The sequence below is a fragment of the Streptomyces sp. JLBG701 genome (assembly GCF_058544905.1).
The window spans coordinates 3,904,875-3,962,545 of sequence record NZ_CM178588.1 but is presented as its reverse complement, the minus strand read 5'-3'; the positions used below and the strand labels follow the sequence as shown (position 1 = coordinate 3,962,545).

Sequence of the window (57,671 nt, the reverse complement as noted above, 5' to 3'; positions counted from 1 at the left end):
CAAGGCCCCGTACGAGAAGCCCAACCCCAGTTTCTGGCGCCGGCACCGGCACGACCGGCTCGTCGAGCGCTGGGCCCGGGTGGTCGGTCCGGACCGGATCACCGTCGTCGTGGTCGACGACAGCGACCGGGGCGGTCTGATGCGTGTCTTCGAGTCGCTCCTCGGGCTGCCCGAGAATCTCCTCCAGCCCGTTCCGGACACGGCGAATCGTTCCCTTACCCTCGCCGAGACCGAAATGCTGCGGAATCTTAATGTGGAATTCCGGGCCAATGAACTCCCGGACGAGCTTTATTCGAAGCTCGTCCGATATGGCGCCGTGATGCATATGAAGAACGTGTGCCTTCCCGGTCCCGACGACGTGAAGATCTCGACGCCCCAGTGGGCGATCGAGGCCGCCGCGACCGTCGGCGGCGAGATGGCGGAGACGATCGTCGCGTCGGGCGTCCGCGTCATCGGTGATCCGTCGCTGCTGTCCGCCGTATCGAAGGCGGCCGAGCCGGCCGACGGGGCCTCAGAGACGCCCCGGATCGCCCCCGAGGTGGCTGCCCAGGCGCTGTACGGCGCACTCGCCGCGGCTGCCGCGGCCCCGGTCCGGCACCCCGCTCCGGTCAAGGCGCGCACGGTTCACCAGACGTCGTCGAAGGAACTCGTGCGGGTGCTCGGGCACCGCTGCCTCAAGAAGCTGCGGCGACGCTGAGCGAGTCGAGATCACCCACAGCGGCGCCGGATTGCTGTGGAGTTACTCACAGCGATTTTCCCGGGTGATACGCGTGTTCGGCGAGTGGTCTCACGCATCACCAGCAGTACAAGGTGAATGACAGGTTGCGCGCACATATGCAGCGGGGGGCGCTCACCTTGCACTGCGGTAACCGCAAGTGGGACCATTTCCGAGTTCCCCGTTGTCCCGAGGTAGGTCTCCTGTGTCACAGCGCATAGCCAAGCCCCGTACCACCGCAGTCGTCCTGGCCGGCGGTACCGGTCAGCGCGTGGGGCTCTCGATCCCCAAGCAGCTGCTGAAGATCGCCGGCAAGGCAGTCATCGAGCACACTCTGACCACCTTCGAGAACGCCGATTCGATCGACGACATCATCGTCCTGATGGCGCCGGGCTATGTCCCGGACGTCGAGAAGATCGTCGCCAAGGCCGGGTTCAAGAAGGTCACGCGGATCATCGAGGGCGGCGCCACGCGCAACGAGACCACCGAGCGTGCCATCGCGGCCCTCGGTGAGGGCCTGGCCGAGGGCGAGGACGCCAACGTCCTGTTCCACGACGCCGTTCGCCCCCTGCTGTCGCAGCGGGTGATCGACGACTGCGTCGCCGCCCTGGAGCGCTACCAGGCCGTCGACGTCGCCATCCCGTCCGCGGACACGATCATCGTGACCCGTACGCATGGCGAGGACGGCGAGTTCATCACCGAGATCCCGGACCGCTCCCGGCTGCGCCGCGGCCAGACGCCCCAGGCGTTCAAGCTGTCCACGATTCGGCGGGCCTACGAGGTCGCGGCCGGCGACCCCAACTTCCAGGCCACGGACGACTGCACGGTCGTACTCCGCTACCTGCCGGACGTGCCGATCCACGTCGTCGCGGGTGACGAGTACAACATGAAGGTCACCCAGCCCGTCGACGTCTTCATCGCCGACAAGCTGTTCCAGCTGGCCTCCACCGCGGCGCCCGAGCAGAACGGCGAGGAGGAGTACCGACAGCTGCTCACCGGCAAGACGCTCGTCGTCTTCGGCGGCTCCTACGGCATCGGCAAGGACATCGCCGCACTCGCCGAGGGCTACGGCGCCTCGGTGTACGCGCTGGGCCGCTCCACCACCGGCACGCACGTCGAGAACCCGGAGGAGGTCGACGACGCGCTGTCCAAGGCCTACGCCGAGACCGGGCGTATCGACTACGTCATCAACACCGCGGGCGTGCTGCGCATCGGCAAGCTGGCCGAGACCGACAACGCGACCATCGAGGAAGCGCTGAAAGTCAACTACCTGGCCCCGGTCCAGATCGCCCGTTCCGCGTACAAGTACCTGGCCGAGACCAAGGGGCAGTTGCTGCTGTACACGTCCAGCAGCTACACCCGCGGCCGCGCCGAGTACAGCCTCTACTCCTCGACCAAGGCCGCGATGGTGAACCTCACCCAGGCCCTGTCCGACGAGTGGGCCGGCGACGACGTCCGCGTCAACTGCATCAACCCGGAGCGCACCGCCACCCCGATGCGCACCAAGGCCTTCGGCCAGGAGCCCGCGGGCAGCCTGCTCTCCTCCGAGGCCGTGGCCCGCACCTCGCTCGACGTGCTGCTGTCCGAGCTGACCGGCCATGTCATCGACGTCCGTCAGCTGGACCCGACGGCCGCCGCGGGCAAGGCCTCCGGCTTCGAGCAGGCGCTGGCCTCCGTCCTGGACCATCAGGGCGGCGTGGCATAATCGACTGCAAATAGCGATCGAAATTCAGGCCTCTGTGGCTGCTCGTTCACGAAGCATTCACAGGGGCCTGAATCCGTAAAGTCAAAAAGGCCCTTTGGAGCAGGTTCTCCGTGATTTCCACCGCTATTCGCGTCGCCCGGGTGGGCAGCGCGGCCGAACTGGCCGCAGCGGCTCTCATGATGCTGGGCTATCCCGCCCTCATGCTGGCCGCTCTCGTCCCGAGCGTTCCCGCCTTCGCGGCCGCGGCCGCAGTGACGTACCTGGCGGACCACTATCTGCACCGACAGGGCAGCTACCTGATCAACCGGCTGAGCAAGGTCAGGGCCGGTCTGTCGATCCGCTTCCTGATCCGGCAGCTCCTGCTGGTCCTGCTGCTCGCCCGCCTCGACCTCTCGAACGACCTGATCTTCTACAGCGCGATCGCCTGCTTCATCGCCTCCTACGGCTTCCAGGCCCCGCACGGCGCGCTGATCACCCTGATCCGCAACCGCCGCCGGATGCCGGTCGCCACCCGCAACGTCGACCTCAAGTCGCGCATCGACATCCCGGACGCCCCGCCGCAGAGCCTGCTGAACCGCTCCGCCGAGAAGATGCTCCACCTCGACCTCGCGGCGGTCGTCGGCCTGCTGGTCGCCGGGGCCACCGACTCGGCCCTCGCCGCCCTCATCGGCATAGGCGTCACGCTGGTCCTCGGCGGCCTGTACGTCCTCGCGCTGATGCCGTACGTCCGCGGCCAGAAGACCCCGCCGGACGCTGACACGGTGCTGGCCGCCGTCGACGACTGGCTGGGCGGGTACAAGCCGCAGACGGTGCTGTACTTCTCCGGCTCCAAGGACTCGGTGTACCAGGTCAACATGTGGCTGGAGACGATGGAGCAACTGGACTCCCGGCCGCTGATCCTCCTGCGTGAGCGCGTGATACTGCAGAACCTGGCGCCCACCACGGTCCCCGTCATCTGCGTGCCCGGCGGTGTGCACCTGATGAACATGGACCTGTCCGCGGTGCGCGTCGCGCTGTACGCCGCGAACGTCGGCAAGAACATCCACCTGCTGCGCGTCCCGACCATGAAGCACGTCTTCATCGGCCACGGCGACAGCGACAAGCTCGCCAGCGTCAACCCGTTCAGCAAGGTGTACGACGAGGTGTGGACCGCCGGTCGCGCCGGCCGCGACCGCTATGCCATCGCCGACGTCGGTGTCCGCGACGACGACATCGTGGAGGTCGGCCGCCCGCAGCTGGCGTCGATCGAGACCGCGCGGGGCGCAGGGGCCGGAGACTGCCCGACGGTTCTCTACGCCCCCACCTGGGAGGGCTGGGACGCCAACCCCGGCAACACCTCGCTGGTGCTCGCCGGCGAGAGCATCGTGAAGAAGCTGGTGAAGGCCGACCCGCCCGTCCGCGTCCTCTACAAGCCGCACCCCTTCACCGGCACCGTCAGCGCCGAGGCCGGCGCCGCGCACCGGCGCATCACCGCGCTGGTCGAGAAGGCCGCCGCCAAGCGCGCCGCCGACCCGAAGTTCGCCGTGGACGCGACCGCCCAGGCCGAGGCCAAGGCCGAACTGGCCCGCATCGAGGCCCGGATCGCCGAGCTGTCCGGCAACGGCGGCGAGAAGGGCGACGAGGCCGAGGCCACCCGCGACGGTGTGGTCGACGTGGCGAAGCACGAGGAGATCGCCCGGCTGCGGGGCGAGTGGAACGACGCGTACTGGCGTTCCTTCGGCACCTGGGAGCACCGGGTCATCGCGGGCGCCGAGCCCCGCCTGTACGACTGCTTCAACGTGTCCGACGCGATGGTCTCCGACATCTCCAGCGTCGTCTCCGACTTCATCGAGAGCGGCAAGCCGTACGCGGTCACCGACTCCGCGGAGCTGGGCGTCGAGGAGTTCAAGCGGCAGAACACCGCGGTGCGCGCCGCGGTGATCCTCTCCAACAGCGCCGCCGAGCTCGGCGCGCTGCTGGCCGCGGTCCGCGACCCCGCCGCCGACCCGCTGGCGGCGGAGCGCAAGGAGCTGAAGCAGTACCTGCTGGGCCCGGACGAGCCCAAGTCCATCGACCAGTTCAACACCGCCGTGACGAACCTCGCCGCCAAGGCGGAGACACGCAACGTCGGCCAGGAGTCCCGGGTCGCGTCCGACGGGGCCGAACTGGCGGTCTGAACGAGGTCGGGCGTCCCCGACGTACAAGTAAGGGCTCGGCCCCGAGGAGAGCATTCCTCGGGGCCGAGCCCTTACTGATGCGACCTGTACTGATGTGACCTGAGTCACGAAAGTGGCGAGGCAACCGCTTGTCGAAGCCAACCGTCTAGTAGGAAGCGATTGAGGTAAGCCCGGGGGAATGCTTCATGTACGAGGGGGAAACATGGCTGTTGAGCAGCCTGATGTGAGCGTGGTCATAGGGGCGTACGAGGCGATGCCGTACCTCGTCGAGTGCCTGGCGTCCGTCGAGGCGCAGACCATCGATCCGACGCGCATGGAGGTCATCGCGGTCGACGACGGATCGACGGACGGCACGGGGGAGTACCTGGAGGCCTTCGCGGCCCGCGTCCCCATCCCGGTCACCGTCATCCGCCAGGAGAACTCCGGCGGCCCCAGCGGCCCGCGCAACATCGGCCTCGGCAAGGCGACCGGACGCTACGTCTTCTTCCTCGACGCCGACGACCGGCTCGGCCCTGAGGCCCTGGAGCGGATGGTCGCCATGGCCGACCGCAACGGCACGGACGTGGTCCTCGGCCGCGTCGAGGGCGTCAACCGCAAGCCGCCCCGGTCGATGTGGGACAGGACGCTGGAGCGGACGGACGTCTTCTCCTCCAACATCAAGTTCACGCTGAGCGCGCAGAAGCTGTTCCGCCGTGCCCTCCTGGAGCGGCACGGCATGCGCTTCGACGAGTCCCTGTGGACCGGCGAGGACGCGCTGTTCACGATGGAGGCGTATCTGCGGGCCGACGGCGTCTCCGTCCTCGCCGACCACACCTGCTACTACCTGGTGGGCCGCGAGGACGGCAAACACGTGACGAAGAGCGGGAGTTACACCCTGCGCTTCGACTCCGCCCGCGCCCTGATGAAGCTGATCGCGGACCTGGTCCCGGCCGGCACGAAGCGCGACGCGCTCATGGTCCGCCCCTTCCTGGTGACCCTGCTGCCGCAGTTCGGCCCCAAGTACCTCAAGGACAGCGAGGAGGTCAGGCGCCACAAGTTCGAGCTGGCGGCACCTCTGTTGGAGACGTACTGGACCGAGGCCGTCGCCCGCCGCCTCCGGGTCAACGAGCGGCTGCGACTGCATCTGGTGGCCGAGGGGCGGCCCGAACTCCTTGAGGAGGTCGTGGAGTTCGTCAAGACGAAGCGCGAGGCAGCCGCGGTCATAGAGGCCAGGGGTCACCGGGTGTACCTGGCCTACCCGCACTTTCGCTCAGAGGCGGCCGGTATCCCCGACTCGGTCTACCTGGCCGCGCCTCGCGAGGCGCGGGCCGTTCAGGGGTATCGGGAGTCGGCCGGCAGCGTCGTGCGCCGCGCGCTGGGCAGGGCGCGGCGGGTGCTGCTGTCCCGCGAGGTCGCCTCGGGGGGTCGGGCGGCGGCGGCCTGACGGGCTTATCGCCCCGACCGCAGGGCCTTGCGTAGCGGTGCTCCCACCGCGCGCCGGGCCCGGCGGTAGACCGAGGCCGTGGGCTGCTGGGGGATGCCCGCGACCAGCCTGGCCGTCCTGGCGCTCTTGGCCTTCGACTGAGCCAGCTCCCGCTTCAACTGCGCGTTTTCCTTGGACAGTTGGGCGACGCTGCTCTGCAGCCAGCCGAAGCGCGTGGTGAGCGAGGCGATATCGGCGTCGTTCCAGGGACCGATGCCCGCCGGGAACGTCAGCGAGCGCAGACGCTTCTCGAAGGCCGCGCCGCCGTCGCCGTGCGTGAACGTGTTCTGCAGCCCGTTCCGGTCCAGGAACCCCGTGAAGCGCTCGAACCGCTCCTGGTGCCCGCCGAGCAGCTTGCCGAAGTCGGCCTGCTCGTACAGCCGCGCCGGGTCGATGTCCTCGGGCACCTGGTCGATCTGCTGGTGCGGGATGTCGAAGTAGCGGCACAGCTCCAGCGTCCGCGAGTCGGCACACAGCACGGTCGCGGGTGTGCCCGCCAGCAGCGCCGCGATGTTGCCGTGGATGCGGGAGCCGAAGGAGAAGTCGAATCCGCGCAGGTCGTCGATCCAGGTGACGGGGTCGACGTAGAGCCTGGCCTTGCCCTCGCGGTACATGGGGTGGTCGGGATGCGTCGGCATCTGCGTGATCCGGCCGTTCGGGTGCGACAGGTCCCGCCAGTGCAACTGCTGTGCGTCGCTGAGGTTCTGGGCGATGTAGGTCAGGTTCGGATAGCGCTCGTGGGTGCGCGAGATGACCCGGCCCATGCCCTGCTTCCGCACGGCGCTGTGCGAGCCGTTGATCGCGATCCGGGACTCGGGGGTGAGCTCCGACACCCGCTTGTGTACGTCGAGTTCCTTGCCGTACATGAACAGGGACGGGCAGCCGATCACCTCGACGTCCCTGAAGCCCATGTCCTTGAGGTACTTCTCGGTGAAGTCGCCCCGCACGCCGATCGACGCGCTGCGGTCCAGCACCGCGGAGACGAAGTCGCGTACGGCAGGCTCGATGCGCTTGAGGCGGGCCGGGTCGTTGTCGAGCCCGCTCTGCGCGCCGACTCCGACCACCACCACGGGGATCTTCAGCTTGGTGATCAGCTGGGTCAGGCGCGTCAGAGCGCCCTCGAACGAGAGCCGGAACGCGTTGGCGAGCGGCACGACGAAGGCGTCGTACTCCTCGTTGATCCGCCCCGCGGCGGCGGGGTCGACCCGCATGAGGCTGGACACGACCTCGGTACCCGGGATCTCAAGGATCTTGTGGGTCGCGTCGCTGAAGATCAGATTGCCGGAGTTGGTCGCGATGACGTCACGGTGGAGGGCTTCCTCCACGGAGACGGCGTCGAACGGGCTCTTCCCCGACCTCAGGAGTATGCGCTTCACGGGGTGAACATTAGATGACACGGAGTTCAAATTAAATTTGACTGGTCTTTGATTTCCATACGCAACCCGTACAACCTTTTTGCCGGATGCGACGCGTGAGCGTGGTGTTACAGCCCGCCTTGTCCGGGGGCTGGACCGATGCACGGCTCCCGCCCCCGTTCGCGTAGATTGCCTGGCGGGGCAGCCGGACCTACGCGAGGGGACAGGACAGCACGTGGCAGGGGTTAGGCAGGCCGTGAGCGAGGCCCGCAGGATCGTCGTCAAGGTGGGTTCCTCGTCGCTGACCACCGCGGCGGGCGGCCTGGACGCCGACCGTGTCGACGCGCTCGTCGACGGCCTCGCCAAGAGCCGCAGCGGTGGGGAGAAGGAGATCGTCCTCGTCTCCTCCGGCGCCATCGCCGCCGGACTCGCCCCGCTGGGCCTGCGCCGCCGCCCCAAGGACCTCGCCCGCCAGCAGGCCGCCGCCAGCGTCGGCCAGGGCCTGCTCGTGGCCCGCTACGCCGCCTCCTTCGCCCGCTACGGCATCCGCGTCGGCCAGATCCTGCTCACCTCCGACGACACCAGCCGCCGCGCCCACCACCGCAACGCCTCCCGCACCCTCGACAAGCTCCTCGCGATGGGCGCGTTCCCGATCGTCAACGAGAACGACACCGTCGCCACCGACGAGATCCGCTTCGGCGACAACGACCGCCTCGCCGCCCTGGTCGCCCACCTCGTCCGGGCCGACCTGCTGGTGCTGCTGTCCGACGTCGACGGCGTGTACGACGGCGACCCCAGCAAGACCGGCACCTCGCGGATAGCGGAAGTGCACAGTCCGGCCGACCTCGCGCACGTCGAGATCGGCAGCTCGGGCAAGGCCGGCGTCGGCACCGGCGGCATGGTCACCAAGGTCGAGGCCGCCCGGATCGCGGCCGCCGCCGGCATCCCCGTCGTGCTGACCAGCGCGGTCCACGCGGCCGACGCCCTGTCCGGCGCGGACACCGGCACCTACTTCCATCCCACCGGAAAGCGCTCCGCCGACCGGCTGCTGTGGCTCCAGCACGCGTCCACCCCGCAGGGGGCGTTGACGCTGGACGACGGAGCGGTGCGGGCGGTCGTCGAACACCGCAAGTCACTGTTGCCGGCCGGAATCGCCGCGGTCGAGGGCGAGTTCAACGCGGGCGACCCCGTCGAACTGCGCGACGGCACGGGGCACGCGGTGGCCCGCGGCCTCGTCAACTTCGACGCCAAGGAGATCCCCCAGCTGCTCGGCCGCTCGACCCGGGAACTGGCACGCGAGCTGGGCCCGGCCTACGAGCGCGAGGTCGTCCACCGGGACGATCTGGTCGTCCTGCACCCGTAACGGGAGGGGAACGTCCGAACGGTGCCACCGCCGTGAGGTGGACGTTCCGCAAAAGCGCCACACGAAGGCTTGCGGGCTGCTCAACTTTGTCTTAGGGACACGTTCCGCACGAGCGAGTACAAGCACTGCGCAAAGGAGGCCGTCGTGAGACGAGTGCGCCCTGGGACGGCGGCGTCCCGTGGTGGCGCCGGTGCTGCTCCCGCCCGGGCGGTCGGCGAGGAGCGCGCCCTGACCAGCGTCGCGGCCGGGGACCACTACGCGGAGCCGAAGGACCTGCCGCGCCTGTGGCACGTCACGCTGAGCGTCTCCGGCGCCGAGGCCCCGCTGAAGGAGGTGCGGCGCGGCCTGGAACAGCTCGCCCACGACCACCCCTTTCTGCTGACCAGCAGGTATGCCAACGACCACGCCGAGATCCGCTACTGGGAAGAGGCCCGCGACCTGCACGACGCGGCCGCCGTCGCCCTGCGGCTGTGGGGCGAGCACCGCCAGACCGCCCAGCTCCCGCCCTGGGAGATCGTCGGCCTGGAGGTCATCGACCGCGAGACCTACCACCAGCGCATCTCAGAGGGGTACGGCCCGCTGCCGGCGACCCCCGTAGGCGTACATCCCTTTTGAGCCCCCTTCGGGCCCTTCTGGGCTTGTCTCGCGGTTTGGGATAGCCGGTGGACGGGCCCGTGAGGCGCACTACCCTTCCCTCATGACCACGCTTTCGCCGTACGACTCCATGTCCCCGGTCAACCGGGCCGCCTACCGCGCCAAGGCCGCCGCCGCCGACCTCGCGCCGCTGCCGCGGGCCGAGAAGGACGACGCGCTGCTCGCCATCGCGGACGCGCTGGAGGTCCGTACGAGCGAGATCGTCGAGGCCAACGCCAGGGACATCGCCAAGGCCCGCGAGGCCGGCACCAGCGAGGCCATCATCGACCGGCTCACGCTCACGCCCGAGCGGGTGCGCGCGATCGCCTCCGACGTCCGGGACGTCGTGTCCCTGCCCGACCCGGTGGGCGAGGTCGTCCGCGGCTCCACGTTGCCCAACGGCATCGACCTGCGCCAGGTCCGCGTCCCGCTGGGCGTCGTCGGCATCATCTACGAGGCCCGCCCGAACGTGACGGTGGATGCGGCGGCGTTGTGCCTCAAGTCCGGGAACGCGGTTTTGCTGCGCGGCTCGGCCTCCGCCTACGAGTCGAACACCGCCCTCGTACGCGTCATCAGGGACGCCGTCGGCGGGGCCGGCCTGCCCGCCGACGCCGTGCAGCTGGTGCCCGGCGAGAGCCGCGAGAGCGTGCGCGAGCTGATGCGCGCGCGGGGTCTCGTCGACGTACTGATTCCCCGCGGCGGCGCCTCCCTGATCCAGACCGTCGTCACCGAGTCCACCGTCCCGGTGATCGAGACCGGCGTCGGCAACTGCCACGTCTACGTCGACGCCCACGCCGACCTCGACATGGCGATCGACATCCTGATCAACTCCAAGGCCCAGCGGCCCAGCGTCTGCAACGCCGCCGAGACCCTCCTCGTCCACCAGGACATCGCCCCCGAGTTCCTGACGCGCGCCCTGGACGCCCTCGCGGCGGCCGGGGTCACCGTGCACGCCGACGAGCGCGTGCTGGCCTATGCCAAGGACTCCAAGGCCACCGTCGTCGAGGCCACGCCGGAGGACTGGGACACCGAGTACCTCTCCTACGACATCGCCGCCGCCGTCGTCGACTCGCTCGACAAGGCCGTCCAGCACATCCGGCTGTGGAGCTCCGGCCACACCGAGGCGATCGTCACGACCTCCCAGCAGGCCGCCCGCCGCTTCACCCAGCTGGTCGACTCCACCACCGTCGCCGTCAACGCCTCCACCCGTTTCACGGACGGCGGCCAGTTCGGCTTCGGCGCGGAGATCGGCATCTCCACCCAGAAGCTGCACGCCCGGGGCCCGATGGGCCTGCCGGAGCTGACGAGCACCAAGTACATCGTCACGGGGGACGGGCACATCCGGCGCTGACGGCTGCGGGGCGGCGCCAATGGGCCACGGGGCCGGTGCCGAGGGGCCTGCCGGGTGGCGTCGACGGGCCACGGAGCCGGTCGCGAGGGGCTTGTGGTGGCGCCGGCGGGCTGCTGGTGCTGGTGAGATGCCGAAGGGCCCGCCGGGCGGCGTTGACGGGCTGCCGGGGCGGCGCTGAGGGGCCTGTCTGGCGCCAGGGCGCTGCGCCCGAGGCGTGGGAAGAATCTCAGGAGCCTATGAATTTCCATACCGTCTGCCCAAATTGACCCCCCAGGTCTACTCTGGATCCGTGCCGGAGGACGTGGGGGGCACGCCGTTCCCTGACGGCTGGGAGCCCGACGACGACCACGACCGCGGGGTGTCGGACGAAGAGTTCGCCTCCGTGGTCTTTGACGAGGCCTTCGTACAGGCGGCCGTGGTGCACGAGCCGACCGCCGTCGAACGCCTCCTGGCCGCCGCGCAGGCGAGAGCGGAGGCCTCCGAGGCCGAGGCCCGCCGCGCCCACGGCAGAGGCACCCGGGGCGACGACGAGCGCTACGACGACGGCTACGGGCCCGGCGGACCTTCATTCGGCCATGATCCGGACCTCGGCGACCTGGACGACACCGACGTTCTCGAAGGCCGCTACGGAGCCCCCGGGACCTACGGCAAACAGGTCCGCTGGCACCGCCCCGTCGCCTGGATACTCGCCGTGGTGATGGGTATCGGCATGGTCGCGCTGGCCTTCTCGGCGGTCTACCGGGGCGCCTCGTCGAACAACCGGGACCAGGTCCCGCCGCCCGCCTCGACCGGCCTTGAACAGGGCAGCGCGGCGTCTCCCTCGGCGTCCGCCGACTACTCCCCGCCCGCGGTCTCGGCGATCCCGCGGACTCCCTGACCGGGCGCTGACCACCCCCTGACCGCCGTAGTGAGAACCTGTCAGAACTTGTCGTGTACCAGCGCGTTTACCTGAGCTCCCCGCGACCTACTCTGAATGTATGGGCGGGCCTGGAAACCCACCTGAGGGGACACCCGAGGGCGGCCCCGGTGGTGGAGAGGACGAGTACCGATCCGTCGTCTTCGACGAGTCGTTCGTCCGAGCTGCCCGGCTCCAGGAGTACTCGGCGCACGAGCGCATGGCCGACCACGCGCCCGCCGTACGCCGCCGCCCGCCCCTGCGCCGCGGACTGTCCCGGCAGGCCCTGATCCTGGTCCTGCTGATCGCCATCGCCTTCGGCACCGCGATCTACATGGGCGTACGCCACCCCTACCAGGCCCCACAGGCCCAGCAACCCGTCGAGCCCCTGCGCATGACCGTCATCCCGCTCGCCCCGCAGGGCGAGGTGCCCGGCGCGACCGACCCCGAGTACCTGTACGACCACAGCCCCGCCGCGCAGTTCCGCATCGGCGCCGAGGGAATACCGCTGCCGGCCTCCCGACGCACCGCGCACTTCTCCGACAGCCAGGTCGTCACCGCCCTGACCACCGCCAAGGACTACATCGTCGACTCCGCGCTCTACCCCGAGGCGCTCACCGGCGGCCAGGTCCGCCCCCCGCGCGTCTTCCTCGACCCGGACCAACTCGACCAGTACGACCAGAGTTTCGACAGTCCCACCGCCGACGGCCGGCACGCGCCCACCGGATGGCTGGTTCGCTTCGACCCCTCCCAGGCCGAGCTCGCCGACCGCAAGATCCGGGTCCAGGGCACCCTGACCGCCGCCGAGACCGACTCGTCCACCCTTGAGGTCACCGCGGACCACACCATCGTGTACGCCCTGCGACCGGCCGGCGACGAAAGCGCCGAGGCGTCCCTGTTCACCGTCCGGCGCGAGCTGCACTTCCGCTTCGACCGCGATGACCTGCGGATGCACCAGGCCCAGCTCGTCGTCTCCTATGTGCAGGCCGGGCCGCTGTCCTGTGCCGAGGACTCTGTGACCCAGTTCCGCCCGCTGCTTGCTGGTGAGACCGCGAAGACGGGTGGCCCGGCCGGCACCGACCCGTACGCCACGGGCGGCGCACCGGCGCTGTGTGGGTCATTGGCGACTAGTGCGCAGCCGAAGGTGTGACGGGGGTAACGGGGGTAGGGGCTGGTTCGTCGGCTGCGGACCGGTGGGGGCTGGTCGCGCCCACGCGGCGGAGCCGCATATCGATACAGCCCCGCGCCCCTTGGGTCAGTGCAGTTGGCCCGAGTTGGTCAGTCCGCCTGGTTTGGGGGAGTGTCCCTCGGGGGCTCGTCCTCTGACGACGGGGTCGAGCTCGTGAAGCCGCCGAAGCCTCGGCGTACTCGGCCGCCCAGGTCGCCCGCCCCGCCCGCTATGTCGGAGACCAGCTTCATCAGTGGGTCCTTGGAGCTCTTCACGTTCTCGGCGTAGCTCGACGCCGACTCGCGGAACGAGTCGCCGACCGAGGTGTCCTTGTCCTCGCTGCGCCGCGGGTAGTGGCCGTCCATGATCCGCTGGTAGTCGCGGGACTCGGCCCACTTCTTCAGCTCGGCCGCCCGCACGGTGGTGAAGGGGTGGGAGCGGGGAAGGACGTTGAGGATCTTCAGCACGGAGTCGCGCAGGTCGCCACCGGCCTCGTACTCCTCGGCCTGCTGGAGGAACGCGTCCACGTTCATCTCGTGCAGATGGTTGCCGCCCGCGATCTTCATCAGGCCGCGCATCGAGGCCCGCAGGTCCTGGCCGACGAGCAGACCCGCGCGGTCGGCGGACAGCTCCGACTTGCGGAACCACTCGCGCAACGCTGTCACGATCGCGAGGATCGCGAGGTTGCCCAGCGGGATCCAGGCGACCTTGAGGGCCAGGTTGGTCAGGAACAGCAGGATCGTGCGGTACACGGCGTGGCCGGACAGCGCGTGGCCGACCTCGTGCCCGATGACGGCCCGCATCTCCTCCTCGTCGAGCAGCTCGACGAGGCCGGTGGTGACGACGATGATCGGCTCGTCCAGGCCGATGCACATCGCGTTCGGCTGCGGGTCCTGACTGACGTACATCGGTGGGACCTTCTCCAGGTCCAGGATGTAACAGGCGTCCCGCAGCATGTCGTTGAGGTGCGTGAACTGCTGGTCGGACACACGCACCGAGTCGGACAGGAACAGCAGCCGCAGGCTGCGTTCGGGCAGCAGACCGCTGAGCGCCTTGAAGACCGTGTCGAAGCCGCTCAGCTTGCGCAGCGCCACCAGGGCGGAGCGGTCGGCCGGATGCTCGTACGCACGCGAGGAGATCCCCTCGAAGCGCCTTCGCTGCCTGCTCGGAACGTTCTCGTGCCCGTTCTGCTCGTGGCTGTCGTCGGACATGTCTTCCCCCATGTGCGTCTGGTGTGCGCTACATACCCCCGAGGCAGGGCCCAGCCTAGGCGGAGATACCGTGGACGGGCAGTACAGCGAAGGAGTCCCGTCATGGAGCACAGTCCCGCGTCCGCCTGGCTCACCGAGGCCGCGCGCGCCGCCGAACAACAAGGGTCGGGGGATCTGCTCCGGGTCGTACTGATCGTGATGGTGGTGGGCTGTGTCCTGACCGCGTGGTTCCTGCTGCGGGGGTACAAGCAGAAGGACGAGTGAGACGGCCGCGAAGTTCCCCCGCCGCTCTCCTGCCGCGTCCCCAACGGCGGAGTCGGCGTGATCGACGCCCAGGCGCCCGCTTACGATGAGCCGACATCTTTATCCCGCCCACACCGGATAGGTCCTGCCGAAGATGAGCTTCCACAGCACCGCTGCCCAGTTGGTCACCCTCGCTGCCGAGGGCGAGGAGCACGGCGGCAACCACGAGAGCCTCAGCCCCTACATGACCGGCGGGATGGCGTTCGGCATCCTGCTGCTCCTGCTGTGGATCACCACCCGCTTCAACCGCGACCGCTGAGGCTCGCGGAGTCCGACAGGGCTCTGCCCCAGGGCGCTTCCGGGGGGTCTGTCGGCCGGGGCCCGTGGGCCGGGCCGGTAGGGTCTGCACGCATGGGAGAGCAGGACATGCCTACCGGTCCGGCGAAAGACACGGCGAGCGGCGCGGCGAGTGAAACGGCGAGAAACACGGGCGATCGTCCGGTGAACCGTCAGGTGAACGGTCCCGGCAACGGCCCGTCGAACCCGGGCAAACGCCGCCTCGGCGTCATGGGCGGAACGTTTGATCCGATCCACCACGGGCACCTCGTGGCGGCCAGTGAGGTCGCCGCGCAATTCCACCTGGACGAAGTGGTGTTCGTCCCGACCGGGCAGCCGTGGCAGAAGACCGACCGCAAGGTCTCCCCGGCCGAGGACCGCTATCTGATGACGGTCATCGCGACCGCCGAGAACCCGCAGTTCTCGGTGAGCCGCATCGACATCGACCGCGGTGGCCCCACCTACACCACGGACACCCTGCGCGACCTGCGCGCCCTCAACCCCGACGCCGACCTCTTCTTCATCACCGGCGCCGACGCCCTGGGCCAGATCCTCACCTGGCGGGACGCGGAAGAACTGTTCTCCCTCGCGCACTTCATCGGAGTCACCCGGCCCGGTCACCCGTTGACCGATCCAGGGCTCCCCGAGGGCGGCGTCTCGCTCGTCGAGGTTCCCGCTCTCGCCATCTCCTCCACAGATTGCCGTGCGAGAGTCGCCAAGGGCGATCCCGTCTGGTATCTGGTGCCGGACGGAGTCGTGCGCTACATCGACAAGCGCGAGCTGTACCGCGGCGAGTGAGCCGAGAGGGGCACCGGTGAACGACCGATACGACGCGGGATACGGGAACGACCAGTACGAGATCGTCGGCTACGACGAGTACGGCCGACCCGTGTACCAGCCGATCCCGGCGCAGCAGTCCCCGCAGCAGCCGTACGACCCGTACGCGCAGCAACAGGGCTACGGCTACGACCCGTACGCCACCGGCCAGCAGCAGCCGGTGCCTCCCTACGACACGGGCGCGCAGCCGCCCGTGCCCTCGTACGACCCCTACGACACCGGCCAGCAGGCACCCGTCTCCGGCTACGACCCGTACGGCACGGGTGGGCAGGGGCAGGGCGGCGGGGGTGCGGGGAGTGCCGGCACCGCGACGCCGTATGACCCTTACGGGCAGGCCGCGACCAGCGGCCGGCCGCCGCGCACGCAGTCCCGCGCGGAGTCTCGTGCCGCCGAGCGGACCGCCTACATCCCGCAGCAGGCCGGGCCCGAACGGGACTACCGGACCGAGCAGTTCGCCTTCGTGGAGGAGCCCGACGGCAACTCCGAGGACGTCATCGACTGGCTGAACTTCACCGAGAACCGCACCGAGCGCCGCGAGGAGGCCCGCCGCCGAGCCCGCAGTCGTGTCGTCTCCTTGGTCGTCGTCCTGGCACTGGTCGCCGCCGGCGGCGTCGGCTACCTCTGGTACGCGGGCAAGCTGCCCGGGTTGTCGTCGTCCGACTCCAAGAACAGCGGTACGACAACGGCGGTCGCCGCGCAGAACCGTGACGTGGTCGTCGTCCACCTGCACAACACCGCGAAGGGCGGCACCTCCACGGCGCTGCTCGTCGACAACACCACCACCAAGCAGGGCACCACCGTCCTGCTGCCCAACTCCCTCGCCCTCACCGACGAAGACGGCAACACGACGACGCTCGCCAAGTCCGTCGACGACGACGGCTCCTCCGGGACGCGCGACGAGATCGACACGGTCCTCGGCACCGAGATCGAGGGCACCTGGCGCCTGGACACCCCCTACCTCCAGAACCTCGTGGACCTGGTCGGCAACATCGACGTCGACACCAACGCCGCCGTGCCCGACCCGGCCGCGAAGAAGAAGGGCGAGGCGCCGCTGGTGGCGAAGGGCGAGGGCCAGACCCTCAGCGGCAAGATGGCCGTCGCCTACGCCACTTACCGTGCCTCCGGCGAGGCTCAGAACGCCCAGCTGCAGCGGTTCGGCCAGGTCATGCAGGGCGTGCTGCGCAAGCTGTCCTCCGACGCGACCGCGGCGACCACCACCGTGCAGACGCTGGCGCAGATCCTCGACCCTTCGCTGACCGACAAGGACCTCGGCACCTTCCTCGCCAAGCTGGCCGACCTGGCCAAGGGCGGCGACTACAAGACGGCGCTGCTGCCCGTCCAGGGCGACGGCACGATGACCGCGCAGGCCAGCGACAGCGTGGTCAAGGACGTCCTCGGCGGCACCGCGAAGAGCCCCGACAAGGACGCGGCCGTACGAGTCTCCGTCCAGAACGCCAGCGGCACGAAGGACAACACCGAGAAGGCCCGCGTGGTGCTCCTCAACGGCGGCTTCACCTTCCTGGAGGCCGGCACGGCGTCCGCCGCCCAGGCGACGTCGAAGATCACCTATGCCGACGCCGCCGACAAGGACGACGCCACCGAGGTCGCCAAGACCCTGGGCCTAGCCACCAGCTCCGTGGCCAAGGGCAAGGTCTCCTCGAACGCGAACGTCTCGGTGGTCCTCGGCCAGGACTACAAACCGTCCTCTTCCTAGCCGCCGCGCGGTGGGAGGACGGCGTCCGGGGAGATGTCCGGCGAGTGATCCGTCTCATCACGCGGGGTGCCGTCGGCGATCGTGAGACCCTTGAGGTCACATGACCGCCGACGGGAAGCCTTGCAGTGACCGCGACTGACCGCTCCATCGAGCTCATCACCACCGCCGCACAGGCGGCTGCCGACAAGCTCGCGCACGACATCATCGCCTACGACGTCAGCGATGTGCTGTCGATCACGGACGCCTTCCTGCTGGCGTCCGCTCCCAACGACCGTCAGGTCAAGTCGATCGTCGACGAGATCGAGGAGCGGCTCCAGAAGGAGCTCGGCATCAAGCCGGTGCGCCGCGAGGGCGACCGCGAGGCCCGCTGGGTCCTGCTCGACTACGTCGACATCGTCGTCCACGTCCAGCACAGCGAGGAGCGCGTCTTCTACGCCCTGGAGCGGCTGTGGAAGGACTGCCCCGAGCTGGAGCTGCCGGACGACGCCAAGGCCACCCGAGGCAAGGCCGCCGAGCACGCCAAGCTCAAGGCCGAGGAGGACGCCGCCGAGTTCGGAGAGCTTCGGTGACCGCCCCCGCGCAGGCCGGCAGCAAGCCGGGCCGGGGCCGCCGCGTCATCCTCTGGCGGCACGGCCAGACGTCCTGGAACGTGGAGAGCCGCTTCCAGGGCACCACGGACGTCGAGCTCACCGAGACCGGCGTCAACCAGGCCCGCCGCGCGGCCCGGCTGCTCGCCTCCCTGCAGCCGCACGCGATCGTCGCCTCGGACCTGCAGCGCGCCGCGAACACGGCCGCCGAGCTGGCCGTGCTCACCGGCCTGGACGTGACCCACGACGAGGCCCTGCGGGAGACCTACGCGGGCGTCTGGCAGGGACTGACGCACGAGGAGATCATCGCGCGCTACGGCGACGAGTACGCAGCGTGGAAGCGCGGTGAGCCGGTGCGCCGCGGCGGCGGCGAACTGGAGACCGAGGTCGCCGACCGTGCCGCCCCCGTCGTGCTGCGGCACGCCGAGAAGCTGCCCGATGACGGCACGCTCGTGGTGGTCAGCCACGGCGGCACGATCCGTACGACGATCGGTCGCCTCCTGGGTCTTGAGGCCCACAGCTGGGAGAGCCTCGGCGGCCTCTCCAACTGCTGCTGGTCCGTGCTCGGTGAGGGCGCCCGTGGCTGGCGCCTGCTGGAGCACAACGCCGGCACACTGCCCGAACCGGTGCTCGGCGACGACGACTGAGCGGCCTACCCGGGCCCTCGACCCGGATTTCACTTTCCGGCAGGTCGCAGGCTAAAGTTCTTCTTGTTCGCCCCCGCCGAGCGGGAAGAACGCGCGGGGCTATAGCTCAGTTGGTAGAGCGCCTGCATGGCATGCAGGAGGTCAGGAGTTCAATTCTCCTTAGCTCCACAGATCGACACTCTTGAGTTGTCAAAGATCGCTTGACGAAGATCCCGTCCCGCACAGGGGCGGGATTTTTTGTCACCTCATTCGCCAGGTCACCTCATTCGCCAGGCAGCCACGACTCCTTCCTCGGCGGCCACAACGTCTCCCGCCGCTCCCGCAGCACAGCCGTGCGCCGCACCGTCTCCTCGTCGTCCGGTGTGTAGACCACGATCCGGCACTCCGGCATCCCGTTGATCGACAGCGACACCGAGGTCATCCGCAGCTCGCCCACCTCCGCGTGCCGGAAGACCTTCACCCGCCGCCCCGGTTCCGCCACGTCACCGACCTCCCAGAGCCGGGCGAAGAGCGGGCTGGCCGCCGACAGCCTGCGTATGAAGCCCTCCCAGCCGGGCTCGCCGGCATGCACCCCGTAGGCCGCACGCAGGGTCGCCACCATCACCGGCAGCTCCTTCTCCCGGAACATCAGCGGGCAGTCCTCCTCCGGCACCGTGAACAGCTTCCACAGGGCGTTGGGCGGGTGCTTGGCCGGCCTCGGATCTCCGAAGAACAGGTCGCGGTAGACGGCGTTGGCGGCCAGGATGTCGAACCGCGAGTTGTAGACCACCGCCGGGCGCGGGCAGAGGGCGTCGATGATGCCCTGGATCTCCGGTCCCACCGTCTGCGCGAGCGCCTCAGGGACGGACGAGTACGGCACGTCGGCCAGGTGATAGAGGTGCTCCCGCTCGGGCGGGTCGAGCCGCAGCGTGCGTGCCACGGCGTCCAGGACCTGTGCGGACGCGTTGATCGGGCGGCCCTGTTCGAGCCACGTGTACCAGGTGACGCCGACGCCCGACAACTGGGCGACCTCCTCGCGGCGCAGCCCCGGTGTGCGGCGCCGTAAGCCCGGTGGCATGCCGACGTCGGCCGGTGTCACCCGGGCGCGCCTGCTGCGCAGAAAAGCGGCCAGCTCCGGTCGGCGGCGCTGTGTCATCCCCATCGTCATATCCCCCATGGTCGACGCAGGACTTGTCCCCTGCCAGGTGCTGGCAGTACCAGCATCAGCGGGCTCTCGGCACCCGTACCGGGGCGCCGTCACGCTCGACGGCATGACGACAACACCCCAGACGGGACCGGGTCCCACACCCGTTCCAAGTCCTGCGACCAGTAAAGCCCCCGCCACTGACAATCGGCCTCGGCTGCTGCTCGCCGTCGTGCTCGCGGCCCAGTTCATGGCACTGCTCGACGTCTTCATCGTGAACGTCGCGGCCCCCACCATCGGTTCCGAACTCCACGCCTCGGGTGCCGACTTGCAGCTGGTGATCGCCGGATACGCCATCACCTACTCGGTGCTGCTGATCACCGGCGCACGTCTCGGCGACCGCTTCGGCCACGGCCGGGTCCACCTCGCCGGGCTCGCCCTCTTCACCGCCGCCTCGCTCGCCTGCGGGCTGGCCCAGGGCTCCACCGAGCTGATCGTGTTCCGGCTGATCCAGGGCGCCGGCTCGGCGGTGATGATCCCGCAGGTCCTCAGCCTGATCCAGCGCACCTTCACCGGCGAGGCCCGGGTGCGGGCGTTCGGCGCCTACTCGGCGGTCATCGCCGTCGGCGCCGCGGCCGGGCAGATACTCGGCGGCGTCCTGGTCCACGCCGACCTCTTCGGTGCGGGCTGGCGGCCGGTGTTCCTGGTCAACGTGCCGGTGGGCGCCGTACTACTGGTCGTCGGCCGACGCGTGCTGCCGCGGGACGGTGCGGCCGGGCAGGCGCGCGGTCTCGATCTGCCGGGGCTGGTGCTCCTCGGCGCCGCCGTCTCGCTGTTCACCGTGCCGCTGGTGCTCGGACAGGAGGAGGACTGGCCGCTGTGGTCGTGGCTGTCACTGGCGGCGGCAGCGATCCTCTTCACCTCGTTCTGCCTGTACGAGTCCAGGCTCGCCCGGCACGGCGGCGCCCCGCTGATCGCACCCCGGGTGCTGCGCCATCCCGGCATGGGCCTGGCCGTCCTCCGCATTCTGGCCGTCATGGCCGTGAACGGAGGATTCCTGTTCGCGCTCACCCTGCACGTCCAGGGCGGCCTCGGCTACAGCGCGCTGCGCGCCGGCCTCACCTTCGCGCCCACCGCCGTGGTCTTCGGCCTCGTCGGTCTGACCTGGCGGAAGTGGCCCGCTTCCTGGCAACGCGCCCTGACCCCGGCCGGGTTCGTGCTGACCGCGCTGTCCGTGGCCGGCGTCGGCCTGGCGTTCAGGGGCGGTGACGAGGGCGGCGCCGGACTGTACGTCGCGTACGCCGGAGTGGGCGTCGGACTGGCGCTCGCCTTCAGCCCGACGCTCACGCGCGCGTTGGCCACCGTGCGGCAGGAGGACGCCGCGGACGCCAGCGGTCTGCTCGCGACGGTCACCCAGCTCGGGCAGCTGACCGGCGTCGCGGTGTTCGGCACACTGTTCTTGAACCGGCTTGAGTCACTTGGGGCCCCGGCGGCGTATACCTCTGCGGAGGCGCTTTTGTCGTGCATGTACGCGCTGGCCGGGACCGCTGTGGTGGGTGCCGTGTCCGGACTGGTACTAAGGCGTCGCTGACCGTATTGGTCCGGCCGTGGCAGAATCAAACGGCCGGAAGGGGGCGCGGCCCGACGGGAGGGAGTAGCGATGCCTGCGAGCATCCTCGGGGAGGTCGGCCACCTCCTCGAAGCAGCGTTGATACGGGACAGGGCCACCCGCCTCAGCTGCCCTTCCTGCGGTTCCGGCCATGTCGCCCAGGTCCTGGGCGACAACGGTGGAATTTCCTACGTGTGCACGGCCTGCGGCCACAGCTGGAGCTGATCGATGGGTGCACACAGGCGAAAGTGCGATTGGTGCGGCAGTGGTACGCCCATCGTCCGCGACATGGAACCGGTCAACCACGACTACCAGTACTGGTGCGAGGAATGCGCGCGGGCGCTGATCATAAAAGGCGACCCGATCGAGACGTACCGCGAGCTGGAGGGCGAGCCGATCTACGGCCGACTGCTTGAGGAGCACTGCACGCTCAAGCGGTTCTATTCGTTCGTCACGGCTTGACGCCGGCCGGGACTCCGCAGGGAGGTCCCGGCAAGCACAAGGAACAGGAGGGCGGCCCCTCCATAGAGGGCCGACAACGTCAACTCGACGCCGCTCTGCCGCAGTTCGTGCCGTCCCGAGCCGTGTGGCACCCACCACAGGGCGTACGAGCAGAAGACCAGCAGCGTGCCCACCGCGGCCGCCCTGGGGCCGCGTGTCCACAGAACCAGCACCGCCGGTACGCACCACACCCAGTGGTGCGACCACGACACCGGACTCACCAGCAGCGCCGTCATCGCACAGACGGCCACCGCCCAGGCCCGCCGCCCGCGCAGCTCCGCGGCGACCGCCACCGCAAGCCCTCCCAGCGCCACCAGGGCCGCCGCGACGGCCCACGGGACTCCTGGCTCCGGGGAGTGCAGCAGACGCGCGAGAACCCCGCGCAGCGCCTGATTGGCGGTGTCCTCGGTCTGCCCCACCCGTCCGGTCCGGAACACCATGCACGTCCAGAACCGCCAGGAGTCGTACGGCAGGACGGCCGCCGCGAGCAGCGTCGCCCCCGCGAACGCCACGGCCGCCCCGCGCGCGTGCCACAATCGGCGGCCCCCGGAACCGTCCTTGAAGTGCGCCACGACGCCGACGGCCAGCAGGAGCACCGCGAACAGCGCGGGCGTCAGCTTCACGGCCGCCGCGAGCCCGATGCCGACACCGGCCCAGCGGTCTCCCGGGCGCCGTGACAGATCCCACAGCACCAGGACGGCGAGCAGCAGGTTGACCTGTCCGTAGCGCAGTGTCGTCCACACGGGTTCGCACCACACGGCCGCCGCCGCGACCCACCAGACGCTCTCCACGCGCGTGTGCCCCACGAGCCGCAGTGAGAGCCGGACGAACGCCACGAGGAGAGCGAGGTTCCCGGCCGTCGCGAGCGTGCGCATGGTCGCCGTGTCGAGCAGCGTGAGCGGTGTGAACAGCAGGGCCGCGAACGGCGGGTACGTGGTGGGCAGTTGTGCCGCCGTCGTCCGCAGCGCGTACAGGTCGCCACGCGCGCGTACGGTCGCGCCCTCGGCCCGGTACACCATCAGGTCGATCATCGAGACGTGTGCGGCGCGCTGCGCGATCCAGAACGTCGTGAAGGAGAGCAGGCAGACTCCCAGCGCGGCCGGTGCACGACGGTGGACTCCGGAGAACGCGATCACGGTCACATAGGCCGACACTAGCGTCCGTATCCGTACAGAACGGAAACGATTTGGTGGTCCACCCTGTCGACCGTGTAATGTTGGCGTCGCCGCCAGGGCAACCAGGTGGAGCAGTATGAGGGGCTATAGCTCAGTTGGTAGAGCGCCTGCATGGCATGCAGGAGGTCAGGAGTTCAATTCTCCTTAGCTCCACAGACACATCCCGCCGGGTCGATTGCGAACTGGCGGGATCTTGGTTTTTCTGGGCCAAACCCCGGGCTTTCGGCGCCCGTTGGGGAAGCCGCACACAGGAGCGGGGCCGCACGTCGTCGGGCGGCCCCTCCAATGTCCGTTCTCAGCGCCCCAGGGCGCGGCGTCCGCGGTTCTGCGACAGGACCGGCAGGTTGCGCGCCGGTGCCTGCGCGCGCGTGTCCTCTTCGATGCGCAGGGCGAGCGCCGGGCAGCGGCGGACCGCGCGCAGAGCCTTCGCCTCCGCATAGCGGGGGACCGATGCCTGGGCGACGGTCGGGAAGCCGTCGGCGCCCAGTTCGAAGACCTCGGGGAGGATGTCGGCGCACAGGCCGTGGCCCCGGCACAGTGTCCAGTCGACGTAGATCTTCTGGCGGCTGGGGCCGTTCTCCTCGGTCTCGCCGCCGCCCGGGATGCCCGTGGGCATCCTGCCGCCCTCGAAGAGCGGCAGAACGCCCTCCACGGGCCTTCCGCAGCCGTTTCCGAGGACATGGGCGGCAAGGTCGTCGGTGAACGCCTTGACGGTCGACTCCAGGAACATCGCGGAGCCGTCCGGATGCGAGCACGCGCCGCGCCGCTTCACGTTCTTGGCGACCTGCTTGACGGCCTCCAGGGCGGCGGGGCCGCCGCCGTTGAGGATGTCCTCCAGGCCGCGCGCGGCGGCGGGCAGACCGAGGTAGCAGGGACCGCACTGTCCCGCGCTCTCCTCCGCCAGCCACTGCGCCACGCGCAGCGACTCGCCCAGCGGGCACGTCTCCTGGGTGATCGGCAGGATCGCGCCCGCGCCGAGCGCACCGCCCACCGCGTCCAGCGAATTGCGGGAGACGATCGCCTCGTTGACCGTCGCCGCGTCGATCCACTTGCCGTGGTAGCCGCCGGTGAGCACGCCCTGCGGGACGGGCGGAGCGCCGGCGAGCTGAAGGACGTAGCGCAGTGGCACGCCCGTCGGCACCTCGATCACCATCGGGCGGGCGACCGCCCCGGAGACCGTGAGCATGACGGTGCCCGGCTCGTCGTAGAGGCCGGTGTTGCCGTAGCGCTCCGGGCCGATGCGTGCGGCGATCGCCAGTTGGGCGTACGTCTCGGCGTTGGACAGGAGGGTGGGCGCGCCTCCGACGCCGTTCTGCGAGGCGCTGACCTTGCGGCCGGGCGGGATCGCCGGGCCGCCGTCGATGGACCGGATCAGCGACGCTGCCGCTCCGGTGACCATCCGTACGGGATTGCGCTGCACGCGCGCGCGTAGAGCCGATCTGCGTCCGTTGCTGAGGCCGCGTTCGGAGAGGGCGGCCTCCATGGAGCGCTGTGTCGACTCACGGGTCACACCGATGACCAGGGTGCGGGCGCCCAGGGCCTCCGCGGCCAGGAGGGCGCCGTCCAGGATCAGGTGCGGGGCACGGTTGATGAGCACCGTGTCCTTGCGACAGGCCGGTTCGTCCTCACTTCCGTTGACGACGACAACCGGCCGTACACCGCGCTTGATCGCCGCTTCGGCGACCGAACGCAGCTTCTTGTGGAAGGGGAAGCCCGCGCCGCCGCGGCCCTTCAGGTTGATGGCTTCGGACAGCTTCGCGAGCTGCTCGCCGCCCATGGGTTCGAGTGGCCCGTGCACCTTGAGGTGCATGGGCAGGTCAAGTCGTTCTACAAGGTCGAAGCCTGACGTGAGCTGGGGAAGTCCGACCACGCGGACTTCTGGGACGTCGGGCAGGGCCTCGTTCACTTAAAGCCTCCGGAAGGCGTGTTCCAAGGTTCGCCCGAACCCGGAGCCTCGAAGTCGTAGGAGGCACCGGGCGTTTGATCAGTGGCGGGACCGCTGTTGTACGTGTCGTTCGGGTTGTACGTGCCATAGAGGCCGTTCGACTCACCGGTGTCGTACACGTCACTCGTGCCGTACCCGCCCGCGCCCGAATTGCCATAGACCGGGATGTTGTATCCGGTGTCCTGGAGCGGGTCGTAGGCCGACGGAGGCGCCTCGCCGACCGGCGGCGGCAACGGGACCGGCCAGCTGCCGGTGCTGTCCACGCGCGGGAAGGCCTCCGTGGGCTGCGTGTTCATCGGCAGGTCCATGCGCGCGGTCTGGTCGACCTGGTACGGCTGCTGCTGCTCGCGCGGGGGTGTGACGGCCCGGTAGGCGGCGGCGAAGCCGTTCGCGGGCTCCGGGGCGGGCTGCTGCAGGGTGGACTCGTACTGCGGCATCGGCATCTGGGAGGGCGCCATGGGCTGCCGGGGCACGCCGTTGGCGTACGGCGCCCTTGCCGCCTGCTGGTTCTCGTAGCCCGGCAGCGCGGACTCGGAGGCCACCCGGGCCCGGCTCGCGTCCAGGTCCTCGCGGCCCGGCTTCTCCTCGGTGCCGAGGATCGCCATGATCTTGTCCGCGACCTTGCGCTTGACGGGGCGGGGCGACGCGCGCAGCGCCAGGGCCGCGATGACGCCGACCAGGCACAGGCTGTAGAGGATCGTGAAGATCGGCTTCGCCTGCCTGCCCGCGTACAGGCCGTGGATCAGGGCCGCGCACCAGGCCGGGTAGGCCAGCATGTGCATGGCCCGCCAGCGGGCCGCGACCTCCGCCGGGGAGGCGAACTGGCTGCGCAGTGCGCCGGTGATGCCCACGAAGATCATGAGCAGGCCGGCCAGGGAGCCGAGGCCGATCAGGCCGGCGGTTCCGGAGACGCCGAGCGAGAACGGGATCACGGCAGCGATGAGCGTTGTGTGGTCGAGTGCGATCTTGGTGGTGAGGTGCAGCAGCAGGAACGCGATTGAGGCGACCGCTGTCGACCTGTGCACTGCCTGCCCGATGATCCGCTGCCGCGCGGTGAGGAAGATCCGGTCCTGGGCGACCAGGCCCCAGATCACCGAGCAGCTGAGGCAGACGAGGGACAGGACGCCCGCGCCGAAGTTCAGGAAGTCACGGACCGTGTCACCTCCTACCAGCACGAACACGGGTATGAAGAGCAGGACGACAGCCGATGCCACCCCGTAGGCCGAGCGGCCTGGCTTGGGGAGCGAGCTGTTACTACGACGAGGGTTCATGGGGGCAACTCCGAGCAGTTTCGGGAAAGCGGTCCCGCGCCGAACTCTAAGTGGCTCCAAACTGGGCGGTACGCAGTTTGAGTTATTGCGTTGTTATCTACGGGCCATGAGGGGCCTGTGTTGCCCCTTAGGGGCTGTTACGCCGGGTAATAATTGAACTTTGTTCAGCTTTTCTGAATCTTCACAATCGGCTTCGGGGCGTCAGTGTGCCTTACGGAAGCGCGTCGCGGCTCGCTCAACGGCTGCGGTACCCTGACGCCATGCGTGCCGTACGCCTTCTGCTTAGCGAGCCGCGCTGATGAGCCCTCACCGCTGACGAGTCGCGGTGGGAATCGGCGCGGCGTCCCCTCCTGTGCGAGGGGCTTTTTCATTTCCCAAGCCGCTGGCAGAGACGATCGATGGAGCTTTGAGGACCATGAGCGAGACGAACCCCGCTGCCGCCGCCGAGGCGGCCGCGCCGCACCGCTACACCGCGGCCATGGCCGCGGACATCGAGGCACGCTGGCAGGACTTCTGGGACACCGACGGCACGTACGCGGCGCCGAACCCCAAGGGCGACCTGGCCGGTGACCCCGAGCTGGTCGCCAAGCCCAAGAAGTTCATCATGGACATGTTCCCGTACCCCTCCGGTACGGGCCTGCACGTCGGCCACCCCCTGGGCTACATCGCCACCGACGTGTTCGCCCGGTTCCAGCGGATGACCGGTCACAACGTCCTGCACACCCTGGGCTTCGACGCCTTCGGCCTGCCCGCCGAGCAGCACGCCGTGGCGACGGGCGAGCACCCCCGCGTGACCACCGAAGCCGCCATCAACAACATGAAGTCCCAGCTGCGCCGGCTGGGCCTGGGCCATGACAAGCGCCGGTCGTTCGCCACGATCGACCCGGACTACTACAAGTGGACCCAGTGGATCTTCCTGCAGATCTTCAACTCCTGGTACGACGTCGAGGCCGGCAAGGCCCGCCCGATCTCCGAGCTGATCGCCCAGTTCGAGACCGGTGAGCGCGCCGTACCGGGGCACACGCGCGCGTGGCACGAGCTGAGCGCCGTCGAGCGCGCCGACGTCCTGGGCGACTTCCGCCTGGCGTACGCCTCCGACGCGCCCGTCAACTGGTGCCCCGGCCTGGGCACCGTGCTGGCCAATGAGGAGGTAACCGCCGACGGTCGTTCCGAGCGCGGCAACTTCCCCGTCTTCAAGGCCAAGCTGCGTCAGTGGAACATGCGCATCACCGCCTACGCCGACCGGCTGCTGGACGACCTGGACGCGCTGGACTGGCCCGAGGCCATCAAGCTGCAGCAGCGCAACTGGATCGGCCGCTCCGAGGGCGCCCGCGTCGACTTCCCGATCGACGGCGAGAACATCACCGTCTTCACCACGCGCCCGGACACCCTGTTCGGCGCGACCTACATGGTGCTGGCCCCCGAGCACCCGCTGGTCGAGAAGTTCACCCCGGGCGCCTGGCCCGAGGGCACCCACGATGTGTGGACCGGCGGTCACGCGACGCCGTCCGAGGCCGTCGCCGCGTACCGCGCGCAGGCCGCCTCGAAGTCCGACGTCGAGCGGCAGGCCGAGGCCAAGGACAAGACCGGTGTCTTCATCGGCGCGTACGCGACCAACCCGGTCAACGGCGACCGGATCCCCGTCTTCATCGCCGACTACGTGCTGATGGGCTACGGCACCGGCGCGATCATGGCCGTCCCGGCGGGTGACCAGCGCGACTTCGAGTTCGCGCGCGCCTTCGAGCTGCCGATCCACTGCATCGTCGAGCCGACCGACGGTCGCGGCACCGACACGTCGACGTGGGAGAACGCCTTCGGGTCGTATGACGCGAAGATCATCAACTCCTCCAACGACGACATCTCGCTGGACGGCCTGGCCGTCGCCGAGGCCAAGGCGCGCGTCACCGAGTGGATGGCCCGCAAGGGCATCGGCGAGGGCACGGTCAACTTCCGCCTGCGCGACTGGCTGTTCAGCCGCCAGCGCTACTGGGGCGAGCCCTTCCCGATCGTCTACGACGAGGACGGCGTCGCCCACGCCCTGCCCGAATCGATGCTGCCTCTGGAGCTGCCGGAGGTCGAGGACTACTCGCCGCGCACCTTCGACCCGGACGACGCCGACACCCGGCCCGAGACGCCGCTGTCGCGCAACGAGGAATGGGTCGACGTCACGCTGGACCTGGGAGACGGGCCCAAGAAGTACCGGCGTGAGACCAACACCATGCCCAACTGGGCCGGTTCCTGCTGGTACGAGCTGCGCTACCTGGACCCGCACAACTCCGAGAAGCTGGTCGACCCGGAGATCGAGCGCTACTGGATGGGCCCGCGCGAGGGCCAGCCGCACGGCGGAGTCGACCTGTACGTCGGCGGCGCCGAGCACGCCGTACTGCACCTGCTGTACGCGCGCTTCTGGTCCAAGGTCCTGTACGACCTGGGGCACGTCTCCTCGGCCGAGCCGTTCCACAAGCTGTTCAACCAGGGCATGATCCAGGCATACGTCTACCGGGACGCCCGCGGCTTCCCGGTGGCGGCCGCCGAGGTCGAGGAGAGGGACGGAAGGTTCTTCTTCGCCGGCGAGCAGGTCAAGCGCGAGCTGGGCAAGATGGGCAAGTCCCTGAAGAACGCCGTCACTCCGGACGAGATCGCCGCCGAGTACGGTGCCGACACGCTGCGCCTGTACGAGATGGCGATGGGCCCCCTGGACGTCTCGCGTCCGTGGGACACCCGCGCGGTCGTCGGCCAGTACCGGCTGCTGCAGCGCCTGTGGCGGAACGTCGTCGACGAGGCGACCGGCGAGGTCACCGTCGTCGAGGCCGAGCCAGGCGAGGACACGCTGCGTGCCCTGCACAAGGCGATCGACGGCGTGCGCCAGGACCTGGAGGGCCTGCGGTTCAACACGGCCATCGCCAAGGTCACCGAGCTGAACAACCACCTGACCAAGGCGGGCGGCCCGCTGTGCCGCTCCGTCGCCGAGCCGCTGGTGCTGCTGATCGCGCCGCTGGCCCCGCACATCGCCGAGGAGCTGTGGCGCAAGCTGGGCCACACCGACTCGGTGGTCCACCGGGACTTCCCGGTCGCCGACCCGGCGTACGCCGTGGACGAGAGCGTGACCTGCGTCGTACAGATCAAGGGCAAGGTCAAGGCACGTCTGGAGGTGTCGCCGTCCATCTCCGACGAGGAGCTGGAGAAGGTGGCGCTGGGTGACGAGAGGGTCGTGGCGGCGCTGGACGGCGCCGGGATCCGCAAGGTGATCGTGCGGGCGCCGAAGCTGGTGAACATCGTCACGGCGTAGGTGTTGGGCTGAGTCAAGGCGCTGTTGCCGGGCTTGTGCTCCCGGGGGCGTGGTGCCGGCTCGGGGTAGTCCCCTACGGGCAGGTTCGGGGTTCTTGTGGAACTCCGGGCCTGCCCGTTGCGTTTACCGTTGAAGAGCGCCGCGGTCTGTCGTGGCCGGTTCGAGGAGGAGCGTCGTGGAAGCAGTGATCGCAGTTGTCGCCCTGCTTTTCGTGCTCTTCATGGCGCTCGGCGCGTACGCCACGGTGAAGGTGGTCGGGGCGGCCAAGCGCGGTGTGGACCGCACGATCACGCAGGCTCGTCGCACGGTCGAGGAGCACACACTTCGGGCCAAGTCCTTCGCCCAGCCCGGCCCGGCGGGCGAGCTGGCCCAGCTGCGGCTCGCGCTGCGCACGTCGATGCGCGCCACGCAGGACGCGCTGCACGCGGGCGTGGCCGAGGACGAGTCGCTCAAGGAGTCCCTCGGCCTCTTCCGACGGCTCAGCGCGCACGGGCACGAACTGGACGGTGAGCTCAAGCGCCTGGAGTCCGAGCCGGACCGGGCGAGACTCGCCGAGCGGCTGCCCGGGCTGCGCGAGCGCACCGAGCGCATCACACAGTCCGCGGACTCACTGCGCTGGGCGGCCCGTGACCGCGCCCGCCGCTTCGCCGACTACGACCTGGACTCGCTGGGCGCCCAGATCGACATGGAGGCAGGCGCCCTGCGGCACTGGACGACGCCGGACCACACAACGGCGCCGCCCCCGTGGCCCGAGGCCCCGGCCGCCGACGCCACGACGGCCCACCAGACATGGCCGGAGACCCCGACGTCACGCACGGCCGATGAGCCGACCCGCCCCGCGATCACCCCGCCGGGCCGGCGCCCCGCCTACCCCTGGCAGAAGAAGACCCGCCCCGAGAGCACCACTTGATCCGGTCGGCCCCGTCCCAGGTGAGAGGGGCCGGGCTGCCGTCCGGGCGCTACGGCAGGTAACCTCCAGCTCATGTCCCGCCATGTCGCGATCGTCACCGATTCAACGGCCTACCTGCCGCCGCGGACGATGGAGCGCCACGGCATCACAGCGGTGCCCCTGACCGTGGTCCTGGGTGACCGCGCACTCGAAGAGGGCACCGAGATCTCGGCCCGCGCCCTGGCCCACGCCCTCCAGAAGCGGCGCCCCGTCACCACCTCACGCCCCAGCCCCCAGCTCTTCGCGGAGACCTACCGCCGCGTCGCCGAATCCGGCGCCACCGGCATCGTCTCCCTGCACCTCTCCTCCGAGCTCTCTGGCACCTACGACGCGGCGGTCGTCGCGGCACGTGAGGCTCCGGTGCCGGTGCGGGTGGTGGACACGGGGATGATCGCGATGGCCCTCGGCTTCTGCGCGCTCGCCGCGGCCGAGACGGCGGAGGCGGGCGGCACCCTGGACGAGGCCGTCACGGCCGCGGAGAAACGGGCCGCGGGCACGTCCGCGTACTTCTATGTCGACACCCTCGACTATCTCCGCCGCGGCGGCCGGATCGGCGCGGCGCAGGCCCTGCTCGGTTCCGCGCTCGCCGTGAAGCCGCTGCTGAAACTGGACGGCGGCCGCATCGAACTCCTGGAGAAGGTACGGACGGCGTCGAAGGCGATCGCCCGCCTCGAGGAGATCGTGGCCGACCGGGCGGGCAGCGCCGCGGTCGACATCGCCGTCCACCATCTCGCCGCGCCCGACCGGGCGTCGGCCCTCGCGGACCGACTGCGGGTACGGGTGCCCGGGTTGGCCGACCTGCATGTCAGCGAGGTCGGGGCGGTGATCGGGGCGCACACCGGGCCAGGGCTGTTGGGGGCCGTGGTTTCGCCGCGATGACGGGCTGTTGGGGTCGGGTCGTCGCGGGCTGTAGCTCGTGTGGGTGACGGAGTTATCCACAACTGGGCGGTAGTCCCCGGGAATTGAGCAAGATCATCGCGGATGTGCCGGTGTGCCCGATCCTCGTCGCATGGCACTTCGATCACGCTCACGCACAGGTACCGCTACCAGTGGCCCGGGCCGGGCCCCCGAGTCCGACGGGCGCGCCCGTCATCGCCGCCCGCCCGGTCGGGGCCGGATCCGTCATCGTCCTACGTCGGCGTCGAGCTTGGCGTCGGCGGAAGAGCTCCGGAGGCGTGCGGAAGTGCTCTTCGCTGAACGCGCCGGGGAATGGCGGGAGTCGGGGGCGGGGCCGCCGGGAGGGGAGCGGTCTGAGGGCGACGCTGTGGGGGAGTTGGTGGACGCCGCAGGGCAGTTGGAGGGCACCGCCGAAGAGGGGGAGAGGGCTGCCGAGGAGATCGCTGGGGCGTATCCCGTGCGCAGGGGGAGGGCTGGGCCGGTCTTGGGGCGGGGTGGTCCGCGCATGGCTGCGAGTGCGGGCACGGACACGGACGTTGGTGGCGGGCGCGGTGTCGACGTAGGCACGGACACGGGCGTCGGTGGCGGTCTTGGCCTCGGTGTCGGCGTAGGCACAGGCGTCGGTGGCGGACTCGGCCTTGATGTCGGCGTAGGCACAAGCACTGGCGTTGGTGACGGCCTCGGTGCCAGTGGTGTCGGCTTGGGGGCCGGCGGCGGTGTTGTCGCTGGAGGGCCCCGTGCAGGGTCCGGCCGGGTGGCCGGTGTCTGGCGGGGGCGGGTCGCGTTGGCTCTGCGGGAGCGGATGCCGGTGTGGTTGCAGGTGAGGTGTGGTCTGGAGCGGAGAAGCGTGTTCGCGCTCACGGTGCTGCTCGTCGTCGCCGCCGTCTTCGCGGCCCAGCACTTCTGGACGGGACGGACCCAGTCAGTCCAGGCACCGGAGGTGGTGCGGGCGGCGGCTCAGTCCGGGGAACGTGGGAAGAGCGCGGAGGCCGAGCCGGGTGTCGCCGCGAGTGCGCCAGGTGTCGCGGGCGCGGCCACCGAGATTGTCGTGGACGTCAGCGGCAAGGTCCGCGAACCCGGGATTCATCGCCTCCCGACGGGTTCGCGAGTCGCCGACGCGCTGCGGGCGGCGGGCGGGGTGCGGCCCGGTACGAGCACCGAGGGACTCAATCGGGCCCGCTTCCTCGTGGACGGGGAACAGGTGATCGTCGGCGGTCCTGCCCCGGCGACGGGGACCGGTCCGGTCGGGACGATCGGCGGTGGAACGGCCGGCTCCGTGCCGGGAGCCGCACCCGCGGCGCCGGTCTCGCTCAACACCGCCACCGTGGACCAACTCGACACGCTGCCGGGCGTCGGCCCCGTGCTGGCGCAGCACATCATGGCCTACCGCACCGAGCACGGCGGCTTCCGCTCGGTGGACGAGTTGCGCCAGGTCAACGGTATCGGCGAGCGACGCTTCGCCGATCTTCGGAATCTCGTACGGCCATGAGTCACGCCACCGACGAGTCGGCCGAGCGCTCGACTCCCGAGGGGCAGGCCCGCGTCCGCCGAGCCGTGCACGCCGCCTCCGGGACACGGCTGGGAGCCGCGAACCCCCGACAGGAAGGACCGACGGATCTCCGCCTGGTATCGCCGGCACTCGCGGCCTGGATCACAGCGGCGCTGACGCTGGACGCCCCATCGGGATGGGCCACGGCTGTCGCGGCGATCTGCCTGACCGCGGCGGGCGTACTCCTGCTGACGCGCCGACGCGGAGAGGCAGGGCGCGTCGAACGGGGACGGGCGCGTGCTCCGGGGTGCTCCGAGGCAGGGTGCACGTGTGCTGCGGGGGGTCCTGGGTCTGGGCACACGTGTGCCGCAAGTGGTCCCGGGCCTGGGCAGATGTGTGCCCCGGGATGTTCAGAACCAGAGCAGTCGTGTGCCCCAGGGCGCCCGTCAGCGCGGCCGGCACCGGCCCGTCCCGCCTGGATCACCTGGCCCCGTGCCTCTGTCGCCGCTGTGCTCCTCTGCGTCGCCGCTGCCGCCGTCTCCGCCGGGCTGCACGGTGCGGATCTGCGGCGTGGGCCCGTGCCCGAGTTGGCGCGGCAGTACGCCACCGTGACCGCGGAGGTCGAGGTCGGATCCGATCCCCGGCTCACCCGGCCGCGGGTCAGAGGGGATCACGCGGCTCCGGTCTCGGTGCTGATCGAGGCCGAGGTGCGACGCGTCGAGGAGGTGGGCGGGTCAGTGGTGGCGACGCGGGCGCCGGTGCTGGTGATCGTCGATGTGGGCGCGGGGAGCGAGGAGTTCGCCGCGCGGCGCTCCGACGGTGGGCCGGAGCGTTCGCCGTGGCTCGGGCTGCTGCCGTCCACGCGGCTGCGTGTGACGGCGCGGCTGGCACCCCCGACGGTGGGCGGCGACCGGAACGCGGCCGTGCTGCGCGTACGGAATCAGGAGGCACCGCAGGTCGTGGGCGAGCCGTCGGGGCCGCAGAGGTTCGCCGGTCGGCTGCGTGCCGGGCTGCGTGAGGCGACCGACGGACTGGCGGCGGACGCGCGGGCGCTGTTGCCGGGGCTGGTGGTGGGAGACACCGCACGGATCACCCCGGAACTCGACGAGGCGTTCAAGGAGACGGATCTTGCCCACACCCTGGCCGTGTCCGGCAGCAACCTCACGATCATCCTCGCTCTGCTGATCGGGCCGCCCGGCCTCGCTCAGCAGGTCGAGCGTCGAGGCCTCGCCCCTCGGCTCGGTATCTCCCTGCGCACGACCGCCCTGCTCGGCGGGGCGCTCACGCTCGGCTTCGTCATCGTGTGCCGGCCCGACCCCAGCGTGTTGCGGGCCGCGGCCTGCGGAGCCGTCGCGTTGCTCGCCCTCGCGACCGGACGCCGGAGATCCCTGATCCCGGCGCTGGCGACGGCCGTACTGCTGCTGGTGCTGTACGACCCGTGGCTGGCCCGGAGTTACGGTTTCCTGCTGTCCGTCCTGGCCACCGGAGCCCTACTCACGCTCGCGCCACGCTGGAGCAGAGCGCTGCAACGGCGCGGCGTGCGCCCGCGGTTGGCCGAAGGGCTGGCCGCCGCTGCCGCGGCCCAGGCCCTGTGCGCGCCGGTCGTCGCGGTGCTGTCGGCGCGGGTGAGCCTCGTGGCGGTGCCCTGCAATCTGCTCGCGGAATTCGCGGTCGCGCCGGCCACGATGCTGGGCTTCGCGGCGCTGGCCGTGGCGCCGGTGGCGATGCCGGTGGCCAAAGGGCTGGCCTGGCTCGCGAGTTGGCCCGCGGGATGGATCGCGGACGTCGCCCGTACCGGGGCGGCGCTGCCCGGCGGAGGTGTGGACTGGCCGGGCAGTTGGACCGGGGCACTGCTGCTCGCGCTCGTCACGGCGGGCGTAGTGCTCGCCGGGCGGTGGCTGCTGAGACATCCCTGGTGGTGCGCCGCCTGCGGAGTGCTGCTCGTCCTGGTGGTCGTACAGCCGCCGCCGCTGACCAGGGTGATCACGGGCTGGCCGCCGCCCGGGTGGCGGTTCGCGATGTGCGACGTGGGACAGGGTGACGCGACGGTGCTCGCGGCCGGGGAGGCCACGGGCGTGGTCGTGGACGCCGGTCCGGATCCGAGGCTCGTCGACCGGTGTCTGCGCGAGCTCGGCATCACGAGGATCCCGCTCGTCGTCCTGACCCACTTCCACGCCGACCATGTGGCGGGGCTGCCCGGTGTGCTGCGGGGGCGTTCGGTGGGCGCTATCGAGACGACCGGGCTGGAAGAGCCCGCGGACCAGGCCGAGTTCGTCCACAAGGAGGCTGCCGCCCGGCGGATTCCCGTGACACGTGCGGTCGCCGGGGAACAGCGGCGCACCGGAGCCCTGTCCTGGGAGGTGCTCTGGCCGCAGTCCGCCCCCGCACCGGATCCCGAAGGTCCCAACGACGCCAGCGTCACGCTGCTCGTCCGGACGGGTGGCTTGCGGATCCTGTTGCTCGGAGACCTCGAACCTCCTGCCCAGCAGGCGTTGTTGAGGTCGCCGGCGGCCGGGCGGCTGGCAGCCGTGGACGTGCTCAAGGTCGCTCACCATGGATCCGCCTATCAGGATCCGGACCTCATACGCGTGGTGGCTCCGCGGCTGGCGCTGATATCCCTGGGCGCGGACAACCCGTACGGGCATCCCGCTCCGAGGACGGTCGCCGCGCTGCGGGCCGGGGGCGCGGTGGTGCTGCGGACGGATCAGGACGGGGCGCTGGCGGTCGTCGGCGCGGGCAGGGAGCTGCGGGTGGCGAGAGACTGAGGGCATGAATTCCGCACAGGTCGATGCCCGTCTGCTGGATGCGTATCTGAGCCGCCTGGGGGTCGAACACCCGGCGTGGCCGACCGTCGACGTTCTGCGCGAGCTGCATCTGCGTCACTTGCAGACCGTGCCGTTCGAGAACCTGTCGATCCACCTCGGCGAGGAGATCGTGCTGGAGGACAAGCGGCTGCTGGACAAGGTGGTGGGGGCGCGGAGGGGAGGGTTCTGTTACGAACTGAACGGTGCGTTCGGGGTGTTGCTCACCGCCCTCGGCTTCGACGTCACGTTCCTGGCGGGGCGGGTGTACGGGGACGAGGGGCGGCTCGGGATCCCGTACGACCATCTCGCGCTGCGGGTCGGGACGATGGACGGGGGCGAGTGGCTGGCCGACGTCGGGTTCGGGGCGCACAGCCACTACCCGCTGGCGTTCGAGGAGAGGGGCGAGCAGGAGGATCCCGGAGGCACGTTCCGGATCGTCGAGGCGGGGCAGGACGCCGCCGGGGTGCGGGGCGCTTCCGGCTCGGTGGAGGGCGCGGACCTGGATGTCGTGCGCGACGGCCGACCGGAGTATCGCCTGGAGGTGCGGCCCCGGGTACTCGGTGACTTCGTGGCCGGGGCCTGGTGGCACAGGACGTCGCCGGCGTCGCATTTCACGCGGTCGCTGGTGTGTTCACGGGTGACGGAGGACGGAGGGAGGATCACGCTCAGCGGGCGGAGTCTCACGGTGACGGCCGCCGACGGGACGCGTGAGGTGCGCGACCTGGCGAAGGACGAGGAGGTGCTGGCGGTGTACCGGGAGCGGTTCGGGATCGAACTCGACGCCGTGCCGACGGTGGCCTCCGCCGCCGATCTCGCCTCCGCCTCCGCCTCCACCTCCACCTCTACCTCCACCTCTGGCTCTGCGTCCGCGTCCCCGTCTGCGGACGGTGCGTCCAAGGGCTGACCTGTGTTCCTGACCTGCGTTCCTGGCCTCGGCCCAGGTGCCGGAAAATGGCTCCGTGAGCGATGTGAGACATGTGCTGGTGCTGCCCGACCGCGATGCCGCGGAAGAGGTGGCGGAGGCGCTCCGGGAGCGGTTCGGGGTCAGCGAGGAGCCCCGGCTCGTCCGGGACGCGCTGGCCGGCGAGGACGATGCCGAGGACGCGCAGTGGCTGGTGGTGCTGCGGGACGAGGACGGGCGGCTGGATCCCGCGGAGCTGGACGAGTTCGCGGGGGAGTGGGAGGGCTGGCGTGAGGAGCCGTAGCGCTCCGCTGGGTTGAGCCGGGAGCTGCGGGTGGCGTGAGCCGCGGTGCCATGAGCTTGCGTGTTCACTGCGGGCCGGTGGGGGCTGGTCGCGCAGTTCCCCGCGCCCCTCGGGGGCACCCCGCTCGGTCCCCATTGTCAGTGGTGCGTGCCATGCTTTACGCAATGGCCAGGAAGACTGCAAATGACGACCCTCTCGCCCCGGTGACCCTTGCCGTGGGCCAGGAGGACCTCCTGCTCGACCGTGCCGTGCAGGAGGTGGTGGCCGCCGCCAAGGCCGCCGACGCCGACACGGACGTACGTGACCTGACCTCGGACCAGCTGCAGCCCGGCACGCTCGCCGAGTTGACCAGCCCGTCGCTCTTCTCGGAGCGCAAGGTCGTGGTCGTACGCAACGCGCAGGATCTGTCGGCCGACACCGTCAAGGATGTGAAGGGGTATCTCGGGGCGCCTGCCGAGGAGATCACGCTTGTGCTGCTGCACGCGGGTGGGGCCAAGGGCAAGGGGCTGCTCGATGCCGCGCGCAAGGTGGGGGCGCGGGAGGTGGCCTGTCCGAAGATGACCAAGCCGGCGGACCGGCTGGCCTTCGTGCGGAGCGAGTTCCGGGCGACGGGGAGGTCCGCCACCCCCGAGGCGTGTCAGGCCCTGGTCGACTCGATCGGGAGCGATCTGCGGGAGCTGGCGTCCGCGGTGTCCCAGCTGGTCGCGGACGTCGAGGGGACCATCGACGAGGCCGTCGTCGGGCGGTACTACACGGGGCGGGCCGAGGCGTCGAGCTTCACCGTCGCCGACCGGGCCGTGGAAGGCCGGGCGGCGGAGGCGCTGGAGGCGTTGCGGTGGTCGCTGGCGACCGGGGTGGCGCCGGTGCTGATCACCAGTGCGCTGGCACAGGGAGTGCGGGCGATCGGGAAGCTGTCTTCGGCCCGCGGTGGGCGGCCGGCCGATCTCGCGCGGGAGCTGGGGATGCCGCCCTGGAAGATCGATCGGGTGCGGCAGCAGATGCGGGGCTGGACACCGGACGGCGTCGCTGTGGCGCTGCGGGCGGTGGCCGAGGCGGACGCGGGAGTGAAGGGCGGGGGGGATGACCCCGGATACGCCCTGGAGAAGGCGGTCGTGACGATCGCGCGAGCGGCGCGGTCCGGGGGACGGGGGTAAGGGCAGGGCTGCACGGTGTGCTCGGTGTGCAGCAAGCCGGGTCCACAGGACGGGCCCCGCTACCGCGACGTCAGCACGATGCGTCGGCCGGGGGGCGGTAGGGGTGTTCCAGATCTGCGCGAGCGTCGGCCCGGCATGCTCGAACTCGCTCGGCATCTAGGTCTGGGCAAGTCCTCCATGACCGGCCTGGTCGCCCGCGCCGAGAAACACGGCCTGGTCCAGCGCCTGCCCTCACGCCACGACGAAGGCGCTGACCTCCGCCGAACGTGCCCAGATCCGCGCCCTGGCCGGAAAGCTGCGGCCCGCGCTTCCGGTCGGTGACGGCGTCCGTTAGGCGGTGAAAACCCGGCCCCCCGAACGCCAAGAACCCCGGCGCCCGCCCTGGGGAGGGCAAGAAGTCGGGGTTCTGGGTTACAGCTGGATGGACCGCGCCCGCGTGGCGAACGCAGGCCGTGCGCGGTCCGGGGTGCCGGTCGGGAGCGGAAGAGAGAGGGCCCGCTCTGGTCCTTCCAGCGGTTTGATCCGTTCGGATCGTTGAGATCGAGAACGGATCGGTCAGATCAAAGAAAAGGGTCAGCCCTTGAGGGTCGCGACCTTGGAAGCAAGCGCCGACTTCTTGTTGGCGGCCTGGTTCTTGTGGATGACGCCCTTCGAGACGGCCTTGTCGAGCGCACGCGACGCGGCGCGCTGGTACTCGGTGGCCTTCTCGACGTCACCCGCGGCAGCGGCCTCACGGGCCTTGCGGATCGCGGTCTTCAGGGAGGACTTGACGGCCTTGTTGCGCAGCCGGGCCTTCTCGTTGGTCTTGATCCGCTTGATCTGGGACTTGATGTTCGCCACGAATGAGCCTCTACAGGTTCAGGCACGCGAGAACCGGGACCGCTGACGGTCCGCCTCACGCGCCGGTGATTTCTTGAAGGTGTGCCTCGTGCTGAGAGGGCATGAGACACAGCGACCCACAGTACCAGTGGCCTTTCGGGCCGCCCAAATCGGTCCCGACCCCTCACCCATGGGACCATGGAGCCTACGTATAGATCCGACCCGAGACCGCAGACACTGCGGACGCCTCAAGAATCAGGACCCTGCGTGCCCGCGATCCCCAGCCATGTGCCCGAGCCGAGCCGTACCGACCCGGCTCTGATCCGCAATTTCTGCATCATCGCGCACATCGACCACGGTAAGTCCACGCTCGCCGACCGGATGCTCCAGCTGACCGGTGTGGTCGAGCAGCGGCAGATGCGCGCTCAGTACCTCGACCGCATGGACATCGAGCGTGAGCGCGGCATCACCATCAAGTCCCAGGCGGTGCGACTCCCCTGGGCCCCGAGCCAGGACCCGGGCAACACGCACATCCTGAACATGATCGACACCCCCGGACACGTCGACTTCACCTACGAGGTCTCGCGGTCGCTCGCCGCCTGCGAGGGCACCGTCCTCCTCGTCGACGCCGCCCAGGGCATCGAGGCCCAGACCCTCGCCAACCTGTACCTGGCGATGGAGAACGACCTCAAGATCATCCCCGTACTGAACAAGATCGACCTGCCGGCCGCCCAGCCGGAGAAGTTCTCCGAGGAGCTCGCCAACCTCATCGGCTGCCAGCCCGAGGACGTGCTCAAGGTCTCGGCGAAGACCGGTATCGGCGTGGACGCGCTCCTGGACCGGGTCGTCCGCGACGTCCCGGCCCCGGTCGGCGTCAAGGATGCCCCCGCCCGCGCGATGATCTTCGACTCGGTCTACGACTCCTACCGGGGCGTGGTCACCTACGTCCGTGTCATCGACGGCCAGCTCACAAAGCGCGAGCGCATCAAGATGATGTCGACCGGCGCCACCCACGAGCTCCTGGAGATCGGCGTCTCGTCCCCCGAGATGACGCCGGCCGACGGCATCGGCGTCGGCGAGGTGGGCTACATCATCACCGGCGTGAAGGACGTTCGTCAGTCCAAGGTCGGCGACACCATCACCAGCAAGGACAAGGGCGCCACCGAGGCCCTCGGCGGGTACAAGGACCCCAAGCCGATGGTGTTCTCCGGTCTCTATCCGCTGGACGGCTCCGACTACCCCGAGCTGCGCGACGCCCTCGACAAGCTCCAGCTCAACGACGCCGCGCTGGTCTACGAGCCGGAGACCTCCGCGGCCCTCGGCTTCGGCTTCCGCGTCGGCTTCCTCGGACTGCTGCACCTGGACGTCATCCGTGAGCGACTGGAGCGCGAGTTCAACCTCGAACTCATCGCCACCGCGCCCAACGTGGTCTACCGCGTGATCATGGAGGACGGGAAAGAGCACACGGTCACCAACCCGAGCGAGTTCCCCGAGGGCAAGATCGACAAGGTCTTCGAGCCGGTCGTCCGGGCCACGATCCTCGCTCCCAGCGAGTTCATCGGCTCGATCATGGAGCTCTGCCAGACCCGTCGCGGCACCCTCCTCGGCATGGACTACCTCTCCGAGGACCGCGTCGAGATCCGCTACACGCTCCCCCTCGCCGAGATCGTCTTCGACTTCTTCGACAACCTGAAGTCCAAGACCCGCGGCTACGCCTCCCTGGACTACGAGCCCACCGGCGAGCAGGACGCCCAGCTGGTGAAGGTCGACATCCTGCTCCACGGCGATCGGGTCGACGCCTTCTCCGCCGTCACCCACCGGGACGCCGCCTACGCGTACGGCGTACGGCTGGTCGCCAAGCTGCGCGAGCTGATCCCGCGCCAGGCCTTCGAGATCCCCATCCAGGCCGCCATCGGCTCCCGCGTCATCGCCCGCGAGACGATCCGCGCCATCCGCAAGGACGTCCTCGCCAAGTGCTACGGCGGTGACATCTCCCGTAAGCGGAAGCTCCTGGAGAAGCAGAAGGAGGGCAAGAAGCGGATGAAGATGGTGGGTTCCGTGGAGGTTCCGCAGGAGGCCTTCATCGCCGTCCTGTCGAGCGACGACAGCACGGGATCCGGCAAGGGCAAGAAGTAGCCGGGGTTCAGCCGTGAAATCAGGGGCCTGTCGCGCGTCGACGCGGCGGGCCCCTGTGCATGCGGATGGTCGCCCTCCGTGTGAAGTGACAGGCCGCCGCCCCTTACGCGCCGGGCGGACGCGCTCTACTCTGATCTCTGCTCGATAGTTACTCGCGAGTTAAACAACCGGCCGCGAGTGAAAACAGCCGCAGTGAAAACAGCCGCAAATGAGCCAGCCGCGCAGCCGCGGGCCCCGGAGGATGTCGTGAGCGACACACAGACTTTGATCGAGAACCGTCCGCCGTCCGTAGCGGGCCTTTTCCTGGATCGCGTGGCCGCCACGCCGGATGCCGAGGCATACCGCTACCCCGTACCGCCTGCCTCGGGCCAGGGTCCCGACGAGTGGAAGTCGCTGAGCTGGGCGCAGGCCGCCGAGCGGGTCTACGCCATTGCCGCCGGGCTCATCGAGCTGGGCGTGCAGCCCGAGCAGCGCGTCGCGCTCGCTTCCTCCACCCGGGTCGAGTGGATCCTCGGCGACCTGGGCATCATGTGCGCCGGCGCCGCCACGACCACCGTCTACCCGCAGACCAACGCGGACGAGTCGGCGTTCATCCTCTCCGACTCCGAGAGCAAGGTCCTGATCGCCGAGGACGCCGCCCAGCTCGCCAAGGCGCGCGAGAAGCGCGGCGAGCTGCCCGAGCTGACGCATGTGGTCGTCATCGACCCGGCCGGCGTCGAGAGCGACGAGTGGGTGCTCACCCTCGCCGAGCTGGAGCAGCGCGGTGCCGCGTACCTGGAGAAGAACCCGGACCTGATCAAGGAGAAGGTCGGGGCCATCACGAAGGACCAGCTCGCCACCCTCATCTACACCTCCGGCACCACCGGCCGGCCCAAGGGTGTCCGCCTCCCGCACGACAACTGGTCGTACATGGCGAAGGCGATCGCCGCGACCGGGCTGATCAGCGGCGAGGACGTCCAGTACCTGTGGCTGCCGCTCGCCCACGTCTTCGGCAAGGTGCTCACCAGCGGCCAGATCGAGGTCGGTCACGTCACCGCCGTGGACGGCCGCGTCGACAAGATCATCGAGAATCTGCCGGTCGTGCAGCCGACGTACATGGCGGCCGTGCCCCGCATCTTCGAGAAGGTCTACAACGGGGTCGCGGCCAAGGCGCGGGCCGGCGGCGGCGCCAAGTACAAGATCTTCCAGTGGGCCGCCGAGGTCGCCCGCGAGTACGCCAAGGCCAGCCAGGACAACTTCCGGCGCACCGGCACCGCCTCCGCGCCCTTCGCGCTCTCCGCCAAGCACAAGGTCGCCGACGCGCTCGTCTACGCCAAGATCCGCGAGGCCTTCGGCGGCAACCTGCGCGCCTGTGTCTCCGGATCGGCCGCCCTCGCGCCCGAGATCGGCTACTTCTTCGCCGGCGCCGGCATCCACATCCTGGAGGGCTACGGCCTTACGGAGTCCTCGGCCGCCTCTTTCGTGAACCCCGGCGAGGCCTACCGCACCGGCACGGTCGGCAAGCCGCTGCCCGGCTGCGAGGTGCGCATCGCGGACGACGGCGAGATCCTGCTGCGCGGTCCCGGCATCATGGAGGGCTACCACGGCCTGCCCGAGAAGACCGCCGAGGTGCTGGAGGCCGACGGCTGGTTCCACACCGGTGACATCGGCGAGCTGTCCCCGGACGGCTACCTGCGCATCACCGACCGCAAGAAGGACCTCATCAAGACGTCCGGCGGCAAGTACATCTCGCCCGCCGAGGTCGAGGGCCAGTTCAAGGCCGTGTGCCCGTACGTCTCCAACATCCTCGTCCACGGCGCCGACCGGAACTTCTGCACCGCGCTGATCGCTCTTGACGAGCCGTCAATTCTTGGCTGGGCCAAGGAGAATGGCCTCGACGGCAAGTCGTACGCCGACGTCGTCGCCGCGCCCGCGACGGTCGCCCTCATCGAGGCCTACGTCAAGGAACTCAACGAGGGTCTCCAGCGCTGGCAGACCATCAAGAAGTTCCGCCTCCTCCCGCGTGACCTCGACGTCGAACACGGCGAGATCACGCCGAGCCTGAAGCTGAAGCGGCCGGTGGTGGAGCGGGAGTACAAGCACCTGATCGACGAGATGTACGCGGGCTCGCGCGAGGCTTAGCAGTGTGATTGGCGGCGCATCCGGAGCCTGCTGGGGTGCGCCGGCTCGCGCGAGGCGTAAGGCCCGTACAGCGAGCCCTGCAGCAGGTCTACGGGGGCGCAGTCCTAGTGGCTGCGCCCCCGGCGCATCTCCTTGACCAGCTCTTCCATCTGCCTTACCTGGTGGCGCAGTTCGCGGACCTCGTCCGGGGCGCTCGCCGCCAGGTGGGCCTCTATCTCCTTGAGGCGCAGGGCCAGTTCGTCGAACTGTTCCTGTTCACGGGCGAGCATCCGTTCCAGTTGCTGGTTCTTGCGGTGCAGGTCGAGGAAGACGGTGACCTTCGCCCGTAGCACCCATGGGTCGAAGGGCTTCGTCAGATAGTCGGCGGCCCCGGTGGCGTAGCCGCGGAACGCGTAGCCCGCGTCGGAGTCCGTGCCGGTCAGGAAGATGATCGGGACGTCCTTGGTCTGGTCGAGCCGTTTGATGTTCGCGGCGGTCTCGAAGCCGTCCATGCCCGGCATACGGATGTCGAGGAGGACGACGGCGAAGCGCTGCCTGAGCAGCGCCTTCATCGCTTCCTCGCCTGAACGGGCCCGGACCAGCGGCTCGTTGAGGGACCCCAGGACGGCCTCCAGTGCGATCAGGTTGTCCTCCATGTCGTCGACAAGGAGGATGCTGGCGCGCTCGTCGGTCGTTTCCTCTGTGCTCATGTGACTGTGCCTCACTCAGTCGTAGGCGGAATCGGGGCTTCCCCTGATGTGCTCGATTCCGGTACTGCAGTCCCCTCGGCGGTGTCCGTGGCCTCGGGGTCCAGGAGGGCGCAGACGACGGTCAGCAGCTGATCGACGTCCACCGGCTTGGGTACGTAGTCGTTGGCGCCCCGGGCGATGGACTTCTCGCGGTCTCCCGGCATCGCCTTCGCGGTGAGCGCGACGATGGGCAGGCCGGTCCAGCGCGGGGTGCGGCGGATGGCGGCGATGGTCTCGTAACCGTCCATCTCCGGCATCATGATGTCCATCAGGACGAGTTCGACGTCCGGGTTGCGCTCCAGTGTCTCGATGCCCTCGCGGCCGTTCTCCGCGTACAGCACGGGCATCCCGACCCGGCCCAGGACGTGGGTGAGGGCGAAGACGTTGCGGATGTCGTCGTCGACGATCAACACCCGCCGCCCGGGCAGCACTTGACCGGCCCGGCCTGCTTTCCACGCCTCCAGCTTGGTCGGCGTCGGCCATGAGTCGTCCACTTCGTGGGTGGCCGTGTAGGGCTCGCTGGACAACTGGTCCTGCATCGGCGGCAGTTCGCGGTCCTCGGAGGTCGGCCCGGTCGCCGAGTGTCCGGGGCTGGCGACGGGGACGTACAGGGTGAAGGTGGACCCCTGGCCCGGCTGGCTGTCGGCGACGATGCGGCCGCCGAGCAGGCCGGCGATCTCCCGGCTGATCGACAGGCCAAGGCCCGTGCCGCCGTACTTGCGGTTGGTCGTGCCGTCGGCCTGCTGGAACGCCTCGAAGATGACCGGGAGTTTCTCGGGGGCGATGCCGATGCCGGTGTCGGAGACCTCGAAGGCGATCACGTCGTCGCTGTGCGGAACGTACTGGTGCTCGAGGTCCTTGATCCGGGTGACACGGAGTTCGACCCGGCCGGTCGCGGTGAACTTGATCGCGTTGGAGAGCAGGTTGCGCAGGATCTGCTGGAGGCGCTGCTCGTCCGAGTACATCTCGCGCGGTACGTCCTCGCCGACCGTCACCTCGAAGGCGAGCCCCCGGTCGAGGGTGAGCGGGCGGAACGTGGCGTGGACGTAGTCCAGCAGTTTGATCAACGGCAGTTTCTTCGGGCGTACGTCCATCCGGCCGGCCTCGATCTTCGACAGGTCGAGGATGTCGTTGATCAGTTGCAGCAGGTCGGAGCCCGAGCGGTGGATCGTCGTCGCGAACTGCACTTCCTGGTCGGAGAGATGGCCGTCCGGGTTGTCGGAGAGCAGCCTGGCCAGGATCAGCAGGGAGTTCAGCGGGGTGCGCAGCTCGTGCGACATGTTCGCCAGGAACTCCGACTTGTACTGCGAGGACGTGGCCAACAGGGCGGCCTTCTCCTCCAGTTCCGCGTTCGAGCGCTGCAACTCCGCCTGCTGCTTCTGGAGTTCGTCGGAGCGCTCCTGCAGCTGCATGGCCAGGCGCTGGGACTCGCCGAGCAGGGACTCCGTACGGGAGTTGGCGATGATGGTGTTGATCGCGACGCCGATGGTGTTCACGAACTGGTCGAAGAAGGCCAGGTGGACGTCGGAGAAGCGGGAGAAGGACGCCAGCTCGATCACGCCGAGGAGCTTGTCCTCGAAGGGGATCGGGATGATGACCACGCTGCTCGGGGCCGCCTCGCCGAGCCCGCTGTTGATCTTGATGTAGTCCGGCGGGGCCTCCTCCACCAGGATCCGCTTCTTCTCCCGGGCCGCCTGCCGGACCAGGCCGTGCACCGGCATGCTGCCCGTGTCCACGGTCGCGCCCTGCGCCGAGCCGTAGCCGGCGATGAACGCGAGGCCCTTCGCCGGAATGGGCGTGAGGAGCGTCGTGCTGTCCTCTTCGGGATCGGCCAGGAAGAACGCGCCGTACTGGGCGTTCACCAGCGGGGTCAGCTCGCGCAGGATCAGGTCGGCGACCTCCATCAGGTCCCGGTGTCCCTGCATCAGGGCGGCGAGGCGGGCCAGGTTGGACTCCAGCCAGTCCTTCGCGCGGGTCGTCTCGCGGAGGTTGGCCACCATCAGGTTGATGTTGTCCTTCAGCTCGGCGACCTCGCCCTGGGTCTCCACGGTGATCGAGCGGGACATGTCGCCCTGCGCCACGGCGGAGGCCACCTCGGCGATCGCGCGGACCTGGGTGGTCAGGTTCGACGCGAGTTCGTTCACGTTCGTCGTCAGGCGCTTCCAGGTGCCGTAGACGCCCTCGACCCTTGCCTGGCCGCCGAGTTGGCCCTCGGAGCCCACCTCGCGGGCCACGCGCGTGACCTCGGAGGAGAAGGAGGACAGGGTGTCGACCATCGTGTTGATGGCGGTCTTCAGCTCCAGGATCTCGCCGCGCGCGTCCACGTCGATCTTCTTGGAGAGGTCGCCGTTGGCGACGGCGGTCGTCACCTGGGCGATGTTGCGGACCTGCGAAGTGAGGTTGTCCGCCATGTAGTTGACGTTGTCGGTGAGGTCCCGCCAGACACCGGAGACGCCCAGCACCTGGGCGCGTCCGCCCAGTCGGCCGTCGGTGCCGACCTCGCGGGCGACGCGGGTGACCTCGTCGGCGAAGGCGCGCAGTTGCTCCACCATCGTGTTGACGGTGTCCTTCAGTTCGAGGATCTCGCCGCGCGCGTCGACGGTGATCTTCTTCGACAGGTCGCCGTTGGCCACGGCGGTCGTCACCTGGGCGATGTTCCGGACCTGCGAAGTCAGGTTCAGCGCCATGAAGTTGACGTTGTCGGTGAGGTCCTTCCAGACGCCCGACACGCCCCGCACCTGCGCCTGCCCGCCGAGGTTGCCTTCCGTGCCGACCTCGCGGGCGACGCGGGTGACCTCGTCGGCGAAGGCGGAGAGCTGGTCGACCATCGTGTTGATGGTGGACTTCAGCTCCAGGATCTCGCCCTTCGCCTCCACGGTGATCTTCTTGCCGAGATCGCCCTGTGCGACCGCCGTCGACACCAGGGCGATGTTGCGGACCTGCGAAGTCAGGTTGTCGGCCATGAAGTTGACGTTGTCGGTGAGGTCCTTCCAGACGCCCGACACACCCCGCACCTGGGCCCGTCCGCCGAGGTTGCCCTCGGTGCCGACCTCGCGGGCGACGCGGGTGACCTCGTCGGCGAAGGCGGAGAGCTGGTCGACCATCGTGTTGATGGTGGACTTCAGTTCGAGGATCTCGCCCTGTGCGTCGACCGTGATCTTCTGGCTGAGGTCGCCGTTGGCCACGGCCGTGGTGACCTGGGCGATGTTGCGCACCTGCGAGGTCAGGTTCGAGGCCATGAAGTTGACGTTGTCGGTGAGGTCCTTCCAGACCCCGGACACGCCTCTCACCTGGGCCCGCCCGCCCAACTGCCCCTCGGTGCCGACCTCGCGGGCGACACGTGTGACCTCGTCGGCGAAGGCGGAGAGCTGGTCCACCATCGTGTTCACGGTGAGCTTCAGTTCGAGCAGCTCACCGGTCGCCTCGACCGTCACCGTGCGGGTCAGGTCGCCGCGGGCCACCGACGTCGTCACCAGGGCGATGTCACGCACCTGAGCCGTCAGCCGGGACGCCATCGTGTTGACCGCCTCGGTCACATCCCGCCAACTGCCCGACAGACCCTGCACCTTGGCCCGGCCGCCCAGCCGTCCCTCGGTGCCGACCTCACGGGCGACCCGGGTCACCTCACCCGTGAACAGCGACAACTGGTCGACCATCTTGTTCACGGCCCGGCCGAGCCGTCGTAGATCACCCCGCAACTGCCGGTTGCCGTCGTGCAGGTCGACCCGCTGGGTCAGATCGCCGCCGGCCACCGCGTCCAGCACGCGGGTCGCGTTCGCGGCCGGGGCCACCAGGGCGTCCAGGAGCTGGTTCACGTCGTTGACCCGGGACGTCCAGTTGCCCTGACCGGGGCTGGCCGAAAGACGTTCGTCGAGCCGGCCGTGCCGGACGAGCTCCCGTTTCACACGCTGCACCTCGGTGTTGAAGTGCACGCTCCGGTCCATGATCTGGTTGAAGGCCGTGACGAGTTCGGCCGCCAGACCGTGGCCGGACTCCGGGACCTTCGAGAAGTCGCCGTCCCGAGCGGCGGTCATCGCTGCGAGCAGCGGACGCAGATCCGATGCTCGAATGTGGCCCTCATTCTGTCCGTCTTCGAGCACACGCGTAGCACTGTTCTCACTCATGGCGGCCCACTTCGGTAACTCGGCGCTTATGGGCGCAGCCAGTCTGTCACTCTGTCCGCATCGATCGAGGTGTATTCGTCCGAACTGCTCGGGGAGCTGTCAATGGGGGCCATTTCGACGCAACGGGAGCCTATGTCCCGTGCCCCTGATGCGCCTGCGCACCAGGGCACGGGCCCATGCGCGCAGGCGCACGCGACCCTGTCCGGAAGCCCCCTCGCGCCGGGTACCGCGCGCGGGCTCGTCCGCGCGGCGCTCAGGGAGTGGGCCGAAATCGGCCTCCCCGGCACCGAGAACCTCACCGACCGGCTCACCGACGACGCCATGGTGATCGTCAGTGAACTCGTCACCAACGCCGTCGTCCACGCCGGCACCGACGTCGAACTGGCCTTCCGGCTGGACGAGTCGACCGGCGCGCTGACCTTGGAGGTCACCGACCGCCACCCCTCGCGCGCCCCGCGCGACGGCGCCGGCGAACCGGCGCGCGAGGCAGCGGAGTACGGCCGCGGCCTGCGGCTGGTCTCCGCGCTCTCCGACGCCTGGGGTGTCACCTACCGCAGAGGCGAGAAGACCGTGTGGGCACGGCTGCCCGCTGAGGGCATCGAGGGCATCGACCCTGTGGAGGGGATCGAGGAGATCGCGGGGTACGACGACGGACAGCACGCCCTCGAACGCGACCTCAAGGTCGCCGAGATCCTCGCCCCCGAACCCCATCGAGCCGAGCGCGACCGGGAATGGCTCAACCGCGGCGCCCTCTCCTTCCTCGCCGAGGCCTCCGACCTGCTCGCCGGCCAGCTCGACGAGGACCTCGTCGCAGCCCTCGCCGGCCAGCTGATCGTGCCCCGGCTGGCCGACTGGTGCGCGGTGTGGCTGGAGGACGAGGCCATGGGCCGCGGCAGCTGGGGCGAGGGCGGCGGACTCAGCCCTGGACCACGCCTCGCCCGTGTCTGGCACGGCAGCGAGAACCGCATCGAGGAACTCCGCCGGGCCCTGGAGAAGGACCCCCCGCGCCCGCCGGACACCCCACGCTCCGGGCCCGTCGAGTACCCCTGGCCCGGCGAGGCCCTCGGCAGGCGCGGCACACACGGCGCCGCGCTCGCCTACCGCCTCGTCGCCGGCGGCCGCCCGCTGGGCACGCTGGTCATCGGCCGGGCCGGACTGCCCCGCTTCCCCGACGAGATCACCGGCCTCGTCGAGGACCTCAGCCGCCGCGTCGCCCTCGCCGTCGGCGCGGCCCGCCAGTACGCCCGCCAGGCCACCATCAGCCGCGTCCTGCAGCGCGGACTGCTGCCCGGCGCCGTCCCCGACGTCCCCGGGCTGAGCAGCGCCCTCGTCTACGAGCCGTGCGACAAGGGCGGCCCCAGCGGCGACTTCTACGACCTCTTCCCGGCCGGCGAGGGCCGCTGGTGCTTCGCCGTCGGCGACGTCCAGGGCAAAGGCCCCGAGGCCGCAGTGGTCATCGGCCTGGCGCGTCCCTGGCTGCGGCTGCTGGCCCGCGAGGGCTACCGCGCCGCCGACGTCCTCGACCGCCTCAACCAGCTCCTCCTCGACGACGCGACGGAGTCCGCGGACGCCGCGGCCCGCGCCCTCGTGGCCGCCGACAGCCGCACCCTCGGCCCCGGCGACGGCCCCCAGACCCGCTTCCTCTCCCTCCTGTACGGCGAACTCACCCCCTTCGCCGACGGCGTCCACTGCACCCTCGCCTCCGCCGGACACCCGCTGCCGCTGCTCCTGGGGCCCGACGGAAGCGTCCGGACGGCCGCGGAACCGCAGACCCTCCTCGGGGTCATCGAGGACGCCACGTACACCAGCCAGAGCTTCGAGCTCCGGCACGGCGACAGCCTGCTGTGCGTCACCGACGGGGTGACCGAGCGGCGCTCCGGCTCCCGCCAGTTCGACGACGGCGACGGCCTCGCGACGGCGCTCGCCGGCTGCGCCGGGCTCGGCGCCCAGCTGATCGCCGAGCGCATCCGCAGGCTCGTGCACGAGTTCGGCGTACGACCGCCGGAGGACGACCTGGCGCTGCTGGTGCTGCAGGCGGAATAGGAGCCCGCAAAGAAGAGCGCCCGGGTGCTGGACAATGGAGGACATGCCCTCCGCACTCCCCGACGGCGAGCCCGTCCCCGACGACGGCGCACTCCCCGCGCCCGCGCTCGCCGGGGCCGCGGACCGCCCCCTCGGGTTCTACCTGCACGTTCCGTACTGCGCGACCCGCTGCGGCTACTGCGACTTCAACACCTACACCGCCACCGAGCTGCGCGGCACCGGCGGCGTCCTCGCCTCCCGCGACAACTACGCGGACACCCTGATCGACGAGATCCGCCTGGCCCGCAAGGTCCTCGGCGACGACCCGCGCGAGGTCCGCACGGTCTTCGTCGGCGGCGGTACGCCCACGCTGCTGCCCGCCGACGATCTCGTACGGATGCTGCGCGCGATCCGTGACGAGTTCGGCCTGGCGTCCGACGCCGAGGTCACCACCGAGGCGAACCCCGAGTCGGTGAACCCGACCTACCTCGCCGCCCTCCGCCAGGGCGGCTTCAACCGCGTCTCCTTCGGCATGCAGAGCGCGAAACAGCACGTACTGAAGATCCTCGACCGCACCCACACCCCCGGCCGCCCCGAGGCCTGCGTCGCGGAGGCCCGCGCGGCCGGCTTCGAGCACGTCAACCTCGACCTGATCTACGGCACCCCGGGCGAGTCGGACGACGACTGGCGGGCGTCGCTGGACGCGGCGCTGGGCGCAGGCCCCGACCACATCTCGGCCTACGCCCTGATCGTCGAGGAGGGCACCCAGCTCGCCCGCCGCATCCGCCGCGGCGAGGTCCCGATGACCGACGACGACGTCCACGCCGACCGCTACCTGATCGCCGACGAGGCGATGACGGCGGCGGGCTTCGACTGGTACGAGGTCTCGAACTGGGCCACCTCGACCGCCGCCCGCTGCCTCCACAACGAGCTCTACTGGCGCGGCGCCGACTGGTGGGGCGCGGGCCCCGGCGCCCACAGCCACGTGGGCGGCGTCCGGTGGTGGAACGTAAAACATCCCGGCGCGTACGCGGCGTCGTTGGCGGCGGGGAAGTCCCCGGGCGCCGGCCGCGAGCTCCTCACGGAGGAGGACCGCCGGGTGGAACGGATCCTGCTGGAACTGCGCCTGCGAGAGGGCGCACCCCTGTCGCTGCTACGACAGGAGGGCCTGGCGGCGTCCCGCAGGGCACTGTCGGACGGGCTGCTCGCACAGGGGCCCTACGACGAGGGACACGCGGTGCTGACGCTGCGGGGGCGGCTGCTGGCGGACGCGGTGGTGCGGGACCTGGTCGACTGACCGCTTGGCCGGTTCAGTCGGTCGGGAGCGTCACGAAATCGATCAACTCCTCGACCCGCCCCAGGAGTTCCGGCTCCAGATCCTTGTAAGACCGCACCCGCGACAGAATGTGCTGCCACGCCGCCCCGGTGTTTTCCGGCCATCCCAGTGCCCGGCACACCCCCGTCTTCCAGTCCTGCCCGCGCGGGACGCGGGGCCAGGCCTCGATGCCCACGGACGACGGCTTCACCGCCTCCCAGACGTCGATGTAGGGGTGGCCGACGACCAGCGCGTGTTCGCTCGTCACCGCCTCCGCGATGCGCCATTCCTTCGTGCCCGGCACCAGGTGGTCCACCAGGACGCCGAGGCGGGCGTCCTGGCCGGGGGCGAAGTCCGCGACGATCGACGGGAGGTCGTCGATGCCCTCCAGGTACTCCACGACCACGCCCTCGATGCGCAGGTCGTCGCCCCACACCCGCTCGACCAGCTCGGCGTCGTGCCGGCCCTCCACGTAGATGCGCCCGGCGCGAGCCACACGCGCGCGTGCCCCGGGGACGGCCACCGAACCGGAGGCGGTACGGGTGGGACGTACCGGAGCCGACGACGTGGGCCGTACGAGGGTCACCACGCGGCCCTCCAGCAGGAAACCACGTGGCTCCAGCGGGAACACCCGGTGCTTACCGAAGCGGTCCTCCAGGGTCACCGTGCCCGCCTCGCAGCGGATCACCGCGCCGCAGAAGCCGGTGCCGGGCTCCTCGACCACCAGGCCGGGATCGGCCGGGACCTCGGGTACGGGCTTGGGCTTCTTCCACGGCGGGGTCAGGTCCGGAGAGTACTGGCGCATTCGGATGACGATAGGAGAAGCAGTCGGGCCGCGACTACGACACGCCGAAACGGGCCGCCAGGGCGTCCCGCTGGGAGCGTACGAACGCCGAGTCGACCACCGCTCCGTGACCGGGCACGTACAGCGCGTCCTCGCCGCCCAGGTCGAGGAGGCGGTCGAGGGCGGCGGGCCAGTGCGACGGTACGGCGTCGGGGCCCGCCTGGGGCTCGCCGGACTCCTCGACCAGGTCGCCGCAGAAGACGACCTCCGGGTCGCCGGGGACGAGGACCACCAGGTCGTGGCCGGTGTGCCCGGGGCCCACGTTGGCCAGGAGGACCTGCCGGCCGCCGATGTCGAGGGTCCACTCGCCGGAGACCTGGTGGCGCGGGGCGACGAGCGCACCGGCCGCCTCGGCCGCCGCATCCGCGTCCAGACCGTTGCGTACCGCGTCCGCGCGCAGCTCCTCGTGCTCGTAGGCGAAGACGGCGTCCATGCCCACCGGGCCGTAGAGCTCCACGCCCGCGAACGCGGCCGCCCCGAAGACATGGTCGAAGTGGGGGTGGGTCAGCGCGAGATGGGTCACACGGTGGCCGGCGAGCACCCGCGCCTCGGTACCCAATCGCGCGCCCTCCGGCAGGCTCGACCCGGCGTCGACCAAGAGGGCGCTGTCCGATCCGACGACGAGTCCGGCCGTACAGTCCCAGCCAGGCAGCCGGCATCGCCCGACCCCGGCCGCCAGCCGCTCCCACCCCAGCTCTTCCCAAGTCACCGTCATACGGCGACGCTAGCGGGGAGGACCCACGTGGCGTGACTTCGCAGGCCCGGCCTTGCCCGGGGCGTGCCTCACGGCCGTACACTGAACCGGGAAGGCTGGCACTCACAAGCGCAGAGTGCCAGGAACAGGTACCAAGTGGACGAGCAGCCGACAGCGGGAGGTGCGCGCGATGCTCAGTGAACGCAGGCTCGAAGTGCTGCGCGCCATCGTCCAGGACTACGTCGGCACCGAGGAGCCGGTCGGTTCCAAGGCGCTCACCGAGCGGCACAACCTCGGGGTCTCCCCGGCGACCGTCCGCAACGACATGGCGGTCCTGGAGGACGAGGGGTTCATCGCCCAGCCGCACACCAGCGCCGGGCGCATCCCCACGGACAAGGGCTACCGGCTCTTCGTCGACAAGCTGGCCGGCGTCAAGCCGATGACCCCGCCCGAGCGGCGCGCGATCCAGAACTTCCTCGACGGGGCCGTCGACCTCGACGACGTCGTCGCGCGGACCGTGCGGCTGCTCGCGCAGCTCACCCGGCAGGTCGCCGTCGTGCAGTACCCGTCGCTGACCCGCTCCACGGTGCGGCATGTGGAGCTGCTGTCGCTGGCTCCCGCGCGCGTGATGCTCGTACTGATCACGGACACCGGGCGGGTCGAGCAGCGCATGATCGACTGCCCGGCGCCCTTCGGGGAGTCCTCTCTGGCGGATCTACGCGCGCGGCTCAACAGCCGGATCGCGGGCCGTCGGTTCTCGGACGTTCCCCAGCTGGTGCAGGACATGCCGGAGGCCTTCGACAGCGAGGACCGCGGCACTGTCTCCACGGTGCTCTCCACCCTCCTCGAAACACTCGTCGAGGAGACCGAGGAGCGGCTGATGATCGGCGGCACCGCCAATCTGACCCGCTTCGGACATGACTTCCCCCTCACCATCCGCCCCATCCTGGAGGCCCTTGAGGAGCAGGTCGTGCTCCTCAAGTTGCTTGGTGAGGCGGGGGATTCGGGCATGACCGTACGCATCGGTCATGAGAACGCCTATGAGGGACTCAACTCCACTTCCGTGGTGTCGGTCGGCTACGGTTCGGGCGGCGAGGCAGTCGCCAAGCTCGGCGTGGTCGGACCGACCCGCATGGATTACCCGGGAACGATGGGAGCGGTACGCGCAGTGGCACGGTACGTCGGACAGATCCTGGCGGAGTCGTAAGTGGCCACGGACTATTACGCCGTTCTCGGCGTGCGTCGCGACGCGTCGCAGGAAGAGATCAAGAAGGCCTTCCGGCGGCTCGCGCGCGAGCTGCACCCGGACGTCAATCCGGATCCGAAGACCCAGGAGCGGTTCAAGGAGATCAACGCCGCTTACGAGGTGCTGTCGGACCCGCAGAAGAAGCAGGTCTACGACCTCGGCGGCGACCCCCTCTCGCAAGCGGGCGGCGCGGGCGCCGGCGGCTTCGGCGCGGGTGGCTTCGGGAACTTCTCGGACATCATGGACGCGTTCTTCGGTACGGCGTCGCAGCGCGGGCCCCGCTCGCGTACGCGCCGGGGCCAGGACGCCATGATCCGGCTGGAGGTCGAGCTCGACGAGGCGGCCTTCGGCACGACGAAGGACATCCAGGTCGACACGGCCGTCGTCTGCGGCACCTGCAGCGGTGAGGGCGCGGCGCCGGGGACCTCGGCCCAGACCTGTGACATGTGCCGCGGTCGCGGTGAGGTGTCGCAGGTCACGCGGTCCTTCCTCGGCCAGGTCATGACCTCGCGGCCCTGTCCGCAGTGCCAGGGCTTCGGCACGGTGGTTCCGACGCCGTGTCCGGAGTGCGCGGGCGACGGTCGCGTACGGTCGCGTCGCACCCTCACGGTCAAGATCCCGGCCGGTGTCGACAACGGCACGCGGATCCAGCTGGCCGGTGAGGGCGAGGTCGGCCCCGGTGGCGGGCCCGCCGGTGATCTGTACGTCGAGATCCACGAGCTGCCGCACAACATGTTCCAGCGTCGGGGGGACGACCTGCACTGCACGGTCACCCTCCCGATGACCGCGGCGTCGCTCGGTACCAAGGTCCCGCTGGAGACGCTGGACGGCATGGAAGAGGTCGACATCCGCCCGGGCACCCAGTCCGGCCAGTCGATCCCGTTGCACGGCCGGGGCGTCACCCACCTCCGTGGTGGCGGGCGCGGCGACCTGATCGTCCACGTCGAGGTCCAGACCCCGAACAAACTGGACCCGGAACAGGAACGCCTGCTGCGAGAGCTGGCGAAGCTGCGGGGCGAGGAACGGCCCACGGGGCAGTTCCAGCCGGGGCAGCAGGGCCTGTTTTCGCGGTTGAAGGACGCGTTCAACGGTCGCTGACCGGTCGCTGATGAGGGATGCTTGCACCTGGCCTATGCCAGGTGGAAGGCTCGATTCGGACTTGTTCGGAGGACGTGACAACATGCCGTCATGTCCTCCGCACTGACCGATCTCTTTCCCCTTCCGATCGTGCAGGCCCCCATGGCGGGCGGGGTTTCCGTGCCGCAGTTGGCCGCCGCCGTGTCCGAGGCGGGAGGGCTCGGGTTCCTGGCCGCCGGGTACAAGACGGCCGATGGCATGTACCAGGAGATCAAGCAGCTGCGTGGGCTGACCGGGCGTCCTTTCGGCGTGAACCTGTTCATGCCGCAGCCCGAATACGCGGACAAGACCGCCGTCGAGATGTACGCCCACCAGCTGGCCGGGGAAGCCGCCTGGTACGACACCGAGCTCGGGGACCCGGAATGCGGCCGTGACGACGGTTACGAGGTCAAGCTCGCCGTCCTCCTCGACAACCCGGTACCGGTGGTCTCCTTCCACTTCGGCGTCCCCAGCGCGGACGTGCTGGACTCCCTGCGCCGGGCCGGCACCTTCACCCTGGTCACGGCGACCACGGCCGAGGAGGCCCTCGCCGTGCAGCGGGCCGGTGCCGACGCGGTGGTCGTGCAGGGCGTCGAGGCCGGCGGCCACCAGGGCACCCACCGGGACATCCAGGAGAACGACGGCTCCGGCATCGGACTGCTGTCACTGATCGCCCAGGTCCGCGAAACCGTGACGCTGCCCCTCGTCGCCGCCGGCGGCCTCATGCGCGGCAGCCAGATCGCCGCCGCGCTCGCCGCGGGCGCGACCGCGGCCCAGCTCGGTACGGCGTTCCTCGCCACGCCCGAGTCCGCCGCCAACGCCCTGCACAAGCAGTCCCTGACCAACCCCCTGTTCACGCACACGGAGCTGACCCGCGCCTTCTCCGGCCGGCCGGCCCGCGGGCTGGTCAACCGCTTCATGCGCGAGCACGGCCCCTACGCCCCCGCCGCGTACCCCGAGATCCACCACCTCACCTCTCCGCTGCGCAAGGCGGCCGCCAAGGCGGGGGACGCGCAGGGCATGGCGCTGTGGGCCGGGCAGGGGCACCGGATGGCCCGCGGACTCCCGGCCGGGCAGCTCGTGGAGGTACTGGCCGCCGAACTGGACGCCGCCGAGACAGCGTTGTCCGGCAAGGGTGAGATCCGATGACCGCGCCGGTGTTCGTCGTGGACCAACTCCCTGCGGCCGGGGCGGAGTTCGTGCTCGACGGCCCCGAGGGGCGGCACGCCGTCTCCGTGAAGCGGCTGCGGGCCGGCGAGGACGTGGTCCTCACCGACGGGGCCGGACGCTGGGCCGAGGGCGTGGTGAAGGCGGCCGAGGGCAAGGACCGCCTGGTGCTGGAGCTGGCGCAACTCCACGAGGAACCCGAGGAGTCCCCTCGTATCACCGTCGTCCAGGCGCTGCCCAAGGGTGACCGGGGCGAGCTGGCCGTCGAGACCATGACCGAGACCGGCGTCGACGCGATCGTCCCCTGGGCGGCCTCCCGCTGCATCACGCAGTGGAAGGGCGAGCGCGGACTGAAGGCGCTCGCCAAGTGGCGGGCCACCGCACGCGAGGCCGGCAAGCAGTCCCGCCGGGTGCGCTTCCCCGAGATCGCGGACGCGGCTACGTCCAAGCAGGTCGCGGCACTTCTCGCCAAGGCCGACTTCGCCGCCGTACTGCACGAGGACCGCGACTACGGCAGCCAGGCGCTCGCGAGCGCCGAACTCCCCTCCTCCGGCGAGATCGTGCTCGTCGTCGGACCCGAAGGAGGCGTGTCCCCCGAGGAGTTGGCACTCTTCGAAGAGGCGGGCGCACAGGCGTTCCGGCTCGGGCGCAGCGTGCTGCGCACCTCGACCGCCGGAACCGCGGCGGCCGCCCTGCTCCTGGGCCGCACCGGCCGCTGGTCCTGAGACGACTGCCCGAGACAACCGGGAGGCACTCCGTGGAACTCGCCCAAGTACGGCTGCTGGTCACGGACTTCGCCGCCTGCTACCGCTTCTACGCCGAGGTCCTGGGCCTGAAACCCCAGTCGGGGGCGACCGAGGGGCCGTACGAGAAGTTCAGTCCCGCCGTCGGCTCCGCGGGCATCGCCCTGCAGGACCGGGCGATGATGGCCGACGTGCTCGGCGAGCTGGGCGACGAGGCGACCGGCCACCGCTCACTGGTCGTCCTGCGCGTCGACGACCTCGACACCTACTGCGAGCAGCTCGCCTCCCGCGGTGCCAACCTCCTGCACGGCCCCGCCTTCCTGACCGACCGCATGCGCGTCGCCCACCTCAAGGACCCGGAGGGCAACCTGGTGGAGCTCCAGGAGTGGCTGCTGCTGCACGTCTGAGAGTCATCCTCCTGAGTGGTGTGACCGCATGCGGTCTACCGCCGGGTGCGGGACAGTGGCACGCTGCCGTCCATGGGGGCATTGAGGCGCACAGCGCGCCGGCTGGGGCGCCGGCGAGTGGTCGGGGCGGTCGGCACCGTGGCCGTCGCCGTCTTCGGGGTGGCCGCGTGCGATCCGGCCGGGCTCAGCACCGCGACCGTGGCGTACACGACCGACCAGACGGTGACCAAGGAGCTGGAGCGGGAGAAGGTGAACGTGCAGTGGCTCACCTGCTACGCCACCTACGGAGGCGGTAACAAGGCCTACACGCCCGGGGTTTCGTCGCCCTCGGCCACCGAGAACGCCGTCGCCACCGTCGACTGCACGGGGCAGACCACCGACGGGCGGGACATCACCGTCA

49 protein-coding genes and 2 tRNA genes (2 of these 51 cut by a window edge) are annotated in these 57,671 nt (G+C 70.0%); 39 read left to right on the top strand and 12 right to left on the bottom strand.

What is annotated here, in order from left to right:
* From AC5DRG_RS18175 to AC5DRG_RS18160, 4 genes are all read left to right on the top strand, one after another.
* On the top strand, positions 1-697 hold the 3' portion of the coding sequence (locus AC5DRG_RS18175) for a hypothetical protein (protein WP_491811587.1). It extends 509 nt beyond the left edge of the window; only the last 697 of its 1,206 coding nucleotides appear in the window; its start codon lies off the left edge, out of view; its stop codon occupies positions 695-697.
* Positions 698-920: 223 nt separating this feature from the next.
* Positions 921-2,420: a D-ribitol-5-phosphate cytidylyltransferase gene (locus tag AC5DRG_RS18170; RefSeq protein ID WP_491811586.1), complete on the top strand. Its 1,500-nt coding sequence runs from the start codon at positions 921-923 to the stop codon at positions 2,418-2,420.
* Between the two features lie 110 nt (positions 2,421-2,530).
* Complete coding sequence (locus AC5DRG_RS18165; RefSeq protein WP_491811585.1) at positions 2,531-4,576, top strand: hypothetical protein; 2,046 nt, start codon at positions 2,531-2,533, stop codon at positions 4,574-4,576.
* Between the two features lie 202 nt (positions 4,577-4,778).
* A complete protein-coding gene (locus AC5DRG_RS18160; RefSeq protein ID WP_491811584.1) occupies positions 4,779-5,999 on the top strand; it encodes a glycosyltransferase family 2 protein in 1,221 nt (406 codons plus the stop codon).
* Between the two features lie 5 nt (positions 6,000-6,004).
* Here AC5DRG_RS18160 and AC5DRG_RS18155 read toward each other — a convergent pair whose 3' ends face one another.
* Complete coding sequence (locus AC5DRG_RS18155) at positions 6,005-7,414, bottom strand: polysaccharide pyruvyl transferase family protein (RefSeq protein ID WP_491811583.1); 1,410 nt, start codon at positions 7,412-7,414, stop codon at positions 6,005-6,007.
* 235 nt (positions 7,415-7,649) lie between these two features.
* Between AC5DRG_RS18155 and proB the strand changes: the two genes are divergently transcribed.
* From proB to AC5DRG_RS18130, 5 genes are all read left to right on the top strand, one after another.
* On the top strand, positions 7,650-8,756 hold the full coding sequence (gene proB, locus AC5DRG_RS18150; RefSeq protein ID WP_491813073.1) for a glutamate 5-kinase: 1,107 nt from the start codon (positions 7,650-7,652) through the stop codon (positions 8,754-8,756).
* A gap of 153 nt (positions 8,757-8,909) precedes the next feature.
* Positions 8,910-9,371 carry a DUF8830 family protein gene (locus AC5DRG_RS18145; protein WP_491813071.1) on the top strand — a complete coding sequence of 154 codons (462 nt, stop codon included), beginning with the start codon at positions 8,910-8,912 and terminating at the stop codon, positions 9,369-9,371.
* Between the two features lie 82 nt (positions 9,372-9,453).
* Positions 9,454-10,740, top strand: a complete 1,287-nt coding sequence (locus AC5DRG_RS18140; RefSeq protein ID WP_491811582.1) for a glutamate-5-semialdehyde dehydrogenase — start codon at positions 9,454-9,456, stop codon at positions 10,738-10,740.
* Between the two features lie 289 nt (positions 10,741-11,029).
* Complete coding sequence (locus AC5DRG_RS18135) at positions 11,030-11,617, top strand: SCO2584 family spore wall biosynthesis protein (RefSeq protein WP_491811581.1); 588 nt, start codon at positions 11,030-11,032, stop codon at positions 11,615-11,617.
* 100 nt (positions 11,618-11,717) lie between these two features.
* Positions 11,718-12,785 (top strand): SCO2583 family membrane protein, encoded by a 1,068-nt coding sequence (locus AC5DRG_RS18130; RefSeq protein ID WP_491811580.1) that lies wholly within the window; start codon positions 11,718-11,720, stop codon positions 12,783-12,785.
* 128 nt (positions 12,786-12,913) lie between these two features.
* On the opposite strand, the gene AC5DRG_RS18125 is transcribed toward AC5DRG_RS18130, so the two are convergent.
* On the bottom strand, positions 12,914-14,014 hold the full coding sequence (locus AC5DRG_RS18125; protein WP_491811579.1) for a M48 family metallopeptidase: 1,101 nt from the start codon (positions 14,012-14,014) through the stop codon (positions 12,914-12,916).
* 102 nt (positions 14,015-14,116) lie between these two features.
* On the opposite strand from AC5DRG_RS18125, the gene AC5DRG_RS18120 reads away from it, so the two are divergent.
* The 7 genes from AC5DRG_RS18120 (at position 14,117) to AC5DRG_RS18090 (ending at position 18,546) form a co-directional block, all read left to right on the top strand.
* The gene (locus tag AC5DRG_RS18120) at positions 14,117-14,278 is read left to right on the top strand and encodes a hypothetical protein (RefSeq protein ID WP_491811578.1); all 162 of its coding nucleotides are present in this window, start codon (positions 14,117-14,119) and stop codon (positions 14,276-14,278) included.
* A gap of 133 nt (positions 14,279-14,411) precedes the next feature.
* Entirely contained in the window at positions 14,412-14,576 is a 165-nt protein-coding gene (locus AC5DRG_RS18115) for a hypothetical protein (protein WP_491811577.1), read from the top strand.
* A 92-nt stretch (positions 14,577-14,668) separates the two neighbouring features.
* The gene (gene nadD / locus AC5DRG_RS18110) at positions 14,669-15,391 is read left to right on the top strand and encodes a nicotinate-nucleotide adenylyltransferase (RefSeq protein WP_491811576.1); all 723 of its coding nucleotides are present in this window, start codon (positions 14,669-14,671) and stop codon (positions 15,389-15,391) included.
* Between the two features lie 16 nt (positions 15,392-15,407).
* Positions 15,408-17,144: an LCP family protein gene (locus AC5DRG_RS18105; RefSeq protein ID WP_491811575.1), complete on the top strand. Its 1,737-nt coding sequence runs from the start codon at positions 15,408-15,410 to the stop codon at positions 17,142-17,144.
* Between the two features lie 125 nt (positions 17,145-17,269).
* Complete coding sequence (gene rsfS, locus AC5DRG_RS18100; protein WP_491811574.1) at positions 17,270-17,713, top strand: ribosome silencing factor; 444 nt, start codon at positions 17,270-17,272, stop codon at positions 17,711-17,713.
* Positions 17,710-18,378, top strand: coding sequence for a histidine phosphatase family protein (locus AC5DRG_RS18095; RefSeq protein WP_491811573.1), 669 nt, complete (start codon positions 17,710-17,712; stop codon positions 18,376-18,378). The genes rsfS and AC5DRG_RS18095 overlap by 4 nt, the downstream gene beginning before the upstream one ends.
* Positions 18,379-18,473: 95 nt before the next feature.
* Positions 18,474-18,546 (top strand) — tRNA-Ala (locus AC5DRG_RS18090).
* 94 nt (positions 18,547-18,640) lie between these two features.
* On the opposite strand, the gene AC5DRG_RS18085 is transcribed toward AC5DRG_RS18090, so the two are convergent.
* Positions 18,641-19,519: a helix-turn-helix transcriptional regulator gene (locus AC5DRG_RS18085; protein WP_491813070.1), complete on the bottom strand. Its 879-nt coding sequence runs from the start codon at positions 19,517-19,519 to the stop codon at positions 18,641-18,643.
* Between the two features lie 214 nt (positions 19,520-19,733).
* Between AC5DRG_RS18085 and AC5DRG_RS18080 the strand changes: the two genes are divergently transcribed.
* From AC5DRG_RS18080 to AC5DRG_RS18070, 3 genes are all read left to right on the top strand, one after another.
* On the top strand, positions 19,734-21,092 hold the full coding sequence (locus tag AC5DRG_RS18080) for an MFS transporter (protein WP_491811572.1): 1,359 nt from the start codon (positions 19,734-19,736) through the stop codon (positions 21,090-21,092).
* A gap of 69 nt (positions 21,093-21,161) precedes the next feature.
* On the top strand, positions 21,162-21,335 hold the full coding sequence (locus tag AC5DRG_RS18075) for a hypothetical protein (protein ID WP_491811571.1): 174 nt from the start codon (positions 21,162-21,164) through the stop codon (positions 21,333-21,335).
* A gap of 3 nt (positions 21,336-21,338) precedes the next feature.
* On the top strand, positions 21,339-21,572 hold the full coding sequence (locus tag AC5DRG_RS18070; RefSeq protein ID WP_044472114.1) for a hypothetical protein: 234 nt from the start codon (positions 21,339-21,341) through the stop codon (positions 21,570-21,572).
* Here the strand turns inward: AC5DRG_RS18070 and AC5DRG_RS18065 are convergent.
* On the bottom strand, positions 21,551-22,753 hold the full coding sequence (locus tag AC5DRG_RS18065) for a glycosyltransferase 87 family protein (protein WP_491811569.1): 1,203 nt from the start codon (positions 22,751-22,753) through the stop codon (positions 21,551-21,553). The genes AC5DRG_RS18070 and AC5DRG_RS18065 overlap by 22 nt on opposite strands.
* A gap of 113 nt (positions 22,754-22,866) precedes the next feature.
* Between AC5DRG_RS18065 and AC5DRG_RS18060 the strand changes: the two genes are divergently transcribed.
* Positions 22,867-22,939 (top strand) — tRNA-Ala (locus AC5DRG_RS18060).
* A 142-nt stretch (positions 22,940-23,081) separates the two neighbouring features.
* Here the strand turns inward: AC5DRG_RS18060 and AC5DRG_RS18055 are convergent.
* Complete coding sequence (locus AC5DRG_RS18055) at positions 23,082-24,692, bottom strand: NADH-ubiquinone oxidoreductase-F iron-sulfur binding region domain-containing protein (protein ID WP_491811568.1); 1,611 nt, start codon at positions 24,690-24,692, stop codon at positions 23,082-23,084.
* Positions 24,689-26,002, bottom strand: a complete 1,314-nt coding sequence (locus AC5DRG_RS18050) for a ferric reductase-like transmembrane domain-containing protein (RefSeq protein ID WP_491811567.1) — start codon at positions 26,000-26,002, stop codon at positions 24,689-24,691. Before AC5DRG_RS18050 ends, AC5DRG_RS18055 begins: the two co-directional genes overlap by 4 nt.
* Before the next feature lie 415 nt (positions 26,003-26,417).
* On the opposite strand from AC5DRG_RS18050, the gene leuS reads away from it, so the two are divergent.
* From leuS to AC5DRG_RS18035, 3 genes are all read left to right on the top strand, one after another.
* Complete coding sequence (gene leuS, locus AC5DRG_RS18045; protein WP_491811566.1) at positions 26,418-29,291, top strand: leucine--tRNA ligase; 2,874 nt, start codon at positions 26,418-26,420, stop codon at positions 29,289-29,291.
* A 175-nt stretch (positions 29,292-29,466) separates the two neighbouring features.
* Positions 29,467-30,201, top strand: a complete 735-nt coding sequence (locus AC5DRG_RS18040; RefSeq protein WP_491811565.1) for a hypothetical protein — start codon at positions 29,467-29,469, stop codon at positions 30,199-30,201.
* Between the two features lie 72 nt (positions 30,202-30,273).
* Complete coding sequence (locus AC5DRG_RS18035; RefSeq protein WP_491811564.1) at positions 30,274-31,119, top strand: DegV family protein; 846 nt, start codon at positions 30,274-30,276, stop codon at positions 31,117-31,119.
* Between the two features lie 148 nt (positions 31,120-31,267).
* Here AC5DRG_RS18035 and AC5DRG_RS18030 read toward each other — a convergent pair whose 3' ends face one another.
* Entirely contained in the window at positions 31,268-32,038 is a 771-nt protein-coding gene (locus AC5DRG_RS18030) for a hypothetical protein (RefSeq protein ID WP_491813405.1), read from the bottom strand.
* On the opposite strand from AC5DRG_RS18030, the gene AC5DRG_RS18025 reads away from it, so the two are divergent.
* The 6 genes from AC5DRG_RS18025 (at position 31,922) to AC5DRG_RS18000 (ending at position 38,110) form a co-directional block, all read left to right on the top strand.
* Positions 31,922-32,626 carry a ComEA family DNA-binding protein gene (locus AC5DRG_RS18025; protein ID WP_491813069.1) on the top strand — a complete coding sequence of 235 codons (705 nt, stop codon included), beginning with the start codon at positions 31,922-31,924 and terminating at the stop codon, positions 32,624-32,626. The genes AC5DRG_RS18030 and AC5DRG_RS18025 overlap by 117 nt on opposite strands.
* Positions 32,623-35,391: a ComEC/Rec2 family competence protein gene (locus AC5DRG_RS18020; protein WP_491811563.1), complete on the top strand. Its 2,769-nt coding sequence runs from the start codon at positions 32,623-32,625 to the stop codon at positions 35,389-35,391. Before AC5DRG_RS18025 ends, AC5DRG_RS18020 begins: the two co-directional genes overlap by 4 nt.
* A gap of 4 nt (positions 35,392-35,395) precedes the next feature.
* Positions 35,396-36,334, top strand: a complete 939-nt coding sequence (locus tag AC5DRG_RS18015; RefSeq protein WP_491811562.1) for an arylamine N-acetyltransferase family protein — start codon at positions 35,396-35,398, stop codon at positions 36,332-36,334.
* A gap of 55 nt (positions 36,335-36,389) precedes the next feature.
* On the top strand, positions 36,390-36,635 hold the full coding sequence (locus AC5DRG_RS18010) for a hypothetical protein (RefSeq protein ID WP_491811561.1): 246 nt from the start codon (positions 36,390-36,392) through the stop codon (positions 36,633-36,635).
* Between the two features lie 164 nt (positions 36,636-36,799).
* Positions 36,800-37,789, top strand: a complete 990-nt coding sequence (gene holA, locus AC5DRG_RS18005) for a DNA polymerase III subunit delta (RefSeq protein ID WP_491811560.1) — start codon at positions 36,800-36,802, stop codon at positions 37,787-37,789.
* A gap of 78 nt (positions 37,790-37,867) precedes the next feature.
* Positions 37,868-38,110 carry a MarR family transcriptional regulator gene (locus AC5DRG_RS18000; RefSeq protein ID WP_491813068.1) on the top strand — a complete coding sequence of 81 codons (243 nt, stop codon included), beginning with the start codon at positions 37,868-37,870 and terminating at the stop codon, positions 38,108-38,110.
* 252 nt (positions 38,111-38,362) lie between these two features.
* On the opposite strand, the gene rpsT is transcribed toward AC5DRG_RS18000, so the two are convergent.
* Entirely contained in the window at positions 38,363-38,629 is a 267-nt protein-coding gene (gene rpsT, locus AC5DRG_RS17995) for a 30S ribosomal protein S20 (RefSeq protein ID WP_491811559.1), read from the bottom strand.
* Between the two features lie 246 nt (positions 38,630-38,875).
* On the opposite strand from rpsT, the gene lepA reads away from it, so the two are divergent.
* Both lepA and AC5DRG_RS17985 read left to right on the top strand, forming a co-directional pair.
* Complete coding sequence (lepA, locus tag AC5DRG_RS17990; protein ID WP_491811558.1) at positions 38,876-40,744, top strand: translation elongation factor 4; 1,869 nt, start codon at positions 38,876-38,878, stop codon at positions 40,742-40,744.
* A gap of 246 nt (positions 40,745-40,990) precedes the next feature.
* Entirely contained in the window at positions 40,991-42,865 is a 1,875-nt protein-coding gene (locus AC5DRG_RS17985; protein ID WP_491811557.1) for an AMP-dependent synthetase/ligase, read from the top strand.
* 104 nt (positions 42,866-42,969) lie between these two features.
* Here the strand turns inward: AC5DRG_RS17985 and AC5DRG_RS17980 are convergent, their stop codons facing one another.
* Positions 42,970-43,554, bottom strand: coding sequence for a response regulator (locus AC5DRG_RS17980; protein ID WP_491811556.1), 585 nt, complete (start codon positions 43,552-43,554; stop codon positions 42,970-42,972).
* Between the two features lie 11 nt (positions 43,555-43,565).
* Positions 43,566-47,627 carry a HAMP domain-containing protein gene (locus AC5DRG_RS17975; RefSeq protein ID WP_491811555.1) on the bottom strand — a complete coding sequence of 1,354 codons (4,062 nt, stop codon included), beginning with the start codon at positions 47,625-47,627 and terminating at the stop codon, positions 43,566-43,568.
* Positions 47,628-47,819: 192 nt separating this feature from the next.
* Here AC5DRG_RS17975 and AC5DRG_RS17970 point away from each other — a divergent pair, with 192 nt between their 5' ends.
* Both AC5DRG_RS17970 and hemW read left to right on the top strand, forming a co-directional pair.
* The gene (locus AC5DRG_RS17970; protein WP_491811554.1) at positions 47,820-49,760 is read left to right on the top strand and encodes a SpoIIE family protein phosphatase; all 1,941 of its coding nucleotides are present in this window, start codon (positions 47,820-47,822) and stop codon (positions 49,758-49,760) included.
* A gap of 43 nt (positions 49,761-49,803) precedes the next feature.
* Entirely contained in the window at positions 49,804-51,036 is a 1,233-nt protein-coding gene (hemW, locus tag AC5DRG_RS17965) for a radical SAM family heme chaperone HemW (RefSeq protein ID WP_491811553.1), read from the top strand.
* Between the two features lie 13 nt (positions 51,037-51,049).
* Here the strand turns inward: hemW and AC5DRG_RS17960 are convergent, their stop codons facing one another.
* Both AC5DRG_RS17960 and AC5DRG_RS17955 read right to left on the bottom strand, forming a co-directional pair.
* Complete coding sequence (locus tag AC5DRG_RS17960) at positions 51,050-51,859, bottom strand: DUF3097 domain-containing protein (protein WP_491811552.1); 810 nt, start codon at positions 51,857-51,859, stop codon at positions 51,050-51,052.
* Between the two features lie 34 nt (positions 51,860-51,893).
* Positions 51,894-52,613, bottom strand: a complete 720-nt coding sequence (locus tag AC5DRG_RS17955) for an MBL fold metallo-hydrolase (RefSeq protein ID WP_491811550.1) — start codon at positions 52,611-52,613, stop codon at positions 51,894-51,896.
* A gap of 169 nt (positions 52,614-52,782) precedes the next feature.
* Here AC5DRG_RS17955 and hrcA point away from each other — a divergent pair, with 169 nt between their 5' ends.
* From hrcA to AC5DRG_RS17925, 6 genes are all read left to right on the top strand, one after another.
* Positions 52,783-53,799, top strand: a complete 1,017-nt coding sequence (gene hrcA, locus AC5DRG_RS17950) for a heat-inducible transcriptional repressor HrcA (RefSeq protein ID WP_491811549.1) — start codon at positions 52,783-52,785, stop codon at positions 53,797-53,799.
* Complete coding sequence (dnaJ, locus tag AC5DRG_RS17945) at positions 53,800-54,936, top strand: molecular chaperone DnaJ (protein ID WP_491811548.1); 1,137 nt, start codon at positions 53,800-53,802, stop codon at positions 54,934-54,936.
* 90 nt (positions 54,937-55,026) lie between these two features.
* Positions 55,027-56,103 (top strand): nitronate monooxygenase, encoded by a 1,077-nt coding sequence (locus tag AC5DRG_RS17940; RefSeq protein WP_491811547.1) that lies wholly within the window; start codon positions 55,027-55,029, stop codon positions 56,101-56,103.
* Entirely contained in the window at positions 56,100-56,846 is a 747-nt protein-coding gene (locus tag AC5DRG_RS17935) for a 16S rRNA (uracil(1498)-N(3))-methyltransferase (RefSeq protein WP_491811546.1), read from the top strand. Before AC5DRG_RS17940 ends, AC5DRG_RS17935 begins: the two co-directional genes overlap by 4 nt.
* A gap of 32 nt (positions 56,847-56,878) precedes the next feature.
* Positions 56,879-57,271: a VOC family protein gene (locus tag AC5DRG_RS17930; protein WP_491811545.1), complete on the top strand. Its 393-nt coding sequence runs from the start codon at positions 56,879-56,881 to the stop codon at positions 57,269-57,271.
* A gap of 72 nt (positions 57,272-57,343) precedes the next feature.
* Positions 57,344-57,671: the 5' portion of a hypothetical protein gene (locus AC5DRG_RS17925; RefSeq protein ID WP_491811544.1), read on the top strand. The gene runs 248 nt beyond the window's last position; 328 of the gene's 576 nt are visible here — the first part of the coding sequence; the start codon lies at positions 57,344-57,346; its stop codon lies off the right edge, out of view.

Coding starts and splice junctions, on each gene's coding strand:
- AC5DRG_RS18160 (WP_491811584.1), top strand. CDS start 4,779: ATGGCTGTTGAGCAGCCTGATGTGAGCGTGGTCATAGGGGCGTACGAG.
- AC5DRG_RS18140 (WP_491811582.1), top strand. CDS start 9,454: ATGACCACGCTTTCGCCGTACGACTCCATGTCCCCGGTCAACCGGGCC.
- AC5DRG_RS18130 (WP_491811580.1), top strand. CDS start 11,718: ATGGGCGGGCCTGGAAACCCACCTGAGGGGACACCCGAGGGCGGCCCC.
- AC5DRG_RS18125 (WP_491811579.1), bottom strand. CDS start 14,014: ATGTCCGACGACAGCCACGAGCAGAACGGGCACGAGAACGTTCCGAGC.
- AC5DRG_RS18120 (WP_491811578.1), top strand. CDS start 14,117: ATGGAGCACAGTCCCGCGTCCGCCTGGCTCACCGAGGCCGCGCGCGCC.
- AC5DRG_RS18115 (WP_491811577.1), top strand. CDS start 14,412: ATGAGCTTCCACAGCACCGCTGCCCAGTTGGTCACCCTCGCTGCCGAG.
- nadD (WP_491811576.1), top strand. CDS start 14,669: ATGGGAGAGCAGGACATGCCTACCGGTCCGGCGAAAGACACGGCGAGC.
- AC5DRG_RS18085 (WP_491813070.1), bottom strand. CDS start 19,519: ATGGGGATGACACAGCGCCGCCGACCGGAGCTGGCCGCTTTTCTGCGC.
- AC5DRG_RS18075 (WP_491811571.1), top strand. CDS start 21,162: ATGCCTGCGAGCATCCTCGGGGAGGTCGGCCACCTCCTCGAAGCAGCG.
- AC5DRG_RS18070 (WP_044472114.1), top strand. CDS start 21,339: ATGGGTGCACACAGGCGAAAGTGCGATTGGTGCGGCAGTGGTACGCCC.
- AC5DRG_RS18050 (WP_491811567.1), bottom strand. CDS start 26,002: ATGAACCCTCGTCGTAGTAACAGCTCGCTCCCCAAGCCAGGCCGCTCG.
- leuS (WP_491811566.1), top strand. CDS start 26,418: ATGAGCGAGACGAACCCCGCTGCCGCCGCCGAGGCGGCCGCGCCGCAC.
- AC5DRG_RS18035 (WP_491811564.1), top strand. CDS start 30,274: ATGTCCCGCCATGTCGCGATCGTCACCGATTCAACGGCCTACCTGCCG.
- AC5DRG_RS18020 (WP_491811563.1), top strand. CDS start 32,623: ATGAGTCACGCCACCGACGAGTCGGCCGAGCGCTCGACTCCCGAGGGG.
- AC5DRG_RS18015 (WP_491811562.1), top strand. CDS start 35,396: ATGAATTCCGCACAGGTCGATGCCCGTCTGCTGGATGCGTATCTGAGC.
- holA (WP_491811560.1), top strand. CDS start 36,800: ATGGCCAGGAAGACTGCAAATGACGACCCTCTCGCCCCGGTGACCCTT.
- AC5DRG_RS18000 (WP_491813068.1), top strand. CDS start 37,868: ATGCGTCGGCCGGGGGGCGGTAGGGGTGTTCCAGATCTGCGCGAGCGT.
- AC5DRG_RS17980 (WP_491811556.1), bottom strand. CDS start 43,554: ATGAGCACAGAGGAAACGACCGACGAGCGCGCCAGCATCCTCCTTGTC.
- AC5DRG_RS17975 (WP_491811555.1), bottom strand. CDS start 47,627: ATGACCGCCGCTCGGGACGGCGACTTCTCGAAGGTCCCGGAGTCCGGC.
- AC5DRG_RS17970 (WP_491811554.1), top strand. CDS start 47,820: ATGGGGGCCATTTCGACGCAACGGGAGCCTATGTCCCGTGCCCCTGAT.
- hemW (WP_491811553.1), top strand. CDS start 49,804: ATGCCCTCCGCACTCCCCGACGGCGAGCCCGTCCCCGACGACGGCGCA.
- AC5DRG_RS17960 (WP_491811552.1), bottom strand. CDS start 51,859: ATGCGCCAGTACTCTCCGGACCTGACCCCGCCGTGGAAGAAGCCCAAG.
- AC5DRG_RS17955 (WP_491811550.1), bottom strand. CDS start 52,613: ATGACGGTGACTTGGGAAGAGCTGGGGTGGGAGCGGCTGGCGGCCGGG.
- hrcA (WP_491811549.1), top strand. CDS start 52,783: ATGCTCAGTGAACGCAGGCTCGAAGTGCTGCGCGCCATCGTCCAGGAC.
- AC5DRG_RS17940 (WP_491811547.1), top strand. CDS start 55,027: ATGTCCTCCGCACTGACCGATCTCTTTCCCCTTCCGATCGTGCAGGCC.
- AC5DRG_RS17935 (WP_491811546.1), top strand. CDS start 56,100: ATGACCGCGCCGGTGTTCGTCGTGGACCAACTCCCTGCGGCCGGGGCG.